Here is a 41,110-nt window from a genome sequence, read left to right as displayed (position 1 = left end):
CATCGATGCCGAGCTGATCGCCCGCTCCGTGCTTGGCGTCGACACGTCCCGCCTGCGCCAACCCCGCACCGATCAGGGCGAACGGGCAGCACTGCGGATCTTGCTGGCCGCTCGCGACCAGCTCACCGGACACCGCACCACCACGATCAACATGCTCACCGCGCTGATCCGCACCACGGCACTAGGCATCGAACTCGATGCTCGCGCGTCTATCACCACGACCCTGATCCGCACCATCGCCGCCTGGAGAACACGCACCGAACCTGTCGCGACCGCGATCGCCCGCGCCGAAGCAGCCCGCCTGGCCAAAACCATCCTGGCCACCGACGCCGACCTCAAAGCGAATCAGGCACACATCACCAGCCTGTTGCCCGCCACCCCCGCAGCGGCTCTCCTGACCGAGACCGGCATCGGACCGATCACCGCAGCCGCGATCTATGTGTCGTGGTCCCACGCAGGCCGACTCCGCTCCGAGGGCGCCTTCGCTGCACTAGCAGGAGTCAGCCCCCTGCCCGCATCGTCAGGCAACACCACCCGCCATCGACTCAACCGCGGCGGCGACAGACGCCTCAACGCCGCCCTGCACACCATCACCCTGACCCGCATGCGGATCGATCAAGCCACCCGCGACTACATTGCCCGCCGCCAAACCGAAGGACTCACCCTCAAGGAAATCCGCCGCATCCTCAAGCGCTACATCGCCCGACACATCCACCGCACCCTCACCCACGCCACCGCCACCATGCCCACTTGACGAACATAGAAGCGTCACTTTCGTCGGGAACGGAGAGGTCGCAGACACGAAACGACCGCCAGGATGCACGAAGGCCCCCGGAGCTCGCGCTCCGGGGGCCTTCGCGGCGTTCAGGCTGAGGCTTAGAAGCCCATGCCGCCCATGTCGCCACCACCGGCGGGCATCGCCGGCTCGGGCTCGGGGATGTCCGCCACGACCGCCTCGGTCGTGAGGAACAGGCCCGCGATGGACGCGGCGTTCTGCAGCGCGGAACGGGTCACCTTGACCGGGTCGTTGACGCCCGCGGCGAGCAGGTCCTCGTACACGCCGGTCGCGGCGTTGAGGCCGTGACCGACCTCGAGGCCCTTGACGCGCTCGACGACGACGCCGCCCTCGAGGCCAGCGTTGACGGCGATCTGGCGCAGCGGCGCGGTGATCGCCGACTCGACGATGCGCACACCGGTCGCCTCGTCACCCTCGAGCTCGAGGGAGGCGAGAGCCGTGGTGCCGGCCTGGATGAGTGCCACGCCACCACCGGCGACGATGCCCTCCTCGACGGCCGCCTTCGCGTTGCGAACGGCGTCCTCGATGCGGTGCTTGCGCTCCTTGAGCTCGACCTCGGTGGCCGCGCCCGCCTTGATGACGGCGACGCCGCCGGCGAGCTTGGCGAGGCGCTCCTGGAGCTTCTCGCGGTCGTAGTCCGAGTCCGAGTTGTCGATCTCGGCACGGATCTGGTTCACGCGGCCAGCGACCTGGTCCTCGGAGCCGGCGCCGTCCACGATGGTGGTGTCGTCCTTGGTGACGACGACCTTGCGGGCCTGGCCGAGCAGCTCGAGACCGGCGTTCTCCAGCGAGAGGCCGACCGACTCGGAGATGACCTGGCCACCCGTGAGGATCGCCATGTCCTGCAGCATCGCCTTGCGGCGGTCGCCGAAGCCGGGGGCCTTGACGGCGACGACCTTGAGGTTGCCGCGCAGCTTGTTGACCACGAGCGCCGCGAGGGCCTCGCCGTCCACGTCCTCGGCGACGATCGCGAGGGGCTTGCCCGCCTGCATGATCTTCTCGAGAACGGGCAGGAGGTCCTTGAGGGACGAGATCTTCGACTCGACGAGCAGGATGTACGCGTCCTCGAGGACGGCCTCCTGGCGCTCGCCGTCGGTGACGAAGTAGGGGTTGAGGTAGCCCTTGTCGAAGCGCATGCCCTCGGTCAGCTCGAGCTCGAGGCCGAACTGGTAGGCCTCCTCGACCGTGATGACGCCCTCCTTGCCGACCTTGTCCATCGCCTCGGCGATGAGCTCGCCGATGGCGGGGTCGCCGGCGGAGATGCCTGCGGTGGCAGCGATCTGCTCCTTGGTCTCGATCTCCTTGGCGGAGTTGAGGAGCTCGGCGGTGACGGCCTCGACGGCCTTCTCGATGCCCTTCTTCAGGGCGATCGGGTTGGCGCCGGCCGAGACGTTGCGCAGGCCCTCGCGGACGAGCGCCTGGGCGAGAACGGTGGCGGTGGTGGTGCCGTCGCCGGCGACGTCGTCGGTCTTCTTGGCGACCTCCTTGACGAGCTCAGCGCCGATCTTCTCGTAGGGCTCCGACAGCTCGATCTCCTTGGCGATCGAGACGCCGTCGTTGGTGATCGTGGGGGCGCCCCACTTCTTCTCGAGCACGACGTTGCGGCCCTTGGGGCCGAGGGTGACCTTGACGGCGTCGGCGAGGGCATTCATGCCCCGCTCCATGCCGCGACGGGCCTCCTCATCGAAGGCAATCTGCTTTGCCATGGGTGTCTATTCCTCTTTCGATGAATATGGCGTCGAGCCGCCCGCGACGGACGATGCCGGGGCCGCGCGTTCCTTTCACGCCCGGTCCGGTCACCTCGGCTCGACAAGCCGGTGGTTAGCACTCTCGCAGTGAGAGTGCTAAGAGCGATTCTGGCACTCTCCCCCGTCGAGTGCAAACCACGTCACGTGGATTTCACCCAACGCTGATCGCACCCCTCTCCCGGGCAGTGCCGATGCACTCGCTGGGTGCCGCGCTACGCCGCCTCGCGCTCCCCACGACAGTTCCGAACATCTCGGAGGACGACACCCCGGCGCGCGTGGCTCGAGGGCTCGCGGCCTCGGCGTGTCGCCGCGCGCATGTTCGGAACTGTCGGGCGGGGCGTGTGGTCGCGCCGTACGCGCTGGGGATGCGGCTCGTTGGGGTCCGGAGCTGGTGGGAGTCCGAGGCTTGCCGGGTTCAGCGGCTAGCTGGGGTCAGCGGCTCGCCGGGGTCAGCGGCTAGCTGGGGTCCGAGGCGAGGAGGACCTCGATCTCGGCGCCGCCGGGCGTGCCGCCACCCTGCACGGCGGAGATGCCGAGCTGGTCGGCGACGTCCTGGGCGGTGTCCGCGACGCGGTCGCCGTCGTAGGTCACCACGTTCTCACCGTTCGGGATGAGGTTGGCCGCGATGTTGTTGGCCTCGGTGTTGGTGTAGCCAGCGTCCGTGAGGATCTCCTGCTGCTCACCGGCGAGGCCCTGGACGCGCGCACCGTTGCGGATGTGGATCTGCGCGTCGTAGAGGATGACCGGCTCGGGCTCGACCGTCTCGGTGGGCTCAGGCTCCGGCTCCTCGGTCGGCTCCTCGGTGGGCTCCGTGGTCGGCTCCACCGTGGGCTCGGGCGAGGTGGTCGGCTCGTCCGTGGGCGTCACGGTCACGGTCGGCGTGGCCTGGGGCTCCGCGGTGCTGTCGCCCGAGTTCCACAGCCAGGTCGCGAGGAGCCATGCGACGAACCCGCCGAGCAGCAGCGCGATGAGCGGCGGCAGCACGCGGGTCCACCAGGGACGAGGGCTGCGGTGGACGCCGACGGGACCGCCCTCGGCGGCCATCTCGTCGAACTCGTCGAGGGGGTAGTCCTGTGCCACGGGCAGAACTCTAGCGAACGGCCGTCACGTCGAACGCGCGGCTCGAACGGCCGCGCTGGCGGGCCGAGCGCATGCGCCGCAGACGCTTGACGAGCATGGGGTCGAAGGCCAGCGCCCCCTGCGTGTCGATGAGGGCGCCGAGCACCTGGTAGTACTGCGTGCTGGTCATGGAGAACAGCTCGCGGATGGCGTCCTCCTTGGCGCCGGCGAACTTCCACCACTGGCGCTCGAACCGGAGGATCTCGGCGTCGCGGTCGGACAGCTCGAGAGCCGCGCCCGCATCGTCGATGCGTGCCGCTTCACCCATGGGTCCTCCTCGTGCCGAGTCCTGCCGTGCTGGGCCTACCCTACCCGCGAACTACACGACTGTCATTCGTCCACGCGGCAGGGACGCGGCCGTGGGATAGCGTGGCCAGCATGGCCGATGCTTGGCGCTCGCAGGTCGCCCCGGACTGGGCCGATGCGCTCGAGCCCATCGCGCCGACCCTCGCCTCGATCGGGGTCTTCCTGCGCGAGGAGATGGCCGCGGGCCGCGGCTACCTTCCCGCGTCCGACGCGATCCTGCGCGCCTTCCGCGCGCCGCTGGCGGACGCCCGCGTGCTCATCGTCGGCCAGGACCCCTACCCGACGCCGGGCGACCCCGTCGGCCTGAGCTTCTCCGTGCCGCCCGGCCATCCGATGCCGCGGTCGCTCGTCAACATCGCCCGCGAGCTGCGCGACGACACGGGTGAGGCCCTCACCGACGGGGACCTGAGCCTCTGGGCGAGCCAGGGCGTGGTCCTGCTCAACCGCGTCCTCACGGTCCGCCCGGGCGCGCCGGCGTCGCACCGCGGCAAGGGCTGGGAGCAGGTCACCGAGCACGCGATCCGCACTCTCGTGGCGCGCGGCGGGCCGCTGGTGGCGCTGCTATGGGGGCGCGACGCGCAGTCGCTGATCCCGCTGCTGGGCGACGTGCCGCACGTAGCGAGCGCGCACCCAAGCCCGCTCAGCGCCTCGCGGGGATTCTTCGGCTCGCGTCCCTTCAGCGCCGTGAACGCGCTGCTGGCGGAGCAGGGAGCCGAGCCCATCCGCTGGGGCACGCCCGCGTAGTCCGCTCGGTCGTGGAGCTGGCAGCGGGACTCGAACCCGCAACCCCCGTATTACAAGTACGGTGCGCTACCAATTGCGCCATGCCAGCGTGCGACCGGCACCATCGCCGGGTCGCCACAGAAGGATACCCAGCGGGCGCATCGGCCGTGAACGCGCCGGAGCCCCGCCGGCAACGCCGACGGGGCTCCGGAGAGTCAGAGTCCTACAGGCCCTCGAGGTAGGTGCGCAGCGCACCCTCGGAGAAGTAGGGAACCTCGGCCTGCTCGAGGATGGTGCGGTCGACCATCACGGTCGGGGTGCCGCCCACGCCGTCGACGGAGCCCTGGTCGGTCGCCGCGACGACCCACTTGGTGAAGATGCCGTCGTCGAGCGTGGCCGCGACGTCCTCGGGCACGCCCGCGGTGATCGCGATCTGCTCGATCTGCTCGTCGCTCAGGCCGGTGCCGCCCTCCTCGGGCTGGTTCGCGTACATCGCGTGGGTGAAGTCGAGGTAGGCCTCGGGCGCGGCATCCGCGACGGTCGCGGCGGCGTTGGCCGCGCGGGTCGAGTACTGCGTGCCGCTCGAGAAGCGGTCGAGGATCGAGATCGGGTGGTAGTACACCGCGATGGTGCCTGCCTCGCGCATGGCGTCGATGTCCTCGGCGTTGATGTCCTCGAACTGGCCGCAGACCGGGCACATGAAGTCCTCGTAGAGGTCCACGCGCGGCACGTCCGCGGGGATGTCCTCGCCGACCACGCCGCCGGAGCCCACCGGGATGCCGCCGGTCGTGTCCGCACCGGCGGGCGCGACGACGTCCTCGGAGTCGAGGCCCGGCACGCTCGACGACTGGACGATGAAGAACACGATCCCGCCGAAGATCAGCACGGCGATGCCGACGCCGATGATGATGCCGAGCGTCGTGCGGCGCTCCTGCGTCTTGACGTTCTTCTGCGCCTGCGCGCGCGCAGCGGCCGCCTTCGCGTTCTTGGGGGAGCCGTTGTTCTTGGCCATGGTCCTACTTCCTCGGTTCGTTCGAGACGGCGTCGTTCGCCACCGATTCTAGGGCGGGGGCGTCGGCCCCCTCATCCTCGGCCACCGCCGGCTTCAGCCAGCCGTCCACCGAGAACGGGCTGCGCGGCCAGATCGCCAGGAACGTGCCGAGCACGATGAACCCCAGGCGTTCGAGCAGGTGCAGCGGGTAGTTCGTGGCGCCCTCCTCGACCTCGCCGCCGCCGCCGAAGCAGCCGCAGTCGATGCTGAGGCCCGTCGACCACGCCCAGATCACGCCCACGGTGAAGGCGGCCATCATCGCGAGCCACACGATCGACGCCGCACGCGTGAACGCCCCGACGAGCAGCAGCACGCCCAGAGCGACCTCGACGAAGGGGAGCATCGTGCCGACGAAGGGCACGATCTCCTCCGGGAGCAGGCGATACGCGCGCACCGCGCGGACCGACTGCGGGATGTCCTGGAACTTGGGGATCGCGGCGGCGAAGAGGATGCCGGCCATCGCGAGCCTGACGACGAGGCTGAGCCATGGCTGCGCCACGGCGAACCGGCCGGTGAAGCCCATCAGTGGTGTCCCCTCCGCGCGCTCGGGCGCGCATTTCTTGCCGGGCCAACGTACCGCAGGCCAGCCATGTTCCAACCTCCGCGAGACCGCCCGAGCCGGCGGGCGCATCGGCCCTGCGGCCCCGGAGAAACGATCACTGGTCGGGCAGCTGCGGCGCCGGCCAGAACCACGGGTCGGTCGTCGTGTTGAGGTAGACCGCCAGGCACACGACCGCGATCGCGACCAGCGCGACGACGATCCACGCCACCGCGACGGCGCGCGTCGGGGCGAGCGCGTGGGCGACGCGGTGTCCGCCCTCGCGGGTCATCGCCATCCACGGGCCCCACCACAACACCAGTGCGGCGACGATGCCGCCGATGCCGAGCGCGATCGCATGGCCCCACGTCTGACCGGCCGAGGTGTCCGGTGCCACGCGGTACGTGCTGACGAGCCACCAGCCGAGCGCCGCCGTGCCGCCGCCGAGCGCCGCCGACAGCAGCGCGGCCGGCACCGTCTCCCCCGCCGCCCGCAGCAGGTGCCACGGCAGCCCTAGGGTGTGCAGCGCGGCGTCGCCTCGACGCTGACCCTTGCGCTGGCGAGCCACGTGCAGGGCGTTGGCGCGGCGCTGGACGGCCCGCACCAGGATGGCGCCGCCCACGAGCACGAAGAAGGAGAGGAACGGCGCCAGCGCGGCGGCGACGGCGAACGCCAGCATCCACACGCCGACCATGAGGTGATGGCGGGGCGCGCGCTCGATGGGGATCTCGTGGGACTCGGGCTCCTCGGCGAGGAGCGGCTCACCGGAGATCGGCGGCGACGGGGCCGAGGCGGGCGAGCCGGTCGAGGTGCCCGACAGGTCGTCGTAGCCGTCGTACGCCACCGTGGTGGTCGGCGACGCCTCGTAGGCGGGATCGGCCGATGCGGTCATGACGGCCGTCGCGGCGATGCCGGGGGCGACGACGGTCGGGGCGACGCCCTCGCTGCGGGGCATCACGGTGGTCGCGCCGCGCATCGCGGCGACGACCTCGGCGGGAGAAGGGCGGCCGCCGATGTCACGGCCGAGCGCGGCCCGCAGCGCCTGCGCGCCCGGGGCGTCAGGCAGCTCGACGTCGGTCTCGAGGGTGCGCGAGATCGCCCCCGTGCCCGACCCGAACGGCGCGTGACCAGTCATCGTGTACGCGACCGTCGCGGCCCACGACCAGCAGTCGGCGATGGGCCCGGGCTCGGCGCCGTCGATGACCTCCGGGGCGACGTAGCCGGCGGTACCCGACACGAGCCCGTCCCGGGTGAGGCGCGGGTCCTGCTCCCGGTGGGACAGCCCGAAGTCGATGAGCACCGGGCCGTCGGGGCCCATCATGATGTTCGACGGCGTCACGTCGCGGTGGACCACGCCGGTGTCGTGCACGGCCTCGAGCGCCGAGGCGGTGCGGTCCGCGAACGCCGCGAGCTCCTCGCCGGCGAGGGGTCCGTGGTCCTGGACGTGCTGCCACAGGCTCACGCCAGGGATGTACTCGAACACGACGAAGGTCTCGTCGCCGTCGAGCTCGGCGTCGAGGATGCGCGGCACCGCGGGGTGGCGCAGCGACTGCAGCGCGTGCACCTCGCGCTCGAGGCGCTGAGCCGCGACGCGGTCGGCGCGAGCGTCGACGAGCTTGAGCGCGGCCTCGTTCCCGCCGCCGTCACGGACCTTGTAGACGGCACCCGAGCCGCCCCTGCCCAGCGTGTCGAGGACGGTGTAGCCGCCGATCTCCTCGCCCGCCTGTCGCGTCACTCCCGCCATGGGCTTCACGCTACCCCGACCCGGCTTGGACTCGGGTGGGCGCTATGGCAAGATGAGGGCACTCGTCTCGACTGTGGGGCGGGAAGTGTCACTGTGGACACCACATCGGCACTCTTCACTACGGATCGTCCGGCACGTACCTGCCGGTGAAGGGACCATCATCATGGCCAGCGTTACCTATGACAACGCGTCGCGCATCTACCCGGGCACCGAGCGCCCCGCGGTCGACGCCCTCAACCTGGAGATCGCCGACGGCGAGTTCCTCGTCCTCGTCGGCCCGTCCGGCTGTGGAAAGTCGACCTCCCTGCGCATGCTCGCAGGACTCGAGGACATCGACGAGGGCGCCATCTGGGTGGGCGACCGCGACGTCACCCACGTGCAGCCCAAGGACCGCGACATCGCGATGGTGTTCCAGTCCTACGCGCTCTACCCCCACATGACCGTGGCCGACAACATGGGCTTCGCGCTCAAGATCGCCAAGGTCGACAAGGCGGAGATCCGCCAGCGCGTCGAGGCCGCCGCCAAGATCCTCGACCTGACCGAGTACCTGGACCGCAAGCCCAAGGCCCTGTCCGGTGGTCAGCGTCAGCGTGTCGCCATGGGCCGCGCCATCGTGCGTCAGCCCCAGGTGTTCCTCATGGACGAGCCGCTGTCGAACCTCGACGCCAAGCTCCGCGTCCAGACCCGTACCCAGATCGCTGCGCTGCAGCGTCGCCTGGGCACCACCACCGTGTACGTCACGCACGACCAGGTCGAGGCGCTCACCATGGGTGACCGCATCGCCGTGCTGAAGGACGGCGTCCTCCAGCAGGTGGGCTCGCCGCGCGACATGTACGACGCTCCCGCCAACGTCTTCGTCGCCGGCTTCATCGGCTCGCCCGCCATGAACATCGGCACCTACCAGGTGTTCGACGGTCAGGCTCAGGTCGGTCGCGCCAAGGTCGACCTCGCTCGCGAGGCCGTCTCCGCGCTCAAGTCGGAGGACAAGAACCACGTCGTTCTCGGCTTCCGTCCCGAGTCGCTCGACCGCGTCGCCCCCAACACCGAGGGCGGCATCCCGATCGAGGTCGACGTCGTCGAGGAGCTCGGCTCCGACGCGTTCGTCTACGGCGAGGTCCCGAACGAGTTCGGTGGCGCCGAGGACGTGCACTTCGCCGCCGGCGACTCGCAGATGATCGTGCGCATCGACCCCCGCGACGTGCCCAAGAAGGGCGACACCGTGTGGGTGAAGATCCGCGAGGGCGAGCAGCACGTGTTCTCCGCCGCGACCGGCGAGCGCCTCTCCTCCGAGGTGCACACCGACGCTTCGGCGCAGCACACCGCGTAACTCCACGCTTCACCGGAAGGGGCGGTCCCGTCAGGGGCCGCCCCTTCTGCTGTCTCCAGTGCAGGCCCGTGTGGCGGGGGAAGCCAGCCCGCGCATCGGCCCTCCGCCCGCTGGGCGTGTCTAGGCCCTCTGTCTGACCGTGCAGACGGCCGATGCGCTCGCTGGGTGGTGCGCCCGCGTCGCCTGCGAGCGGGGTGGGGCACGGCGGATACGCTGGGCCCATGCCGCTGCACATCTCCGGAGCCGCTGATCCCGCCCTCATCGAGCTGCCGTGGGAGATCCCGCTCGAGGCGTGGCCGGAGGAGCACATCGCGGCGCTCCCGCGGGGCCTGTCGCGACACGTCGTGCGGTTCGTGCGGCACGGCGACGGCGTCATCGCGGTCAAGGAGACCAACGCGGAGATCGCCCACCGCGAGTTCGCGATGCTGCGGGAGCTGCAGCGGCTCGAGGCGCCGTGCGTGCACCCCGTCGCGGTGGTGTCGGGACGGACGTCGCCCTCGGGCGAGCCGCTGTCCGCGGCCCTCGTCACCGAGCACCTCGCGTTCTCGCTGCCGTACCGCGCGCTCTTCGCGCAGGGGCTGCGCCAGGGCACGCTGAAGCGCCTCGTGGGCGCGCTGTCGGTGCTGCTCGTGAGGCTGCACCTGCTGGGCTTCTACTGGGGCGACGTGTCGCTGTCGAACGCGCTGTTCCGACGCGACGCCTCCGAGTTCTCCGCCTACCTGGTGGACGCCGAGACCGGCGACATCCACCCCCGGCTCACCAACGGTCAGCGCGAGACGGACCTCGACATCGCCACCACCAACATCACGGGCGAGCTGCTCGACCTGCAGGGCTCCGAGGACCTCGACGACGGGGTCGACCCGTTCGAGATCGGCGCGCGGCTCGAGAAGCGCTACCGGGAGCTGTGGAGCGCGCTGACGGAGACCACGACACACACGTCGAACATCCGCATGCGCGTCGCGGAGCGGGTGCGCCAGCTCAACGAGCTGGGCTTCGACCTCGACGAGATCGACATGGACGAGACCGAGGACGGCACCGCGGTCACGATCCGCCCCAAGGTGGTCGACGCCGGCTACCACCAGCGCCGCCTCATGCGCCTCACCGGCCTCGACGTGCAGGAGAACCAGGCCCGCCGCCTGCTCAACGACCTCGACGAGTTCCGCGCGTGGAGCGACAACCCCGACCTCGACGAGTCCCACGCGGCGCACGAGTGGCTCACCACGATGTTCGAGCCGACCGTCCGGGCGGTGCCGCGCGCGCTGCGCGGCAAGCTCGAGCCCGCGCAGGTCTACCACGAGGTCCTCGACCACCGCTGGTACCTCGCGGAGGCCGCGGACCACGACGTGTCGCTCCCCGTCGCGACGGCGAGCTACGTCAAGAACATCCTTCCGACCAAGGACGACGAGCAGGCGGTGCTGGGCCGCTCCCTCGCCGAGATGACTGCCGAGCTGCCGGCGCTCACGGAGGAGCACGGGCACACGTACACAGCGCGCGACCCGTACGCGAACGACAACACGTACGCGTGGGGCCGGGTGCCCGAGCCGGAGGAGTCGGAGCCGCCGACCGTGCGCCGCTCCTCGACGCGCATCCCCGTCACCCACCGTCCGGCGGTGCCGGGTCGTGAGGACGACGACGCGCCCACTCCCCCGACGGCACCGACCACCGAGTAGGCGCTGGAGGTCAGGCGCGGATCAGCCGAGCGCCTTGCGCGCCTCGTACAGCGCGATCGACGCCGCGACCGAGGCGTTGAGGCTCTCGGTGTCGGCCGCGATCGGGATGGACACGATCTGGTCGCACGCCTCGCGTACCAGGCGCGACAGCCCGCCGCCCTCGGCTCCCGTGACGATCACCAGCGGTCCGTCGAGCAGCTGCGACTGCGCGATCTCGACCTCGCCGCCGGCGTCGAGGCCCACGACGAAGCAGCCGGCCTTCTTGTAGGCCTCGATCGTGCGGGTGAGGTTGGTGGCGCGCGCGACGGGAAGGCGCGCGGCCGCCCCGGCGGACACCTTCCACGCGGCGACGGTCACGCCGGCCGCGCGCCGCTCGGGGATCACGATGCCGGTCGCGCCGAACGCCGCGGCCGAGCGCATGATCGCGCCGAGGTTGCGCGGGTCCTGGATGCCGTCGAGCGCGACGATGCGCACGGGCGCGCGTCCCTCGAGCAGGTCCTCGGGGTCCGCGTACGCGTAGGGCGGCACCTCGAGCGCGACGCCCTGGTGCGGCGAGCCGCCGGCGAGGGTGTCCAGCGTGGCCTTGGTGACCTCGCGCACCTCGAGCCCGTGCTCGACGGCGAGCGAGACGATCTCCGTGACGCGGTCGTCGGAGTCGATGCGGTTGAAGACCGACAGCCGTTCCGCCGCCATGCCCATCCGCAGCGCCTCGACCACCGAGTTGCGGCCGATCACGAGCTCCAGCGAGCCGGACGTGCGGTCGCGCGGGGTCGTGCGGCGCGACTGCGGGCGCTTGGCGGCGTCGGACTCGGCCTTACGCTTGGCCTTGTACGCCTTGTGGTTGGGCCGGTCCTCGGCCTTGGGCGTGGGGCCCTTGCCCTCGAGCGCCTTGCGACCGTGGCCGCCGGTGCCCTTCAGCGCGCCCTTCTTGGAGCCCGCCGTGCGGGTCGCGCCGCGGCGCTTCGAGTTTCCAGCCATGAGACAAGGGTAGTCGGGCGCCCACCCGGCCCGCGCATCGGCCCTCCGCCGCCACTCCCCCGACAGTTCCGAACATCTGCGCGCCGACGCGCCGCGGCCGGTGCTTCGATGCGGCGCCGCGCCGGGGTGTCGGGAGCGCAGATGTTCGGAACTGTCGGAACCCGCGCCTCTGACGGTGCGAACCAGATTCTGATGCGACACGCCGTGCGCGGGGCCGATGAGCGGGTCGCCACCGGCGTGGCGCGCGCGCCCTTGGTTCAGAGTGTCAGCGGAGGCAGTGCGCGGGCGGCCCGGCGTACCGCTCACCACACAGCTGGGACGCACGGGACTCCTGGGACCGATGAGCATCACCACGAGCCGCACGCGTCACACCCGTCCCGCCCGTGTGTTGAGTGGTACGGGCCTCGGACCCCTGCGCCGCGCTGACAGTACGAACCAATTCTTGGCGCGACACCCCGTGCGCACGGCCGATGCGCGGGTCGCCACCGGCGTGGCGCGCGCGCCCTTGGTTCAGAGTGTCAGCGGAGGCATTGCGCGGGCGGCAAGAGCCGGCGGGCCGATGCGCGGGCTGGGGTGCGCTCGAACGCTCAGGAGTCTGCGGCGAGGGACCACCGGGCGCCGTCGGCGGCGTCCTCGATGACGATGCCCGCGGCGGCGAGCCGGTCGCGGATCGCGTCGGCCGTGGCCCAGTCCTTCGCTGCGCGGGCGGCGGCGCGCGCGTCGATGTCCGCGCGCACCAGCGAGTCGAGCGCCGTCATGGCACCCGATGACTCCGAGCCGGCCTCGGCCCACTCCTCGGAGGCGGGGTCGAGGCCGAGCGCGCCGAGCATCGCGCGCACGGACAGCAGCGCGCTGGACACCGTCGCGTCGTCCCCGGCGGTGAGCGCGGCGTTGCCGGAGCGCACCGTCTCGTGGACGTGGGCGAGCGCGCGCGGCACGGACAGGTCGTCGTCCATCGCCTCGACGAACGCCTCGGGCAGCTCGGCTGCGGCCACCTCGGCGGAGCTCACCGCCCCCACGCGCTCGGACGCGCGGGACACGAAGCCCGCGAGGCGGCCCCACGTCGCGGCGGCGTCCTCCATGGTCTGGTCCGAGTACTCGAGCATCGACCGGTAGTGGACCTGCGCGAGGGCAAGGCGCAGCGCGGGGGCGGGGTACCGGGACAGCACCTCGGACACGAGCAGCCCATTGCCGAGCGACTTGGACATCTTGGCGCCCGACTGCGTGACCCACGCGGAGTGCATCCACAGGCGGGCGAAGCCGTCGCCGGCGGCGCGGGACTGCGCCTGCTCGTTCTCGTGGTGCGGGAAGCGCAGGTCGAGGCCGCCGCCGTGGATGTCGAACTCCGAGCCCAGGAAGCGCCGCGCCATGGCGGAGCACTCGATGTGCCAGCCCGGGCGGCCCGGACCCCAGGGCGAGTCCCAGCTGGCCGTGGCGGGCTCGCCGGGCTTGGCGGCCTTCCAGAGGGCGAAGTCGCGCGGGTCGCGCTTGGCGTCCGCGGGCGCGTCGGGCGCGGGCGTGAGGTCCTCGAGGGCCTGACGCGTGAGCGAGCCGTACTCGGGGAATGAGCGCACGTCGAAGTAGACCGAGCCGTCGTGCTCGTAGGCGTGGCCGCCGTCCACGAGCGCGGCCACGAGCGCGATGATCTCGGGGATGTGGCCGGTCGCGCGCGGCTCGGCGGCGGGCGGGCGCACCCCGACCGCGGCGTAGGCCGCCTGGAACTCGCGCTCGAAGGTGAGCGCCCACGCCCACCACGGCACGCCGGCCTCGGCGGCCTTGGCGAGCGTCTTGTCGTCGATGTCGGTGACGTTGCGCACCATCGTCACGTCGTGGCCGGTGCGCTCGAGCCAGCGCTGCAGCACGTCGAACGCGACGGCGCTGCGCAGGTGCCCCACGTGCGGGCTGCCCTGGACCGTGGGGCCGCACAGGTAGATGCCGACCTTCCCGGGCTCGAGCGGCTCGAACGCGCGCTCGGTGCGGGTGGAGGTGTCGAACAGGTGCAGGGTCACGCGTGCCAGGCTACCGGGCTCACGCAGGGAAGACGAGCGCGGTGGCGATGGCCGCGACGCCCTCGCCGCGGCCCGTCAGACCAAGCCCGTCGGTGGTGGTCGCGCTCACTGTGACGGGCGCGCCGGCGGCGTCGGACAGGGCCTGCTCCGCCTCGGCACGGCGGGGCGCGAGCTTGGGCCGGTTGCCGAGCACCTGCACCGACACGTTGCCGACCTCGAAGCCGGCAGCGCGCACCAGCCGCGCCGTCTCGGCGAGCAGCGCCACACCCGCGGCGCCGACCCACTCGGGGCGGTCGGTGCCGAAGTTGGAGCCCAGGTCCCCCAGCGCAGCGGCGCTGAGCAGCGCATCGCACGCGGCGTGCGCCGCCACGTCGCCGTCGGAGTGTCCCGACAGCGGCGTCTCGCCGGGCCACGTGAGGCCGGCGAGGGCGAGCTCGCCGTCGCCGCCGAAGGCGTGGACGTCGACGCCAGTGCCGACGCGGGGCAGGGACGAGCGGTTCACGGCGCCTCCAGCTGAGCGGCGATGGACAGGGCGAGGGGCAGGTCGGACGGGCGCGTCACCTTGAAGCCCCACTCGTGGCCGTCGACGGCGACGATGCGGTAGCCGAGCTCGCGCGCGAGGCTCGCGTCGTCCGTGGCGCCGGCCGAGCCGCGCCGATGCGCGTCGAGGGCGACGCGCGCGCGGAACGTCTGGGGCGTCTGGACGGCGCGGAAGGCCTCGCGGTCGACGGGGTCGCCCACCGAGCCGTCGGGGCCGGGTGCCGTGACGAGCGTGTCGACGACGGGCAGCACGGGGATGGCGCCGTCGGCGCCGGACTGCACGGCCCGCACGGTCGCGGCGGCGACCGACGGGTCCTGGAACGCGCGCGCGGCGTCGTGGATGAGCACGATGTCGTCGTCGTCCAGCGCGAGCGCCGCGAGGCCCGCGGCGACGGAGTCCTGGCGGGTGTCGCCGCCGGCGACCACGCGCGCGGCGCCGTCGACGGCCTCCTCGAACGCGCTCAGGTGAGCGGCGGGAGCCGTGACGACGACGGCCTCGGCGATCTCCCCGAGGCGCGACACCGCCCAGGCGACGAGCGCGCGACCCTCCACGTGCAGGAGGGCCTTCGGCACGTCAGCGCCCAGGCGGGATCCCGAACCGGCGGCCGTGACGACCGCCGCGATGGTCACGAGGCGAGGACCTCGTCCAGACGGGCCTCCGCGGCCTCCTCGCCGCACTTCTCGGCGAGCGCGAGCTCGCTGACGAGAATCTGACGCGCCTTGTGCAGCAGGCGCTTCTCGCCGGCGGACAGGCCCTTGTCGGTGTCGCGACGCGACAGGTCGCGGACGACCTCGGCGACGCGGATGACGTCACCCGAGGCGAGCTTCTCGACGTTCGCCTTGTAGCGACGCGACCAGTTGGTGGGCTCCTCGATGTAGGGCTCACGCAGGACGCCGAAGACCTTCTCGAGGCCGGCCTCGTCGACGACGTCGCGGACACCCACGAGGTCGACGTTCTCGGCGGGGACCTCGATGGTCAGGTCTCCCTGGGCCACCTTGAGCTTGAGGTACGTCTTCTCCTCGCCCCTGATGGTCCGCTTCTTGATGTCCTGGATCTGCGCCGCACCGTGGTGCGGGTAGACGACGGTCTCGCCGACGGCAAAGTTCATTGTGGAGTGAGCCTCTCTTCGCGTAACCACGATTCTACCACCGCGACACGCCGCATTAACAGGGCTTCTGATCCACGTCCAGCACCGACGCGCCGGTGGAGCCGATGCGCCTGGCACCAGTATCCTTGTGGCAGTCCCGCCCCGAAAGGAAGTTCCTCGCCGTGAAGCCCTCCATCGCCGCAGGCGCCGCCGCCTCCCTCGCAGCCCTCGCCCTGGCCGGCTGCTCGTACGTGAACCCCATCACGACCAAGGAGAACTACGCCGCCTCGGACGGGTCGCAGCTCATCGTCGGCGAGGTCGAGGCGCTGAACCTCATCGTCGTGACGGAGGCCGAGGGCTCGCCCGCGACGCTCATCGGCACGCTCTACAACGGGTCCTCCGAGGACATCACCGTCGACGTCACCTTCGACGGCGCGACGTCGACCAGCGTCGACGTGCCCTCCATGGGCTCGACGCGCCTGGGCCCCGACGGCGACGCGACCGAGGTCTCCGGCACCGCGCCCGCGGCACCCGGCCTGCTCGCGGAGACGTCGTTCGTCTCGGCCACCGAGGGTGCCTACTCCGTCGAGGTGCCCGTCATGGACGCCACCCTGCCCGAGTACCAGTCGGTCGTCGACGCCATCGGCTGACCCGGCTCCACCGGCAGCCCCGCCTCGGAGGCTCTGCTCCTCCAGTCTGACCCGCGCACCGCGAGCCGTGCTGTCGCGCCGTCAGGGGCGACGGTGACCGCCCACGCCGGCGAGCGCATCGGCGCTGCGGACCGTGACGTCCGCTCCCCCGCCGCCCCCGCGCCCGACACTTCCGAACGTCGGTGACGGCGACACCCCGAGGGAGCGCGCGCATCGGCCGTCCGTCGCGACGTGTCGTCGCGCACATGTTCGGAACTGTCGAGGGCGCGGCGACGACGGAGGGCCGATGCGCGTGCTGGGACGACACGGAGACGTCACCCTGACAACACCAAGGCGCCGCCTCCCCGCGGGGTGACGGCGCCTCGTGGGTGGCCGCGGATCAGCCGAAGCGGCCGGAGATGTAGTCCTCGGTGGCCTTCTCGACGGGCGTCGAGAACATGGTCGGGGTGTCGTTCATCTCGATGAGCTTGCCGGGCTTGCCGGTGCCCGCGATGTTGAAGAACGCGGTGCGGTCGGACACGCGCGCCGCCTGCTGCATGTTGTGCGTGACGATGACGATCGTGTACTGCTCCTTGAGGTCCTGGATGAGGTCCTCGATCGCGAGCGTCGAGATGGGGTCCAGGGCCGAGCAGGGCTCGTCCATCAGCAGCACGTCGGGCTTGATCGCGATCGCGCGGGCGATGCACAGGCGCTGCTGCTGGCCACCGGAGAGCGAGGAGCCGGGCTTGTCGAGGCGGTCCTTGACCTCCTCCCACAGGTTGGCGCCCTTGAGCGAGGACTCGACGAGGTCCTCGGCGTCGGACCGCGAGATGCGCTTGTTGTTGAGCTTCACGCCCGCGAGCACGTTCTCCGAGATCGACATCGTGGGGAACGGGTTGGGGCGCTGGAACACCATGCCCACGTGGCGGCGGACGGTCACGGGGTCGACGTCGGAGCCGTACAGGTCGACGCCGTCCATGAGCACCTCACCCTCGACGCGGGCGCCGGGGATGACCTCGTGCATGCGGTTGAGCGTGCGCAGGAAGGTGGACTTGCCGCAGCCGGACGGGCCGATGAACGCGGTGACGGACTTGGGCTCGATCGCCAGCGACACGTCCTCCACGGCGAGGAAGCTGCCGTAGTAGACGTTGAGGTTGTTGATGTCGATGCGCTTGGACACGGGTGCTCCGGTTCTTCTGGCTCAGCGGCCGGTCTTGGGGGAGAAGTACTTGGCGATCAGGCGGGCGATGAGGTTGAGGCCCATGACGATGAGGATCAGCACGAGCGCGGCGCCCCAGGCGCGGTACTCGGTGATCTCGCCGATGCAGGTGTCGGTGTTGCAGGGCAGGACGCCCTTCTCGTACTCCGAGATGATGTAGACGGGAAGGCTCATCATGCGGCCCTCGAACAGGTTCCAGTTCAGGGAGTCCGCGACGCCCACCGCCACGAGCAGCGGGGCCGTCTCGCCGACGACGCGCGCGATCGCGAGGGTGATGCCGGTGGTGACGCCGGCGATCGAGGTGCGCAGCACGACCTTGATGATCGTCAGCCACTTGGGCACGCCGAGCGCGTAGGAGGCCTCGCGCAGCTCGTTGGGCACGAGCCGCAGCATCTCCTCGCTCGAGCGCACGACGACGGGGATCATCAGCACCGACAGCGCGATGGCGCCGACGATGCCGAGCTTGGTGCCTGGCCCGACTGTGAGGGCGAAGAGCGCGTAGGCGAACAGACCCGCGACGATCGACGGGATGCCCGTCATGACGTCCACGAAGAAGGTGATCGCGCGCTTGAGCCAGCCGGTGCCGTACTCGACGAGGTAGATCGCGGTGAGCAGGCCCACCGGCACCGAGATGATGGTCGCGGCGAGCGTCATCATCAGCGTGCCGACGATGGCGTGCATGATGCCGCCGTACGGAGCCTCGGCGCCGAAGATGCCGCGCATCGTCTGGTTGAGGAACTCGAGGTTGAAGCCCGCGTCGAGCCCGTCCGCGTCCGAGATGAGGAAGCGGTCGATGCCCTTGATGACGACGGTGACCGACAGCCACACGAGCGGGATCAGGGCGAGGATGAACGCGCCGTAGATGACGACGCCCATCGTCTGGTTCTTCAGGCGACGCGAGCGAGAGATCGACCCGAGCGGGGTCACCTCACGGGCGGGGGCGGTGGTCTGCGTGGTGACGGCCATCAGTTCGCTCCCGAGAATTCGCTGCGACGCGACACGATCCAGCGCGCGAGCATGTTGACGAGCAGGGTGATGAGGAACAGCGCGAGACCCATCGCGATGAGCGAGTTCACGCCGAGCGCGTTGGCCTCGGGGAACTGCAGCGCGATGTACGCGGCGATGGTGTTGTGCTGGTTGGGCTGCAGGATGTACGGCGTGTACGTGAGCCCGGGCCCGATGATCATCAGGACTGCCATGGTCTCTCCGAGCGCGCGGCCGAGGCCCAGCATGGTCGCGCCGACCATGCCCGAGCGGCCGAACGGGAAGACCGACATCTTGATCATCTCCCAGCGGGTGGCGCCCATCGCGAGGGCGGCCTCCTCGTGGAGCGTGGGCGTCTGGAGGAAGACCTCGCGGCTCACGGCGGTGATGATCGGGATGATCATGATCGCGAGCACGATGCCCGCGGACATCGCGACGCGACCGGTGAAGATCTCGCCCGAATCGGGCGGCGCGAACAGCGGGATGAAGCCCAGGTAGTCCGCGAGGAACTGGTAGAACGGCGTCAGCACGGGCACCAGCACGGCGACGCCCCACAGGCCGTAAACCACCGACGGCACGGCCGCGAGCAGGTCGATGAGGTAGCCCAGGCCCTGCGACAGCTTGCGTGGGGCGTAGTGGGAGATGAACAGCGCGATGCCGATCGACACCGGCGTCGCGATGATGAGCGCGATGATCGAGATCAGCAGCGTGCCGTAGACGAGGTAGCCGATGATCTCGATGAGGCTCTGGCCCTGGTCGGGCTTGATGAAGGAGACGGACTCGCCGAGCTCGGCGGCGCCCATCGTCATCGCGGGCCATGCCTCGGCGAGCAGGAAGCTCGCGACGGCCGCGAGGGTGATGAGGATCAGCGCACCCGCGCCGGTCGAGAGCCACTTGAAGAAGCGGTTGGCCGCTGCCCCCGGGTGCGTCCCGTAGTCGTCCTCGGTCGCCGGTGGCGGCGACGTGGTGGTCGTCACGCTCGAGTCTCCCTCGCTAGTGCGTCACTGGTGACAGGGGCAGTGGGCCCATCCCGATGGGGTGGGCCCACTGCCAATGTAGGGGAAAGCGTCAGCCCGCCGCGATCTCGTCGAGGATCGCGGTGATCTGGGCGCTCAGGTCCGCCGAGAGGGGCGCCGAGCCGGCGGCCTCGGCCGAGACGGCCTGGCCCTCCGACGAGGCGACGTACTTCTCGAAGCCGGTGACCAGGGCGCGCTCGGTCTCGTCGTCGTACTGCGAGCAGACGATGTGGTACGAGACCAGGGTCAGCGGGTAGGCCGACGAGTCGGTCGTGGTGCGGTCGATCGAGTACGCGAGGTCGTTCTCACCGTTGGCGTTCTCGGCGAGCGGCGACGCGGTCACGATGTTCGCGGCGGCCTCCGGGGAGAACGGCACGTACTCCTCGCCGACCTTGATCGCGACGGTGCCGAGCGAGCCGGCGCGCGAGGCGTCGGCGTAGCCGATCGAGCCGGGCGTGGCGGTGACGCCCTCGACGAGCGCCGAGGTGCCGTCGAAGCCGACGCGCTGAGCGGAGGTCTCGGGGAACTCCTTCGACGCCTCGTGGGCCCACGCGCCGTCCGACGCCTGCTCGAGGTAGTCGGTGAAGTTCTCCGACGTGCCGGACGAGTCCGAGCGGTGCGCGACCGTGATGGTGTCGCCGGGCAGCTCGACGCCCTCGTTCTGCGAGGTGATGGCCTCGTCGTCCCAGGTGGTGATGTCGCCGTTGAAGATCTGCGCGATGGTCGCGGCGTCGAGGTTGAGCGAGGTCACGCCCTCGACGTTGAAGATGACCGCGACGGGCGAGATGTACATGGGCAGGTGGTAGGCGCCACCGTCGCCGTCGCAGCGCTCCACGGCGCCCGCGTACTCAGCGTCGTCGAGGAGGCCGTCGGAGCCGGCGAAGGGCACGGCGCCCGAGAGGAACTGCTCGATGCCGCCGCCGGAGCCGACCGGGTCGTAGCCCACGGTCACCTCGGGGTTGGACTCCTGGAACTTGGCGCGCCAGGCGTCCATGGCGGACTCCTGCGACGATGCGCCGGCACCCTGCAGGTTGCCGGACAGCGACATGGCCTCGGGGGCCTCCGACTCGGTGCCGGTGGTCGGCGCGTCGGACGACTCGGGCGTCTCCTCGTTCGAGGGGGAGCAGGCCGCGAGCACGAAGGTCAGCGCGGCGGCCGAGGCCACGGCGCCGGTGCGCAGTGCAATCTTCACAGTCGAGTTTCCTCACTTGATTGATCGGGGACCCGGCAACCTGCCGGACGATCTCAAAGTTAGGGAGGCCAGGTAACGAGCCCGAGGGCCCAGACTGAACACGAGGTGAACAATCCGTGAACGCGTCACCGGGCCGAACGGGGCGTTATCGAACCGTTACGCCTCGAAGGTGTACCCGACGCCGCGAACCGTCTGGATGAGCACGGGCTCCGACGGGTCGGCCTCGATGCGACTGCGCAGGCGCTTGATGTGGACGTCGAGCGTCTTGGTGTCGCCGAAGTAGTCGGCGCCCCACACGCGGTCGATGATGACCTGGCGCGGGAGGACCCGACCGGCGTTCTGCGCGAGCAGGTGCAGCAGCGCGAACTCCTTGGGCGGCAGGGACTGCACGTCCTCGCCGCGGGTCACCGACAGGCGCTCCGGGTCGAGGGTGATGCCGGCCACCGTGAGGCGCTCGGGCTCGTCGGGGATGCCGGTCGCGGCCATCTGCTGGCGACGCAGCAGCCCGCGTACGCGGGCGACCAGCTCGCGGCCCGAGTACGGCTTGGTGACGTAGTCGTCGGCGCCCAGCTCGAGGCCGATGATCTTGTCGACCTGGTCGTCCTTCGCCGTGACCATGATCACGGGCACGTCCGAGCGCTCCCGGATGGTGCGGAACACCTCCTGGCCCGACATCCCGGGCAGCATGAGGTCCAGCAGGATCACGTCAGCGCCGTCGCGCTGGAACGCCTCGACTCCCTGCGGGCCGGTCTCGGCCAACAGCACGTCGAACCCCTCGCGGGTCAGCAGGTACTTGAGGGAGTCGCGGTACGACTCCTCGTCCTCGACCACGAGCACGCGTCCCTCGGTCATGACTCCTCCTCGGCGGCCTCGGCCGCATCGGCCGCCTCACCCTCTGCGGCGAGACGGATGGTGAACGTCGAGCCCACCGAGGGCTGCGACCACAGATGCACGGTGCCCGAGTGCTGGGCGACCACGTGCTTGACGATGGACAGCCCCAGGCCGGTGCCGCCCGTCTCGCGCGAGCGCGCGGGGTCCGTGCGGTAGAACCGCTCGAAGATGCGCTCCTGGTCCTCGGTCGCGATGCCGAGGCCCTGGTCGATCACCGCCAGGCGGGCGATCTCGCCCTCCTGGCCCAGCGCGACCGTCACGCGGCCGGCGGGCTCGGAGTAGTTGATCGCGTTGTCGACGAGGTTGCGCAGCGCCATGACGAGCAGGTCGCGGTCCCCCATCACGATCGGCGACGCGGTCACCTCGCGCACGAGCGTGATGCGCTTGCCGTCGGCCGCGATGTGGACGGCCTCGAGGACCTCGTCGACCACGCCTCCGAGGTCGACCGTCTCGTACTCCATCACGGACTCGCCGCCCTGCAGGCGGGAGATCTCGATGATCTCCTGGATGAGCTTGGTGAGGCGCCGGGTCTCCTTGCGGATCTTGCCGGCGAACTTCTCCACCATGAGGGTGTCCTCGGCGTTGTCCTCGATGGTCTCGGCCAGCAGGGACAGCGCGCCCACGGGCGTCTTGAGCTCGTGGGAGACGTTGACGGCGAACTCGCGTCGCGTCGCCTCGGCCGCGCGCATCTCGGTGTTGTCGTTCGCCACCGCGAGCGCGAGCTCGTCGTTGAGGGGCGTGACGCGCACGTGAACGATGCTCGACGAGCCGAGGACGCCGCGCTTGATCTCGACCTCGTCCTCGACGGGGGACTCTGCCTTCCACGCCTTCTCGGCGAGGTCGGCCACTCCCCCGTGGAGCGCGCCGTCCGCGCGCGACACCCCGAGGGCGTTCGCCGTGGTGTTCGCGAAGGCGCTGCGGCGGTCGCGGCGCACGATGACGGCGCCGGACTGCAGCACCGACAGCACCTCGCGCGTGCGGTGCGGCACCAGGGTGCCGGCGACGGTGTCCTCGGAGCCTCCGCGACGGTTCACGAGCACGCCGATCCCGATGCCAAGTGCGAGGGCGAGAGCGACGAGCAGCCAGGATTCGGGGCTCATGTGGTCACAGTATCGACCCGTCGGCGAGTTCACCCAAAGTTCAGCGACGGCACCGAATGTTCACCGTCTTGTGGGTGCACGTCGGGCTGGGCGCTGGGTGGCGATGCCACACTAGGGGAGACGCACCACCGTTGAGGAGAACCATGCGCACCCTGTTCACTGCAGAGATGTCCGAGCTTGCGGGCGACCTCGTGGCCATGAGCCGCCACGTGGAGTCCGCCATCAGCCGGGCGTCCGAGGCGCTGCTCACGCAGAACGTCGAGCTCGCCCAGGCCGTCATCGCGGACGATGCGAAGCTCGACGACCTCGAGGAGACCGTCGACGAGCGCTGCGTGCTGCTCATCGCCCAGCAGCAGCCGGTCGGCCTCGACCTGCGCAGCATCATCTCCGCGCTGCGCATCTCCGCCTCCCTCGAGCGCATGGGTGACCTCGCCCAGCACATCGCCGAGGCGGCCCGCCGCGCCTACCCCGAGTCCGCGATCCCCTCCGAGCACGCCGAGATCATCGAGGAGATGACCGTCGCCGCGAAGAAGGCGGCCGCCGAGGTCATCGAGCTGCTCGAGACCCGCGACCTCAACACGGCCGCCGGCATCGTCTCGGACGACGACGACCTCGACAAGCTGCACTCGCGCGCCTACAAGACCCTGCTCGACCCGGCGTACACCGGCTCGACGCAGGAGACGCTCGACATCAGCCTGCTCGCCCGCTACTTCGAGCGCTTCGGCGACCACGCGGTGGCCGTCTCGCGCCGCATCGTCTACCTCGTGACCGGCGACCACACGGGCGACCGCGCGCGCATCTGACGCGCACGTCATCTTCGCGACAGCCCCGGCGCCTCGGCGCCGGGGCTCCGTCGTTCCTCCCCCGCGGCACCGCTGCCGAGTGGGAGGGGACGCCGCGCGCTGCTCCCCCGCCGCCCTCACTGGACGACGAGGATCCCGGGCGACCCGCGCATCGGTCCTACGGCCGCAGACGCTGGCGCGCCTCCTCGACGAGGTGCCGCGCGTTCCGCAGCGCCATGGTCCGGTCCGCCTCGCCGATCAGACCCGAGCCGTAGTGGCTCTCGTTCTTGACGTCGACGACGCGCTTGAGCGCGCGGCCGAGCTCCCGGTCGACGCGCTCCAGCAGCGTGGCGGCTGCCGCGTGGTCTGTCCCGGAGTACCGCTCGCCCGTGGCGCCGATGCACACGGCGTCGGAGGCGGCGATCGCGGCGAGGACCGCCACGCCGACGCACACGTTCGCGCCGGCGCCAGGCTCCTCGGACACCAGCTCGGCGACCTCGAGGTACTTCTGCGCTACCGCGAGCCGTCCGCGAGCTTCGGCACGATCCGCGGGTCGAGTCCGGAGCTGCCGCGGTGTCACGGGTCAGTCCGTCCCGTGTCGAAGAGCGACTCGAGCTCGCTGCCGAGAAGAAGCTCGCTGTCGCGACGCCACGAGTCCACGATCGGCTCGTGAGCGGCAGCCAGCTCCCGGAAGCGACCGCTCTGCACGGTGACCACCTGCAGTCGGTTCCCGGTCCAACGCTCGACGTCGTCTGACACCGCGTCGATGCGCAGCAGCCAGTCGTCACCCGTCGGCTCCACGCCGTCGTCGACGATCAGAAGAACGTCGATGTCACTGTCGGCGTCGCCGTCGCCTCGCGCGAACGAGCCGAAGATCGAGGCGTGCAGAGGGGCTGGCGCGAGGCCAGCGAGCGCGTCGCGCAGCCGCGTGCGGACCTCGCGCGTGGCGGACAGCGCCTCGACCACGACCGGGGCGAGCACGTGCTCTCGTGAGAAGCGATACATGGGCCCGCGCCCGCCCGGGCTCTCGGTGACCAGCCCCTGGGCGACGAGCCGACCAAGCGCGTCCCGCAGCCCCATGCGGCTCCCTCGCGGCGCGAGGCGAGCGATCGCCGCCAGGCTCAGCGGAGACTCGGTGCGCGCGAGCACGAGCAGAGCGTCAGCATCGAGGGTCGGGGCGATCGAACGCAGGGGGTTCTCGAGGTCCACCCGTCCAGCGTGACACTATTCCGTCGTGTTGTCTATGAAACCGTCATGACGACGGTCATTCGTCGCTGCCGCCTGCCACGGCGGCACGCAGGCGACCCGCGCATCGGCGCTGCAGACGCACGACACACAAGAACGGGGCCCCCGCCGCGAACGGCGAGGGCCCCTGCCGGCCACGCGATGAGAGGGTGACCGAGCGTCCTTGCTTCTTGCGCTACTTCTTGCCCTGGTTGGCGACGGCCTGGATGGCGGCAGCCGCGGCGTCGGCGTCGAGGTAGGTGCCGCCGGCCTTCACGGGCTGCAGCGTCTCCTCGTCGAGCTCGTACACCAGCGGGATGCCGGTGGGCACGTTGACGCCCACGATGTCGTCGTCGGCGATGCCGTCGAGGTGCTTGATGATCGCGCGCAGCGAGTTGCCGTGCGCGGCGACCAGCACCGTCTTGCCGGCCTGGAGGTCGGGCACGATGGCGCCCTCCCAGTACGGCAGCGCCCGCTCGAGGACGTCCTTGAGGCACTCGGTCTCGGGCACGGGCTCGCCCGCGTAGCGGGGGTCGCCGGCCTGGCCGTAGGCGTTGTCCGCGCTGATGGGCGGCGGCGGCACGTCGTAGCTGCGGCGCCAGGTCATGAACTGCTCCTCGCCGAACTGCTCGAGGGTCTCCGCCTTGTTCTTGCCCTGCAGGTCGCCGTAGTGACGCTCGTTGAGGCGCCAGTCGCGCTTGACCGGGATCCAGTGGCGGTCCGCGGCGTCGAGCGCGAGGTTGGCGGTCATGATCGCGCGGCGCAGGAGCGACGTGTGGACCACGTCAGGCAGGATGCCCTCCTCCTTGAGCAGCTCGCCGCCGCGCTTGGCCTCGCCCCAGCCCTTCTCGTTGAGCTCGACGTCCACCCAGCCGGTGAACAGGTTCTTCGAGTTCCAGTCGCTCTCGCCGTGGCGGAGCAGGATCAGTGTGTAGGTCATGGTTTCAGCGTAGCGCCGATGCGCGGGCTGGGTCCTGGGTCTCCGGTCCCGTCGGGAGGGCGGACGGTGGGCGCGGCCGGGCGCGGTCAGGCCGGGCAGGCGCAGGCGGGGCTCGGCACGGGCGCCGATGCGTGCGTCACCTGCGCGACCTCGCCCACCTCGTGCTCGGGCGGCAGGGCGAGCACGTCCGCGAGGGCGTAGGAGCGCACCTCGTGGCCGCGCTCGCACGCGACGAGAAGCCGGTCGTCGCCGATCGCGAAGTGCCGCGGCCAGTGGCCGACGTCGAAGCAGGTGCGGTAGCGAGCGTCGCCCTCGGGGCTGAGATCGAACAGGGAGATCACATCCGCGCCGCGGACGGCGATGAGCAGCACGTCGCCGTGGATCAGGATGTGGCCGTCCTGCAGCCCGGCCTCGCCCGTGCGGTTGGCGGCCGCCGTCGACTGCAGCTCCTGGATCACCTCGGCCGTCGCCGACGCGCCGTCCCAGCGCAGCACGCGCAGCTGGTTGTCGAGCTCGCACGCGACGTAGAGGCGGTCGCCGCGCACCGCGAAGTGCCGGGGCCCGGCTCCGGCGGGCAGCGTCGCGGCGATGCCGTCCCCGGCGAGCAGCCCGTCGGCCCCTACCGCGTAGCGGCGCAGCTCGTCGGTGCCGAGGTCGCACACGAGCAGGTGCCGCTGCCCCGGCGCGAAGCCAGCGAAGTGCGCGTGCGGCGCCTCCTGGCGGTCGGCGTTGGGCCCGGATCCCTCGTGGCCGAACACCTGGTCGGGCGTCGCCGCCGCGGGCAGCCCATCCTCGCCAAGGGCGACGACGGCGACGTCGCCGCTCATGTAGTGGCACGCGTAGAGCGCCCGCGCGTCGGGCGCGAGCAGCAGGTGACACCCCGCGCGTCCGCCCGTGGGGACCGTCGCGACCAGCACCGGTGCTTCGGGGTCGCTGACGTCGATCGCGTGCACCGCCGAGTCGTCCGACTCGGTGATCACGTACAGCAGCGGCAGGCTCGGGTGGCGCACGACGAACGCCGGCGCCGGCAGCTCGAGCGCGAGGACCGGCGCGCCGGCGCTCTCGCGCCACAGGCCCTCGCCCAGGCCCGCGGGGGTGCCGTTGCCCGCCTCGGGGAAGGTGCCCCACCAGATCGAGTCGGTCATCGCGTCCTCCTCACAGCAGTGCGGCTCCGCTCCCGTCAGGGAGCGGAGCCGCCAGCTGTCGTCGTCCTAGTTCGCTGCGGCGTATGCCTCGCGGATCTCCGTGGAGATCCTGCCACGCTCGGAGATGTCGAACCCGTTGTCCTTCGCCCACGCCCGCACCTTTGCGGAGTCGGCACGGCGGGGACGCCCGCCGCCGCGCTTGGTCGACGAGACGCGACGCGCCTTCGCCGTCCAGGCGCTGATGTCCTCCCTCAGCTTGGCGGCGTTCGCCTCCGAGAGGTCGATCTCGTACGCGACGTTGTCGACCGCGAAGCTCACGGTCTCCTTCGCCTCGCCGCCATCAATGTCGTCCACGAGGACGACCTGGACCTTCTGTGCCATCGCACTTCCTTTCTAGAAGAAGCAGGCCCAGAATCACATAATGGCGCGAAAAGGTCAATAACGGAATGTGCGCGTTATCGGCGTTCGCGCGAATGAATCGTATTCACGCAAAGAAAGTGCGTCGTTCTACGCCTCCGAGCGCGCCGAGGGCTCCTCACGCGACTCGGCGACGGGCCCAGCACCGGGCTCGGCGACGGTGTCGACGGACTCAGCACGCGCATCGGCGCTCCGATCCGACGGTGCACCCTGCACCGAGCGGGCGTCGTCCTCCTCGATCTGGGCGAGGGCCGCGCGCTCGTTGCGGTCGGCGCGCACGACGGCGCGCATCGCGAACCAGAACAGCGCGGCGACGGCGATCGAGGGGATGAGGCCGATCGCGACCAGCTGCCACATCGGCATGTCAGTCCTCCGTGGGCTTGACCAGCGGGAACGTGATGGTCTCGCGGATGCCGAGGCCGGTGAGCGCCATGAGCAGGCGGTCCATGCCCATGCCCATGCCTCCCGACGGGGGCATCGCGAACTCCATCGCGGTGAGGAAGTCCTCGTCGAGCGCCATCGCCTCGTCGTCGCCCTGCGCCGCCATGCGGGCCTGCTGCTCGAAGCGCTCGCGCTGGATGACCGGGTCGACCAGCTCCGAGTACGCGGTGGCAAGCTCGAATCCACGCACGTAGAGGTCCCACTTCTCGACGATGCCGTCCTGCGTGCGGTGGTCGCGCGTAAGGGGGCTGGTCTCGACCGGGAAGTCGCGCACGAAGGTGGGCGCGGTGAGGGTGTCGCCCACGTGGTGCTCCCACAGCTCCTCCACGAGCTTGCCGTGGTTGACGCGCTTGGGGTCGACAGAGATCTCGAAGCGCTCGCACAGGGCCGCGAGCTGCTCGACCGAGGTCGCGGGCGTGATCTCCTCGCCGAGCGCCTCGGACAGCGAGCCGTACATGGTCAGCGCGGTCCACTCGCCCGACAGGTCGCACTCCTCGCCGCCGGCGAGGGTCACCACCTCGGTGTCGAAGACGTCGCGCGCGGCACCCTGGATGAGCTCGCGCGTGAGGGTCGCCATGGTGTCGTAGTCGCCGTAGGCCTCGTACGCCTCGAGCATCGAGAATTCAGGCGAGTGCGAGGAATCCGAGCCCTCATTCCTGAAATTGCGATTGATCTCGAAAACCTTCTCGATGCCGCCCACCACCGCGCGCTTGAGGAAAAGCTCCGGAGCGATGCGAAGGTAGAGGTCGATATCGAACGCATTCATGTGCGTCAGGAATGGGCGCGCCGCGGCGCCGCCGTGCTGCGTCTGCAGCATGGGCGTCTCGATCTCGAGGAAGCCGCGCTCGTGGAGGGACTCGCGCAGGCTGCGCATGACGTGGGCGCGGTTGCGGACCGTGTCGCGCGCGAGCGGGCGGGCGATGAGGTCGACGTAGCGCTGGCGCACGCGCGTGTCCTCGGCGAGGTCCTTGTGCAGCGTCGGCAGGGGGCGCAGCGCCTTGGCGGCGATGGCCCAGTCGTCGGCGAAGACGGAGACCTCGCCGCGGCGCGACTTGATGACGCGGCCGTGCGCGAAGAGGTGGTCGCCCAGGTCGACGTCGGCCTTGAACGCGGCGAGCGAGTCCTCGCCCACCTCCGCGAGGCTCAGCATGATCTGCAGGCGCTCGCCCGCGCCGTCCTGGATGGTCGCGAAGCACAGCTTGCCCGTGTTGCGCACGAACACCACGCGACCCGCGACGCCCACGACGTCCTGGGTCTCGTCGCCGGCCTCGAGCGCATCGTCGTACTGCGCGCGGATGGCGGCGATCTCGTGGGTGCGGTCGACGGACACCGGGTAGGCCTCGCCGCCCGCGTCGATGATGCGGTCGCGCTTCGCACGGCGCACGCGCATCTGCTCGGGGACGTCGATCTCGGTGGTGTCAGGCGCTTCGGTCACGCCCTCTAGGGTACCGGCGCGTGCGGGCGCCTCCCCGCTTCCGCCTCCCCGCCCGACAGTTCCGAACATCCCGGGCGCGACACGCGGGTGCGGCGCGCGCGTTCGCGAGGTTCGCCGGGGTGTCGCGAGCGCCGATGTTCGGGACTGTCGGCGTACCGGTCAACACACAGCTGTGGCGGGTGGGACGCGGGAGTCTCGTGTGCGATCACAGGGACCACTCTCGCCTCACGGGTCCCAGGCGTGTGTTGAGTGGTACAAGGCCGGAGGGCCGATGCGCGGGCTGGGGTCCCGCGTCTTGCTCGGCTCGCGTCCCCTCGGCTCGCGTCCGCTCGGCTCGGGACTGGACGGCTCAGTTCAGGTCGAGTGCGAGGTCGATGATCGGGCTCGAGTGCGTGAGCCCACCCACCGACATGTAGTCGACGCCCGTGTCCGCGACGTCGCGCGCGTTCGCGAGCGTCAGCCCTCCGGTCGCCTCGAGGCGCACGCGGCCCACGTCGGGCTCCATCTCGCGCACCTCGCGCACGAGCGCGCGCATCGCGTCGGGCGCCATGTTGTCGAGCATCAGGAACCGCGCGCCGGCGTCGATCGCCTCGCGCGCCTGGTCGGGCGACTCGATCTCGACCTGCACGGGCACGTCCGGGAAGCGGTCGTGGATCGCCAGGAGGGCCGCGCCCACGGAACCGGCGGCGAGGATGTGGTTGTCCTTCACCATGGCGCAGTCGTGCAGGCCGGTGCGCTTGTTGACGCCGCCGCCCACGCGGACCGCGTACTTCTCGAGCTCGCGCAGTCCGGGCGTGGTCTTGCGCGTGTCGAGCACGCGCGCGCCGGTGCCCTCGAGCGCATCGGCCCAGCGGCGGGTGTGCGTCGCGATGCCCGAGGCGCGCGACAGGAAGTTGAGGATGGTGCGCTCGGCGATGAGGATCACGTGGCCTGCGCCGGAGGCGTCGGCGACATGCGCGCCGGCATCGAGGCGGTCGCCATCGGTGGCACGCAGCTCGATCACGGGCATCGGCAGGCTGAGGCGCTCCGCGACCTGGCCGAGCGCCTCGGCGATCACGGGGATCCCCGCGATCACGCCGGCCTCGCGCATGATGATCGCGCCCCTCACCTGCGCGGAGGCGGCGATGGTGGCCTGGGTGGTGACGTCGCGTCCGGGCTCGGAGCCCAGGTCCTCGTCAAGGGCCTCGCCCACGGCGGAGGCGAGCCACGAGGCGCGCAGCGGACGGTCCTGGGGAAGGTCTTCAGGCATGCTCACGGCGATCAAGCGTAGCCGTCACCCACGCGCGCCACGGACCTCCAAAGAAGCCACTAGGCACGCAGGTGTGACGTATGTCACACTGGGGCCTGTGGTCGCGCCACGCGGGTCACACTGCTTCCGTCGAGCGACGGTGCTGGGGGGTGAGGGCGCGGCGGCGTCCGTGCGTGAGCTCGTCTCGCGAGCGGTCGCCGCCCGCGTACTCCCCACGGACCACTGCGGTCAGCCCAGCTCGAGCGGCGCCCGCTGAATCTGCAGCTCCCCGTCCCCGTCCAGGGTGGCCGCAAGGCGCACAGCCCACCGCGCATCGTCCCTGTCGGGGAAGTCCTCGCGCAGGTGTCCTCCGCGCGTCTCCTCGCGCTCGAAGGCGGTCGCCACCAGGGCCGATGCGCTCGTCAGGACGTTGCTCGTCTCCCACTCCGCGGTCTGCGGCAGCGCGCTCGCCGGGCTGTCCGTGTGAAACCGCTGCCGCAGCGCGCCGAGCCGCTCGGTCGCCCTCGCGAGCCCCGCGGCCGACCGCACCGGCCCCGCCCCGCGGTGGGCGATGGACTGGATCTGGGCGCGGGTCGTCGCGGGCACGAGCGCCGATGGCCCCGGCCGCGTCACCGGCTCGAGCTGGCGCACGGTGCCGTCGGCGACGGCCTGGGCGGCGTCGGCGGCGGCGCGGCTGGCGAACACCAGGCCCTCGAGCAGCGAGTTCGACGCGAGCCGGTTCGCCCCATGGACCCCGGTGCACGCCGCCTCGCCCACCGCGTGCAAGCCGCGCAGCGTGGAGCGCCCGCGGAGGTCGGTGAGGATCCCGCCCGAGTGGTAGTGCTGAGCCGGCGCGACGGGGATGAGGTCCTCGGCCATGTCGATGCCGCGCTCGGCGAGGCGCTCCCAGATGGTCGGGAAGCGCTCGCGCAGGAAGCGCCGGCCCAGGTGACGGCAGTCGAGGAAGACGTTGTCCGAGTCCTCCTCGTCCATCATCGCGACGATGCCCTTCGACACCACGTCGCGCGGGGCAAGCTCGGCCATCTCGTGCCGGTCGACCATGAAGCGCTCGCCGGCTCCGTTGAGCAGGTAGGCGCCCTCGCCGCGCACGGCCTCCGAGATGAGGGGCTGCTGCCCGCGAGCGGCCGAGCCCTGCCACAGGACGGTGGGGTGGAACTGGACGAACTCGATGTCCGCGACGGCGGCGCCGGCGCGCAGCGCCGCGGCCAGGCCGTCGCCCGTGGCCGAGGCGGGGTTGGTGGACGAGCGGAACACCTGCCCGATGCCGCCGGTCGCCATGATGACCGACTTCGCGAGCGCAGCGCCCACGCCGTCGCGGCTGCCCTCGCCGATGATGTGCAGCGTCACCCCGCACACCGGCCCGGGGCGACCGTCCGCGTCGGGCGCGGCGGTCAGCAGGTCCACGACCATCGCGTTCTCGACGACCTCGATGCCGGGGTCGTTCTTGATCGCCTCGAGCTGCGCGACGAGTGCTCGTGAGATCTCCGCGCCGGTCGCGTCGCCGCCAGCGTGCGCGATGCGGTCGCGGTGGTGGCCGCCCTCGCGCGTGAGGGTGATGCCGCCGTCCGCGTCGGTGTCGAAGTTGGCCCCGCGGGCGACGAGCTCGCGCACCCGGTCGGGCCCCTCCGTGACGAGGGCACGCACGGCCTGCTCCGAGCACAGCCCGGCGCCCGCGATGAGGGTGTCCTGGAGGTGCTCCTCGGGGGTGTCCTCGGGGTGCAGCGCGGCGGCGATGCCGCCCTGGGCCCAGACCGTGGAGCCCGAGCTCAGCGCGCCCTTGGTCACGACCAGCACGCGGTCGACCTTGGCACGCAGCTCGAGGGCCGCGGTCAGCCCAGCGATGCCCGAGCCGACCACGATGACGTCGGCGTCGATGGTCCATCCGGGCGCGGGCGCAGCGAGGTGGCGGACGTAACGGATCATGGCCTCAACCTAGCGGCGCGCGCCGATATCTCTCACCCCCGACAGTTCCGAACGCCTGGCGCGCGACACGCCGGGGGCGAGGCGCTGCAGAAGCAGTTGCACCGGCGCGCCCCGGTGGCGATGTTCGAAACTGTCGGGAGGGGTCGCGTACGGCGGGGGCCCTGCAGGCCGAGTCGGGCGCGCAACGGGAGCGGGAGCGTGGCCGGGTGGTGCAGGAGGGGCGATGCGCGGCGCGGCCCCGGCGCGCCACGTGCGCCGGGGCCGCGGTGGCACCCGACGGGGGCGTCGGTGCCGGAGAGACGGCCGGCGGAGCCTGTGCCCTGGCGTCCGCTCCCTTGTGCGCGGTCGCCCCAGGCTCCGTGTCGCGGTCCGGGGGCCCGATGCGCGGTGAGCCCGCACCGGATCGCGCCGCCGGCCGTCTCCCTCGTCTAGCGGTTCGTGGTGGCCTCCCTGGTCCGTGCGCGTCCGACCGCCGCCGCGCCGAGCGCGAGCAGCAGCATCGCCGCCGCGACGAACGGCAGATAGCCGTCCGCTCCCGTCGCCGACAGGGCGGCGGCCGGCAGGATCTCGATCGCCGCCCAGCCGATCAGCGCGCCGTCGGCCGCGTACACCGCGAGGGTGTGCGATCCCGGGGGCGTGTCCGCCGGGATGGTCACGCGGATGTCGCCCGCGGCGTTCGCGATCGGCGAGCCGATGAGCGTGGGCTCGGAGTACAGGTACGCGTCGGTCTCCTCGCCAGCGTGGTCGGCGCCGAGTCGGATGGTGATGGTCTCCCCCGCCCGCGCGGACGACGGGACACCCACGCCGCCGTTGGGCGCGCCGCGGACCTCGGACTCAGACTTGGGACCGTTCCCGTTCCCGCCACCGTTGCCGTTCCCGTTCCCGCCACCGTTCCCGTTGCCGTTCCCGTTCCCGTTCCCGCCGCCGTTGCCGTTCCCGTTCCCATTGCCGTTGCCGTTCCCGCCACCGTTGCCGTTCCCGTTCCCGTTGCCGTTGCCGTTGCCGTTGCCGTTGCCGTTGCCAGCATCGTCGGCGGCGACCAGCTCGGTGACGCCCCACCGGGCGGTCGACTGGTAGCCGGCACCGGTCGGGTCGGCCCAGTTGCGGATGGTCTGGCGCGCGCCGTCGGCGGCGTCGTTGACCTGGACGTCCAGGCCCTGGAACGAGCCGAGGCCGCCGTATTCCAACAGCCCGATCGCCGCCTCGACCACGTACCCGCCATCGACCACCTGGACGGCCGACTCGAGCCTGTTGGCCTGGAAGGTCTCGTCGCCGGTGCCGAACGACACGACGCCGTCGGCGCTGATCCGGATCTGGGTGTCGTCGTACCGGTACGAGCCGTTCTTGGCGTTGCCCGCGTCGACGTAGATCTCGACCGAGTCCTGGGTCCACGGGTCGGACCCGGTGGTGTCGATCACGGGATCGGCGACCTCGCCCAGGACGTAGAGGGTCTGCCCCTTCCACAGGGTGCGGAAGGTGCCGATCGCACCGCCGGTGCCGGACACCTCCTTGTCGGTCGTGACCGCCTCCGCGTCCGCCCAGCCCGCGTCGATCGCGCCGTCGATGACGGGCGCGTCCTCGGCCTCGACCGTCTCCACGAAGGACAGCGGCTCGACGAGGGTGAGCGTGCCGAGCACTCCCTCGGCGTTCCACCCGTCGGACTCGCCGCCCGAGACAGTGCGGACGTCGAGCTGCAGAGCGTCACCCTCGGCCGCGCCGTCGAGAGGCAGGTGAGCCACGACGTCGTAGCCGCCCGAGCGCTCGGTGACGACCGCATCGGCGAACCCCGAGCCGTCCCTGCCCACCACGTACTCCTGCGAGCCCAGGTGCAGCTCGACGCCGTCTCCAGCGCCCGCATCGGCGTCCTGGACGCGGACGAGCACGCTGAGGTGGTCGCTCGTCCAGCGCGTCTGGAACGTTCCGTCGGCGCCCGCGGGCAGCAGCGGCAGGCGGTCCCAGACGGCCGATGCGCTCCCGCCCTCGAGGGGCACGTCACCCTGGAAGGAGTTCGCCGAGCGCAGCGGCGCCGGCAGGTCGCCGCCGACGATGCCGTAGTAGGCCGGCTTGGCCTGGTAGGCGTCGTCGAAGACGAGCGGACCGCCGCTCGAGTCGCGCCACGAGCGGGAGTCGATGAGGCCCCACACCGTCGCGGACCACATCTGGTCGGCGTGCTCGCGGAAGATCTCGAACGCGCGCTCGTAGTAGTAGCCCTGGTCGATGAACTTCGCGTCGGACTCGGGCGTGCCGGTCGTCACGTCGAGCTCGGTCACCGCCTGGTGCAGGCCCAGCGGCGCGAACGTGTCGAGCGTGGCGCCCAGCTCCTCGACCGGGAAGGACAGGTTGAGGTGGAACTGGTGTCCCACACCGTCGAGCGGGGCGCCGCGGTCGATGAGGCGCTCGATGAGACCCATGTAGCGGGCGCGCTTGCCGGACTGCTCGGTGTTGTAGTCGTTGATGAACAGCGCCACCGGGCGGGCCGTGCCGGGAGCGGCGTAGACGTCGTTGAACGCCTCGTCCGCGTAGGCGAACGCGAGGTCCACGAACTCCTCGCCGAGGATCCGGTACCACTCGGAGCGGCGCATGCCGTCAGTGAACTCGCCCGAGTCGGAGATGACCTCGTTGACGACGTCCCACGCGTTGAGCGGGTTCGTCTCCGAGCCGAACAGGCCGTACTCGTCGGACAGGTACTCGGCGATCGCGAAGATGTGCGCTCGCATGCGGTCGCGCAGCACCTGCTGGTCCGCCGCGCTCGTGGTGAGCGGTGCGCCGGCCTCGTCCTCGAAGAACCACGCCGGGGTCTGGCTGTGCCACACGAGCACGTGCCCGTAGACCGCGAGGTCGTGCTCCTGCGCGAAGTCCATGATCGCGATCGCGTCGGGGTGCGGGGTGAACGTGCCTTCGGCGTCGTACCAGGCCTCGGGCTTCATGTGGTTCTCCGGGGTGACCTGGCCGAAGTGCTTGAGCAGCAGCTCAGCTCCCGGCCCCGAGGTCTCGCGGCTGTCGATCGCGACGCCCGCCGGGAAGGACACGGTGTCCTTGATGGGCGTGAGGTCCTGGATGTCCACCGCGTCGGGCACGGAGACGCTCACGTCGTCGACGTAGAAGTCCGAGGTGTTGCCCGGGTTGCCCGAGTCGTAGGCGGTCTCGAAGTACAGCACGCCGTCGTCGAAGCTCGCGGGAGTGAAGCTCGCCGTCACCTGCGTCCAGCCGGAGTTGGTGATGCCCGTGAACTGGCCCAGGGTGTCGTAGGAGTTCGACGAGCCGTTGGTGCGCTGCAGCGTCAACCAGATCGGCCCCGCCGGCTGGCCCTCGCCCATTCGCACCCAGGCGGTGAGCTCGACGGTCGCGCCGGGCGTCAGGATCCCGGTGACGTTGATCGCGAGGCCGTCGCCCTGGTGGTCGCGGCCGGTCACGGCCGCGGACTGCGCGCCGTCCTGGGCGTACGCGGTGGTGACGCCGACGGTGTGGTCGGTGTCGCCGCCCTGGCGGGCGAACCAGCCGTCGAGTCCGTCCTCGAAGCTGGTCTCGAGCAGGACGGTGCCCGGCGGCGGGCCGTCGGTGCCGCCGCCACCGCCGTCGCAGTCGGTCGGGGTCACGACGATGTCGTCGACCTCGTAGTCCTGCGGCGTGGTGACCTCGATCGAGACCTTGGCGCCCGACGCGCCCTCGCCGAAGGTGTGGGTGCCCGCGATGGTCACCCACTCCCCCGCGGTGACATTCTCGGTGTTGCCCACCCAGACGTACTCGTTCGACGCCCCGGGCTCGTTCGCGATGAACCTGACGCCCGCATCGGCGCTCAGACGCACCTTCGCCTCGAAGGCATACTCGACGCCCTCCTCATACGCGCCCACCGCGGACTGGATGCCCTGCCACGTGTCAGTCCGACCCGTCACCGCACCGACGTGGTTCGCCGCATCCGCAGAGTCCTCCACGATCGTGACGGTCGCATTGTTCGCCTGCCACGGCGCGAACGAGCCGCCCTCGAAGTCGACCGACTCCAGGGCCTCGCACTCCTCGGGCTCGGCGGGTCCGCAGTCGGTCGGGGTCACGACGATGTCGTCGACCTCGTAGTCCTGAACGGTCGTGACCTCGATCGAGACCTTGGCGCCGGACGCGGCCTCGCCGAAGGTGTGGGTGCCCGCGATGGTCACCCACTCCCCCGCGGTGACGCTGTCGGTGTTGCCGACCCAGACGTACTCGTTCGACGCCCCAGGCTCGTTCGCGATGAACCTGACCCCCGCATCGGCGCTCAGACGCACCTTCGCCTCGAAGGCATACTCCACGCCCTCCTCGTACGCGCCCACCGCCGACTGGATGCCCTGCCACGTGTCAGTCCGACCCGTCACGGCGCCCACGTGGTTCGCCGCGTCCGCGGAGTCCTCCACGATCGTGACGGTCGCGTTGTTCGCCTGCCACGGGGCGAACGAGTCACCCTCGAAGTCGACCGACTCGAGAGCCTCGCAGGCGCCGGGCTCCTCGGGCGCGCCCTCGCGCGTGATGAGGATGGTGTCGACGTCGTATCCGTAGGGCGTGGCGACGTCGTCGACGGTGACGTTCGCGGTGCCGATGTAGAGGAACGGGTCGGCAGCATCCGGCGTCCACGTGCCCTGCACGGTGGTCCACTCCTTGGTGACCGTGGTGTTGCCGATCCAGTCGTAGCCGCTGTCGCGGCCGATGAGGCGCATGTCCGCGGAGTCCACCGGCGCGTCCGCGGCGAGCCTCAGCTGCAGCGAGGCGGTGTACTCGACGCCCTCCTCGAGCAGGCCCGCGTCGGTCCGGATGCCGTCGTAGTCGTTCACCCGGTTCGTGATCGCGAGGTACGGGTCCGCTCCTTCGACGACGGTCGCGGTGGAGTCGCCGTTGGGCCCCCACGTGCCGAGGCCATCGGAGAAGTCGACGTCCGAGACGGTCTCCGGTGCGGCCGTCGCCGCTGGCGCGACGCTCACGAGGCCCGCGGTGGCGAGGAGGGTGAACGAGGCGGCAAGTGCCGCCCCACGGGTGCGCAGCTTCATCGATGACTCCCTGTCGTGGCGCTTCGTTGCGATGGCGCTGCGACATTCGGGCCGCAGTGCCCCACTGCTCGAAAACGTTACCGATATCGTTTTCGAAAGCAACCGCTGCGGGCGTTTTCGATACTGGGCGCGGTCCCATCGGGTCCGTTTTCGAGGGTGTCAGCCGGCTCGAAACTGGGTTTCAAACGGGGACGGGGCGTTGGGCGCGTTCACATCTCGACATGAGTTTCGAAGCGCCGATGCGCGCTGCCGTACCGCTCAACACACAGCTGGGACCCATGTGAACGAGGGGGCGCATGGGGAGCCCCATGGCTCACGAGAGGCCCACCAGCGACGGCCGTGTGTTGAGCGGCACGCGAGAATCCCCGTGGAGCGCCTGCGACAGTTCCGAACATCCGGCGCTCGACACGCCGGGCGAGCGGCGCCGCAGACGCTGTTGCACCCGCGCGTCGCGGTGGAGATGTTCGGAAATGTCGGGCGGCGGAGGAGGCCGGGTCAGCGGCGGAAGGCCGCCCAGCCGCTCTCGTGGAACTCGTGCACCGGCACGCCGGACCGCTCGAGCCCGTAGCCGTCCGGCACCGAGCCCGGGTCGTCGCACTCCTGGATGATCCGGTTGTCGCCGTCGACGAAGACGACGTGCGGCTCGAAGGTGCGAGCCTCGGCGTCGGCGAGCATGCCGTAGCCGATGATGATCACGAGGTCGCCGGGGTTCACGAGGTGGGCGGCGGCGCCGTTGATGCAGATCTGGCCGCTGCCGGGCTCGCCGGGGATGGCGTAGGTCGTGAGGCGCGCGCCGTTGGAGACGTCCACGACGTCGACCTGCTGGCCGGGCAGGATGTCCGCGTGCTCGAGCAGGGTCGCGTCGATCGTGATCGAGCCGACGTAGTGCAGGTCCGCCTGGGTCACCGTGGCGCGGTGGATCTTCGAGATCATCATGGGCCGCTGCAGGCTGGTCACTTCTTCTCCCCTAGCGTCACGGTCACGTTGTCGATGAGGCGCGTCGCGCCCACCCGCGCGGCCACGGCGATCACCGCGTCGCCGCGATGGTCGGCCTCGACGGCCATCGCCGTCCGAGGGTCGATCGCCTCAAGGTAGTCGACGCGCACGGCCGATGCGGGTGGCCGCTGGGCGAGCACCGCTCGCCCCGTCGCGACAACGTCCGGTGCGGCGGAGCCATTCCGTGCGGCCCCGGCGGCGGCGAACAGCGCGCGGGACAGGATCAGCGCCTCTGCGCGCTCGCGCTCGGACAGGTGGACGTTGCGCGAGGACAGAGCAAGGCCGTCGGGGTCGCGGACCGTGTCGACCGCCTCGATCCGGACGGGCACGGCGAGATCGCGGACCATCGCGCGGACCGCGATGACCTGCTGCGCGTCCTTCGCGCCGAATAGCGCGACGTCGGGGTCCGTGAGGTGCAGGAGCTTGAGCACCACCGTGAGGACGCCGTCGAAGTGACCCGGCCGGTGAGCACCCTCGAGCACCCCGCCGATGGCACCGGCGCTCACGGTCACCGTGGGCGATCCGCCCGGGTACATCTCGTCGACGCTGGGGGCGAACACCGCGTCCACGCCGAGCGGCTCGAGGAGCGCGCAGTCGGCCTCGAGGGTCCGCGGGTAGCGTTCGAGGTCCGCGGCCTCGTTGAACTGCAGGGGGTTGACGAAGATCGTCACGACGACTTGGTCGGCGATCTCGCGGGCGCGGCGCACGAGCGCGAGGTGGCCCTCGTGCAGAGCGCCCATCGTCATGACGACGGCGCGCCGCGTGCCGGGCTCGCGGGTGGGCAGCTCCGCGGCGGTGCTCGCGAGGATCACGGCTCCACCCGCCAATCGTCGACGCCGAGGGTCGCGATGATGTCGGCGTACGCCGCGGGGCCGATGCGGCCGCCGGACAGCGCGAGGTCCGCGGTCGCACGAGCCATCGCGCGATAGGCGTGGAGGGTCTCGGGCTGGCCCTCGAGCGCCGCGAGATGGGCCGCGATGGTGCCGGCGTCGCCGCGGACGACCGGCCCGGTGAGCGTCGACACCGCACCGGGCGCGTCCCGCACCGCGCCCTCGACGGAGGCGTGCACGAGCGGGCCGAGCACCTTGCCGGGCTCGTCCACGCCGATGCGCGCGAGGGCGGCCGCCGCCTGCGTCACCGCGGTCACCACATGGTTCGCGCCGTGCACGAGCGCCGCGTGGTACGCGGGCCGGTCGGCGTCGGCGATGACGAGCGGCTCGCCGCCCATCTCGACGACGAGCGCCTGGGCGATGGGGAGGACGGGACCCGCGGCGGAGACCGCGAAGGTCGCGTCCGCGAGGCGCGCGAGGTCGATCGACGTACCGGTGAAGGTCATGGCCGGGTGGATCGCGAGCACCAGCGCGCCCGCTCCCGCGGCGTCCGCGAGCGCCTCCGTGCCGTAGCGGCCGGACGCGTGCACGACGATCTGCCCGGGGCGCCACGCGTCCAGCGAGCGCAGTCCGGCGGCGACCGCCGCGATCGAGTCGTCGGGGACGGTCAGCAGCACCAGCTCGGCGGCACGGACGACGGCCTCGGGCTCCTCGTGGGCAGCATCGGGCAGCAGGGCGTCGATGCGCGTGCGGGACTCCTCGGAGATGCCCGATGCGGCCACCACCTGGTGTCCGGCGCGCGCGAGCGCGGCGCCGAGGACCGCGCCCACCCGGCCAGCGCCCACGACGCCGACCTTCAGCCTCCCCGGCGCGGTCACGCCGAGCCCTCGCGGGGCGCGCCGGGGTCGCCCTCAGGGGGACGCGCCTGGCCCACACCGGTCACGACGTCGTCACCAGCACCGGGAACCGCCGCGTCGCGCGGGCCTCCGTCGGTGCCGGGGGACGCGCCAGCGCTCGCCGTGCCGCCGTCGGCGGTGCCCGCGTCGCTGATGCCGACGGCGCTCATCCACTGCTCGGGCGTCTGGTGGCGGCGCCCCTCGGCTGCACGACGGCCCTGCGCCTCGAGCAGCGCGCGGGCGTCGTCGACGTCCAGGTGCTCGGCGACGGGCTTGACCGGGCCGTTGGTCGAGTGGACGGTGAACGTCGCGAGGCCCCGGCGCTTCTGCCACGGGCCCTGCGACAGGCCGAGCGACTGCGTGCGCTCGTGCGGCACGACGAACACCTCGCGCACCAGGCGGCCGCGGCGGATCAGCAGCGCGCGGTCGGTGGCGCGGACGCCGCGCTGGCGCCACTGGATCGGGTCGAAGATGCGCGCGCGGGCGGGCACCGGCGTGAAGCCGCCCTCGTCGCCGGCCCCGGACAGCGCAAGCGACACCGTGCCGGCCGGGTCCGGGTCGCCCAGGTCGGGCAGCACGAGCCACAGCGCGGTCAGCGCATCCTGGCGCGTGCCGACGGGCAGCAGCGTCGAGACCTGCTCGGCGTTGTCCTGGTAGCCGGCCACGTTGATGGTGACCCGCCACCAGTCCTTGCCGCGCCACAGCAACGACTGCTCGAAGCGGATCGCCTGCACGCGGCCCGGAGGCACGGTCTGGCGGCGCGTCTCGGTGAGGCCGTGCTTGAGCCGGATGCCGTCCTCGGAGATCGCCGCGGTGAACCCGAAGCCGCCGGACAGCCGCGACCAGAAGTAGCCGAGGATTCCGAACAGCAGGGGAAGCATCGCGACGAGCGATCCGCCCGCGGCCGCGAACACGAAGTCCTGCACCACGCGGCCGAAGATGATGATCCCCACGGCGAGGAGCACCGGCACCAGCACCAGCCACACGGTCGCCCACGACAGCAGGATCGACGCGATGAGCCGCGGCAGCGGCACCTCGTACATCCGCCGCTCGGCGGACTCGCTCACCTCCGCCACGCCCGCGGGCATGCCCGCGAGGTCGCGCAGCGACCCCGACGTCGCGTAGGCCGCGGCAGGAGCGGAAGGCTCCGCG

37 protein-coding genes and 1 tRNA gene (1 of these 38 running past the window's edge) are annotated in these 41,110 nt (G+C 71.3%); 6 read left to right on the top strand and 32 right to left on the bottom strand.

The features are described from left to right. Nucleotides 1–754: transposase (locus B7K25_RS06405; RefSeq protein WP_084104869.1), on the top strand; the 754-nt coding region annotated here is incomplete at its 5' end. 122 nt (nucleotides 755–876) lie between these two features. Here the strand turns inward: B7K25_RS06405 and groL are convergent. The 3 genes from groL to B7K25_RS06390 form a co-directional block, all read right to left on the bottom strand. Next, complete coding sequence (groL, locus tag B7K25_RS06400; protein ID WP_084104868.1) at nucleotides 877–2,502, bottom strand: chaperonin GroEL; 1,626 nt, start codon at nucleotides 2,500–2,502, stop codon at nucleotides 877–879. Between the two features lie 498 nt (nucleotides 2,503–3,000). Beyond that, nucleotides 3,001–3,624, bottom strand: coding sequence for a LytR C-terminal domain-containing protein (locus tag B7K25_RS06395; protein ID WP_084104867.1), 624 nt, complete (start codon nucleotides 3,622–3,624; stop codon nucleotides 3,001–3,003). A gap of 10 nt (nucleotides 3,625–3,634) precedes the next feature. Then, nucleotides 3,635–3,931 carry a DUF3263 domain-containing protein gene (locus B7K25_RS06390; RefSeq protein ID WP_084104866.1) on the bottom strand — a complete coding sequence of 99 codons (297 nt, stop codon included), beginning with the start codon at nucleotides 3,929–3,931 and terminating at the stop codon, nucleotides 3,635–3,637. A 110-nt stretch (nucleotides 3,932–4,041) separates the two neighbouring features. Between B7K25_RS06390 and B7K25_RS06385 the strand changes: the two genes are divergently transcribed. Then, nucleotides 4,042–4,713 (top strand): uracil-DNA glycosylase, encoded by a 672-nt coding sequence (locus tag B7K25_RS06385; RefSeq protein ID WP_084104865.1) that lies wholly within the window; start codon nucleotides 4,042–4,044, stop codon nucleotides 4,711–4,713. 12 nt (nucleotides 4,714–4,725) lie between these two features. Here B7K25_RS06385 and B7K25_RS06380 read toward each other — a convergent pair. The 4 genes from B7K25_RS06380 to B7K25_RS06365 all read right to left on the bottom strand — a co-directional run bounded on the left by B7K25_RS06380 (nucleotide 4,726) and on the right by B7K25_RS06365 (nucleotide 8,025). Continuing rightward, a tRNA-Thr gene (locus B7K25_RS06380) sits at nucleotides 4,726–4,801 on the bottom strand. A 114-nt stretch (nucleotides 4,802–4,915) separates the two neighbouring features. After that, a complete protein-coding gene (locus B7K25_RS06375) occupies nucleotides 4,916–5,704 on the bottom strand; it encodes a thioredoxin domain-containing protein (RefSeq protein ID WP_084104864.1) in 789 nt (262 codons plus the stop codon). A gap of 4 nt (nucleotides 5,705–5,708) precedes the next feature. Beyond that, nucleotides 5,709–6,266, bottom strand: coding sequence for a MauE/DoxX family redox-associated membrane protein (locus tag B7K25_RS06370; protein ID WP_084104863.1), 558 nt, complete (start codon nucleotides 6,264–6,266; stop codon nucleotides 5,709–5,711). Between the two features lie 133 nt (nucleotides 6,267–6,399). Beyond that, entirely contained in the window at nucleotides 6,400–8,025 is a 1,626-nt protein-coding gene (locus B7K25_RS06365) for a protein kinase (protein WP_084104862.1), read from the bottom strand. A 163-nt stretch (nucleotides 8,026–8,188) separates the two neighbouring features. Between B7K25_RS06365 and B7K25_RS06360 the strand changes: the two genes are divergently transcribed. Next, nucleotides 8,189–9,352, top strand: coding sequence for an ABC transporter ATP-binding protein (locus B7K25_RS06360; RefSeq protein WP_084104861.1), 1,164 nt, complete (start codon nucleotides 8,189–8,191; stop codon nucleotides 9,350–9,352). 221 nt (nucleotides 9,353–9,573) lie between these two features. Further along, on the top strand, nucleotides 9,574–11,022 hold the full coding sequence (locus tag B7K25_RS06355; protein ID WP_084104860.1) for a DUF4032 domain-containing protein: 1,449 nt from the start codon (nucleotides 9,574–9,576) through the stop codon (nucleotides 11,020–11,022). Between the two features lie 21 nt (nucleotides 11,023–11,043). On the opposite strand, the gene rlmB is transcribed toward B7K25_RS06355, so the two are convergent. From rlmB to B7K25_RS06330, 5 genes are all read right to left on the bottom strand, one after another. Further along, nucleotides 11,044–12,000 (bottom strand): 23S rRNA (guanosine(2251)-2'-O)-methyltransferase RlmB, encoded by a 957-nt coding sequence (gene rlmB, locus B7K25_RS06350; RefSeq protein ID WP_084104859.1) that lies wholly within the window; start codon nucleotides 11,998–12,000, stop codon nucleotides 11,044–11,046. A gap of 587 nt (nucleotides 12,001–12,587) precedes the next feature. Next, a complete protein-coding gene (cysS, locus tag B7K25_RS06345; protein WP_084104858.1) occupies nucleotides 12,588–14,009 on the bottom strand; it encodes a cysteine--tRNA ligase in 1,422 nt (473 codons plus the stop codon). Between the two features lie 19 nt (nucleotides 14,010–14,028). Continuing rightward, nucleotides 14,029–14,511: a 2-C-methyl-D-erythritol 2,4-cyclodiphosphate synthase gene (ispF, locus tag B7K25_RS06340; RefSeq protein ID WP_200807855.1), complete on the bottom strand. Its 483-nt coding sequence runs from the start codon at nucleotides 14,509–14,511 to the stop codon at nucleotides 14,029–14,031. Further along, entirely contained in the window at nucleotides 14,508–15,179 is a 672-nt protein-coding gene (ispD, locus tag B7K25_RS06335; RefSeq protein ID WP_084104857.1) for a 2-C-methyl-D-erythritol 4-phosphate cytidylyltransferase, read from the bottom strand. The genes ispF and ispD overlap by 4 nt, the downstream gene beginning before the upstream one ends. Then, entirely contained in the window at nucleotides 15,176–15,658 is a 483-nt protein-coding gene (locus B7K25_RS06330; protein ID WP_084104856.1) for a CarD family transcriptional regulator, read from the bottom strand. The genes ispD and B7K25_RS06330 overlap by 4 nt, the downstream gene beginning before the upstream one ends. A 161-nt stretch (nucleotides 15,659–15,819) precedes the next feature. On the opposite strand from B7K25_RS06330, the gene B7K25_RS06325 reads away from it, so the two are divergent. Beyond that, nucleotides 15,820–16,287, top strand: coding sequence for a hypothetical protein (locus B7K25_RS06325; protein ID WP_084104855.1), 468 nt, complete (start codon nucleotides 15,820–15,822; stop codon nucleotides 16,285–16,287). Nucleotides 16,288–16,666: 379 nt separating this feature from the next. Here B7K25_RS06325 and pstB read toward each other — a convergent pair whose 3' ends face one another. From pstB to B7K25_RS06295, 6 genes are all read right to left on the bottom strand, one after another. Continuing rightward, on the bottom strand, nucleotides 16,667–17,446 hold the full coding sequence (pstB, locus tag B7K25_RS06320; RefSeq protein ID WP_084104854.1) for a phosphate ABC transporter ATP-binding protein PstB: 780 nt from the start codon (nucleotides 17,444–17,446) through the stop codon (nucleotides 16,667–16,669). Between the two features lie 21 nt (nucleotides 17,447–17,467). Beyond that, the gene (gene pstA, locus B7K25_RS06315) at nucleotides 17,468–18,451 is read right to left on the bottom strand and encodes a phosphate ABC transporter permease PstA (protein WP_084104853.1); all 984 of its coding nucleotides are present in this window, start codon (nucleotides 18,449–18,451) and stop codon (nucleotides 17,468–17,470) included. Continuing rightward, nucleotides 18,451–19,446: a phosphate ABC transporter permease subunit PstC gene (pstC, locus tag B7K25_RS06310; RefSeq protein ID WP_084104852.1), complete on the bottom strand. Its 996-nt coding sequence runs from the start codon at nucleotides 19,444–19,446 to the stop codon at nucleotides 18,451–18,453. Before pstC ends, pstA begins: the two co-directional genes overlap by 1 nt. A 91-nt stretch (nucleotides 19,447–19,537) precedes the next feature. Next, nucleotides 19,538–20,677, bottom strand: a complete 1,140-nt coding sequence (locus tag B7K25_RS06305) for a phosphate ABC transporter substrate-binding protein PstS (protein ID WP_084104851.1) — start codon at nucleotides 20,675–20,677, stop codon at nucleotides 19,538–19,540. A gap of 156 nt (nucleotides 20,678–20,833) precedes the next feature. Next, the gene (locus B7K25_RS06300) at nucleotides 20,834–21,529 is read right to left on the bottom strand and encodes a response regulator transcription factor (protein WP_084104850.1); all 696 of its coding nucleotides are present in this window, start codon (nucleotides 21,527–21,529) and stop codon (nucleotides 20,834–20,836) included. Beyond that, nucleotides 21,526–22,668 carry a cell wall metabolism sensor histidine kinase WalK gene (locus tag B7K25_RS06295; RefSeq protein WP_084104849.1) on the bottom strand — a complete coding sequence of 381 codons (1,143 nt, stop codon included), beginning with the start codon at nucleotides 22,666–22,668 and terminating at the stop codon, nucleotides 21,526–21,528. The genes B7K25_RS06300 and B7K25_RS06295 overlap by 4 nt, the downstream gene beginning before the upstream one ends. A gap of 143 nt (nucleotides 22,669–22,811) precedes the next feature. Here B7K25_RS06295 and phoU point away from each other — a divergent pair, with 143 nt between their 5' ends. Continuing rightward, nucleotides 22,812–23,471 (top strand): phosphate signaling complex protein PhoU, encoded by a 660-nt coding sequence (phoU, locus tag B7K25_RS06290; RefSeq protein WP_084104848.1) that lies wholly within the window; start codon nucleotides 22,812–22,814, stop codon nucleotides 23,469–23,471. Nucleotides 23,472–23,628: 157 nt separating this feature from the next. Here phoU and B7K25_RS06285 read toward each other — a convergent pair whose 3' ends face one another. The 14 genes from B7K25_RS06285 to B7K25_RS06220 all read right to left on the bottom strand — a co-directional run. After that, nucleotides 23,629–24,030 (bottom strand): hypothetical protein, encoded by a 402-nt coding sequence (locus B7K25_RS06285; protein WP_084104847.1) that lies wholly within the window; start codon nucleotides 24,028–24,030, stop codon nucleotides 23,629–23,631. Further along, entirely contained in the window at nucleotides 24,027–24,659 is a 633-nt protein-coding gene (locus B7K25_RS06280; protein ID WP_084104846.1) for a nucleotidyltransferase domain-containing protein, read from the bottom strand. The genes B7K25_RS06285 and B7K25_RS06280 overlap by 4 nt, the downstream gene beginning before the upstream one ends. Nucleotides 24,660–24,870: 211 nt before the next feature. Further along, nucleotides 24,871–25,614, bottom strand: a complete 744-nt coding sequence (locus B7K25_RS06275) for a phosphoglyceromutase (RefSeq protein WP_084104845.1) — start codon at nucleotides 25,612–25,614, stop codon at nucleotides 24,871–24,873. An 86-nt stretch (nucleotides 25,615–25,700) separates the two neighbouring features. Next, complete coding sequence (locus B7K25_RS06270; RefSeq protein WP_084104844.1) at nucleotides 25,701–26,759, bottom strand: beta-propeller fold lactonase family protein; 1,059 nt, start codon at nucleotides 26,757–26,759, stop codon at nucleotides 25,701–25,703. Nucleotides 26,760–26,825: 66 nt separating this feature from the next. Further along, nucleotides 26,826–27,140, bottom strand: coding sequence for an Lsr2 family protein (locus B7K25_RS06265; protein ID WP_084104843.1), 315 nt, complete (start codon nucleotides 27,138–27,140; stop codon nucleotides 26,826–26,828). 126 nt (nucleotides 27,141–27,266) lie between these two features. After that, complete coding sequence (locus B7K25_RS06260) at nucleotides 27,267–27,539, bottom strand: hypothetical protein (protein WP_084104842.1); 273 nt, start codon at nucleotides 27,537–27,539, stop codon at nucleotides 27,267–27,269. Nucleotide 27,540: 1 nt separating this feature from the next. After that, nucleotides 27,541–29,007, bottom strand: coding sequence for a lysine--tRNA ligase (gene lysS / locus B7K25_RS06255; protein WP_234988106.1), 1,467 nt, complete (start codon nucleotides 29,005–29,007; stop codon nucleotides 27,541–27,543). Nucleotides 29,008–29,401: 394 nt separating this feature from the next. Then, a complete protein-coding gene (nadC, locus tag B7K25_RS06250; protein ID WP_084104916.1) occupies nucleotides 29,402–30,301 on the bottom strand; it encodes a carboxylating nicotinate-nucleotide diphosphorylase in 900 nt (299 codons plus the stop codon). 228 nt (nucleotides 30,302–30,529) lie between these two features. Continuing rightward, nucleotides 30,530–32,224 carry an L-aspartate oxidase gene (locus B7K25_RS06245; RefSeq protein WP_084104840.1) on the bottom strand — a complete coding sequence of 565 codons (1,695 nt, stop codon included), beginning with the start codon at nucleotides 32,222–32,224 and terminating at the stop codon, nucleotides 30,530–30,532. Between the two features lie 428 nt (nucleotides 32,225–32,652). Then, nucleotides 32,653–37,236: an endo-1,4-beta-xylanase gene (locus tag B7K25_RS06240; protein WP_084104839.1), complete on the bottom strand. Its 4,584-nt coding sequence runs from the start codon at nucleotides 37,234–37,236 to the stop codon at nucleotides 32,653–32,655. 495 nt (nucleotides 37,237–37,731) lie between these two features. Next, a complete protein-coding gene (panD, locus tag B7K25_RS06235; RefSeq protein ID WP_234988101.1) occupies nucleotides 37,732–38,193 on the bottom strand; it encodes an aspartate 1-decarboxylase in 462 nt (153 codons plus the stop codon). Next, on the bottom strand, nucleotides 38,190–39,044 hold the full coding sequence (gene panC, locus B7K25_RS06230) for a pantoate--beta-alanine ligase (protein ID WP_234988100.1): 855 nt from the start codon (nucleotides 39,042–39,044) through the stop codon (nucleotides 38,190–38,192). Before panC ends, panD begins: the two co-directional genes overlap by 4 nt. Beyond that, complete coding sequence (locus B7K25_RS06225; RefSeq protein ID WP_084104838.1) at nucleotides 39,041–39,940, bottom strand: Rossmann-like and DUF2520 domain-containing protein; 900 nt, start codon at nucleotides 39,938–39,940, stop codon at nucleotides 39,041–39,043. The genes panC and B7K25_RS06225 overlap by 4 nt, the downstream gene beginning before the upstream one ends. After that, nucleotides 39,937–41,110: the 3' portion of a PH domain-containing protein gene (locus tag B7K25_RS06220; RefSeq protein WP_234988099.1), read on the bottom strand. Its footprint extends 656 nt past the window's final position; only the last 1,174 of its 1,830 coding nucleotides appear in the window; its start codon lies beyond the right edge, outside the window; its stop codon occupies nucleotides 39,937–39,939. Before B7K25_RS06220 ends, B7K25_RS06225 begins: the two co-directional genes overlap by 4 nt.

It is taken from the genome of Demequina sp. NBRC 110056 (assembly GCF_002090155.1).
GTDB lineage: Bacteria > Actinomycetota > Actinomycetes > Actinomycetales > Demequinaceae > Demequina.
Note: the sequence above shows the minus strand (reverse complement) of the source record. Positions and strands in the feature narration are given on the sequence as shown.

Excerpts from the sequence above, each read along its gene's own strand:
- groL (WP_084104868.1), bottom strand. The coding sequence starts at position 2,502 with ATGGCAAAGCAGATTGCCTTCGATGAGGAGGCCCGTCGCGGCATGGAG.
- B7K25_RS06390 (WP_084104866.1), bottom strand. The coding sequence starts at position 3,931 with ATGGGTGAAGCGGCACGCATCGACGATGCGGGCGCGGCTCTCGAGCTG.
- B7K25_RS06385 (WP_084104865.1), top strand. The coding sequence starts at position 4,042 with ATGGCCGATGCTTGGCGCTCGCAGGTCGCCCCGGACTGGGCCGATGCG.
- B7K25_RS06375 (WP_084104864.1), bottom strand. The coding sequence starts at position 5,704 with ATGGCCAAGAACAACGGCTCCCCCAAGAACGCGAAGGCGGCCGCTGCG.
- B7K25_RS06370 (WP_084104863.1), bottom strand. The coding sequence starts at position 6,266 with ATGGGCTTCACCGGCCGGTTCGCCGTGGCGCAGCCATGGCTCAGCCTC.
- B7K25_RS06365 (WP_084104862.1), bottom strand. The coding sequence starts at position 8,025 with ATGGCGGGAGTGACGCGACAGGCGGGCGAGGAGATCGGCGGCTACACC.
- B7K25_RS06360 (WP_084104861.1), top strand. The coding sequence starts at position 8,189 with ATGGCCAGCGTTACCTATGACAACGCGTCGCGCATCTACCCGGGCACC.
- B7K25_RS06355 (WP_084104860.1), top strand. The coding sequence starts at position 9,574 with ATGCCGCTGCACATCTCCGGAGCCGCTGATCCCGCCCTCATCGAGCTG.
- rlmB (WP_084104859.1), bottom strand. The coding sequence starts at position 12,000 with ATGGCTGGAAACTCGAAGCGCCGCGGCGCGACCCGCACGGCGGGCTCC.
- B7K25_RS06330 (WP_084104856.1), bottom strand. The coding sequence starts at position 15,658 with ATGAACTTTGCCGTCGGCGAGACCGTCGTCTACCCGCACCACGGTGCG.
- pstA (WP_084104853.1), bottom strand. The coding sequence starts at position 18,451 with ATGGCCGTCACCACGCAGACCACCGCCCCCGCCCGTGAGGTGACCCCG.
- B7K25_RS06300 (WP_084104850.1), bottom strand. The coding sequence starts at position 21,529 with ATGACCGAGGGACGCGTGCTCGTGGTCGAGGACGAGGAGTCGTACCGC.
- B7K25_RS06295 (WP_084104849.1), bottom strand. The coding sequence starts at position 22,668 with ATGAGCCCCGAATCCTGGCTGCTCGTCGCTCTCGCCCTCGCACTTGGC.
- phoU (WP_084104848.1), top strand. The coding sequence starts at position 22,812 with ATGCGCACCCTGTTCACTGCAGAGATGTCCGAGCTTGCGGGCGACCTC.
- B7K25_RS06275 (WP_084104845.1), bottom strand. The coding sequence starts at position 25,614 with ATGACCTACACACTGATCCTGCTCCGCCACGGCGAGAGCGACTGGAAC.
- B7K25_RS06270 (WP_084104844.1), bottom strand. The coding sequence starts at position 26,759 with ATGACCGACTCGATCTGGTGGGGCACCTTCCCCGAGGCGGGCAACGGC.
- B7K25_RS06265 (WP_084104843.1), bottom strand. The coding sequence starts at position 27,140 with ATGGCACAGAAGGTCCAGGTCGTCCTCGTGGACGACATTGATGGCGGC.
- B7K25_RS06260 (WP_084104842.1), bottom strand. The coding sequence starts at position 27,539 with ATGCCGATGTGGCAGCTGGTCGCGATCGGCCTCATCCCCTCGATCGCC.
- lysS (WP_234988106.1), bottom strand. The coding sequence starts at position 29,007 with ATGCGCGTGCGCCGTGCGAAGCGCGACCGCATCATCGACGCGGGCGGC.
- nadC (WP_084104916.1), bottom strand. The coding sequence starts at position 30,301 with ATGCCTGAAGACCTTCCCCAGGACCGTCCGCTGCGCGCCTCGTGGCTC.
- B7K25_RS06245 (WP_084104840.1), bottom strand. The coding sequence starts at position 32,224 with ATGATCCGTTACGTCCGCCACCTCGCTGCGCCCGCGCCCGGATGGACC.
- B7K25_RS06240 (WP_084104839.1), bottom strand. The coding sequence starts at position 37,236 with ATGAAGCTGCGCACCCGTGGGGCGGCACTTGCCGCCTCGTTCACCCTC.